The sequence below is a fragment of the Nitrospirota bacterium genome, from assembly GCA_026387665.1.
In the GTDB taxonomy this organism is placed as follows: Bacteria; Nitrospirota; Nitrospiria; order Nitrospirales; family Nitrospiraceae; genus Palsa-1315.
Genome location: JAPLLG010000011.1, coordinates 7,501 through 65,171, shown reverse-complemented (window position 1 = coordinate 65,171; position 57,671 = coordinate 7,501). Strand labels below are relative to the sequence as shown.

Genomic DNA, 57,671 nt, shown 5'->3' with positions numbered 1-57,671 from the left:
GGCATTCCCTCGTTTATTCATGACTTGGATCACGCCAATGGGAGCGCCATCCCAGCCTTTGAGTGGGACCGTAATCATGTCGCGCGTGATGGAGCCGGTCGCCCGGTCGACTTTTTTGAAATGGCGCACGTCGGCTTGTGCATCGGACACGATGTCAGGCGTACCGGTCGTATAGACCGCTCCTGCGATGCTCTCATGCCAGGGAACGGCGATGCCTGGGGCTGCGGGATTTTCACCGATGGAATGATGGAAGATCAATGCGCGGGTGTCCGGGTCGGCAAGTAGAATCGACCCATTTTCTGCATCGGCCGCCTCCAGTGCAATATGGAGCGCTTGCTCAAGCAGATCTTGCAATTGCATTTCCTGAGAAAAGAGTTCAGCCATGCGCTGAGCCGCTTCGACTCCTCGTCCCCTGCTGGCGAGGAGCTGATCCTGATTATGCTCGGTTGGCGAGTCCGATGAGTAGGATGTGCTCATGGGCATTCTCTTTGTGTAGGAGCCGACACCTGCACGGCGACTTCCCCGAATACTAGCACTATTGAAGAGGAAAAGTCCTAGGGCCTTGCCTGGAGGAGGCCGCTGGGGGGCTCGTCGCACGGTGTCAGCCAAAAACACGAAGGCCTCAGCGGGATCACCGCTGAGGCCTTCGCTGCACATTCCGAGCTATCAGCTATACGCTAGTAGCTCGTACTCTGTTCTTAGTACATGCCTTCCATGCCGTGGTTGTGACCACCTGCACCACCGCCGGCTGCTTCCTTCTTCTCTTCCGGCAACTCGGTGATCATGACCTCGGACGTGAGCAACAGGCCCGCGACGCTCGCGGCGTTCTGCAACGCGCAACGAGACACCTTGGTCGGGTCGATGATGCCGGCCTTGATCATGTCCACATATTCCTCGGTCGCGGCGTTGTAGCCGACGCTGAGGTTCTTGTCGTTGCGAACCTTCTCAACGATGACGGATCCTTCCATCCCGGCATTGGCCGCGATCTGACGGATCGGCTCTTCGAGCGCGCGGCGGATGATGTTGACACCCACCTGCTGCTCGGCGTTCAACTTGAGCGCATCCAAGGCACCGATGCAACGGAGATAGGCCGTTCCGCCGCCCGGGACGATGCCTTCTTCGACGGCTGCCTTGGTGGCGTGCAACGCGTCTTCGACGCGCGCCTTCTTTTCCTTCATTTCGGTCTCGGTCGCGGCACCGACGTTGATGACGGCCACACCGCCCACGAGCTTCGCGAGGCGCTCTTGGAGCTTCTCACGATCGTAGTCCGAGGTCGTCTCGTCGATCTGCGCTTTGATCTGCTTCACGCGGCCTTCAATCTTCTTCGGATCGCCAAAGCCTTCCACGATCGTGGTGTTGTCCTTATCGACCGTGACGCGCTTGGCGCGGCCGAGGTCCGTGAGCTTCACGTTCTCCAGCTTGATGCCGATGTCTTCCGAGATCACCTGGCCGCCGGTGAGGATCGAGATGTCTTCCAGCATGGCTTTGCGGCGATCGCCGAAGCCAGGGGCCTTGATGGCGGTCACGTTGAGCGTGCCGCGGAGCTTGTTCACCACGAGGGTGGCCAAGGCTTCGCCTTCCACGTCTTCCGCGAGGATGACGAGGGGCTTGCCCATCTTGGCAACCTGCTCGAGGACCGGGAGCAAGTCCTTCATGCTGCTGATTTTCTTCTCGGAGATGAGGATGAGCGGATCTTCCATGACCGCTTCCATCCGCTCGGCGTTGGTCACGAAGTAGGGGGAGATGTAGCCGCGATCGAACTGCATGCCTTCGACCACGTCCAGCGAGGTGGTCATGGACTTGGCTTCTTCGACCGTGATCACGCCGTCTTTGCCGACCTTCTCCATCGCTTCTGCGATGAGGTCGCCGATGGTCTTGTCATTGTTGGCCGAAATCGTGCCCACCTGGGAGATCTCGGTCTTGTTCTGGCAGGGCTTGCTCAGCTTCTTGAGCTCATTGATGACGACTTCGACGGCCTTGTTGATCCCGCGTTGGATTTCCATCGGGTTCGCGCCGGCGGTGATGTTCTTCACGCCTTCACGATAGATCGCCTGGGCCAACACGGTCGCGGTCGTGGTGCCATCGCCTGCCGTATCGCTGGTCTTGCTGGCGACTTCACGCACGAGCTGGGCGCCCATGTTCTCGTAGGGGTTCTTGAGTTCGATCTCTTTGGCGACAGTCACGCCGTCTTTGGTGATCGTCGGGGCGCCGAACTTCTTGTCGAGAATCGCGTTGCGGCCCTTGGGTCCGAGTGTTGCCTTGACGGCGTCGGCGAGCTGATTCACCCCTCTGAGGATGGATGCGCGCGCGGCGTCACCGTACATAAGTTGCTTTGCCATTATGGTATGCCTCCCTTAAAAAGTATCGTCGTCGTGAATAGTGGTGCTTAGCTGTTGAAGACGCCGAGGATGTCTTCTTCCTTGAGGATCAAACATTCCTCGTCTTCGATCCGGAGCTTGCTGCCTGAGTACTTGTCGAAGAGGACCTGGTCGCCGACCTTCACGCTCTCGACCTTCTTGCCGATGCCCTGGACGATGCCACGTTGTGGCTTCTCTTTGGCGCTATCCGGCACGTAGATTCCGCCGGAGGTGCGGTCCAATTCCTCGGTGTAGGTGACGAATACCCGGTCACCCAGAGGCGAGAACCCCTTGGTTAAGTCCTTCTTCTCTTTGGTTGCAGTGCTCATAACGATACCCTCCTCCTAAAGTTAACCCAGTGAAAATAAACGAGATAGAACAGGTTCGAACTCGATGGCGTAACCGTGATACTCCCGAACGAGCAGAAACTCTGGTCCGCTAGCACGGGGGTAAAGATAGCCTCGGGTTCGTCCAAGTCAAGGGGGAGACATGAGGAAATTCTTCCGCGCCCTCAAGAACAGGGACAGCGGAAGCATAACCTATTAAGAATTGGATATTCTAGACCTTCTTTCGGTGGGGGTAGGCGAGGTCAGATCCGTAAGCGGTCGAAGTCCTTGATATCTTTCTTAATATAGTCGCGTAATCGCTTGATAATGCGAGCCTCCAGCTGCCTGGTTCGTTCTTTCGTAATGTGGTACTTGGCGCCGAGATCCTCCAGGGTGAGGGGGCTTTCTGAGAGAATCCGGTTTCGCAGGATGTCCTCGTCCCGTTCGTCGAGCGTTTTGGCGAATTCTGCGAGCTTGGCACGGAAGAGGGTCTGTAATTGGGTCTGCGCCAGCTGCTCGTCCGCCGGTACTTGTTGCGAAGGCAGCACATCCAGCAGGCTGCCTTCCTGGTCTTCGCCGAGAGGTTGGTCCAGCGAGAGTTCCCAGTTGCCCAGCCTCTGCCCCATCTCGATGACGTCCCGCTCCCGCACATTCAAACGGTCCGCCAGGAGCTTCGTATCCGGGGCGAAGCCTTCCCGTTCCAGCTTCGCCTTTTCTTTTTTGAGATTGTAGAACAGCTTCCGTTGATCCTGCGTCGTCCCGATTTTGACCAGCCGGTAGGTATTCAGCAGATAGCGCAGGATATAGGCGCGCGACCACCAGGCGGCATAGGCGTAAAAACGCACGTTTTTCGAGGGGTCGAATTTCTTGATGGCATGCATCAACCCGACGTTGCCCTCTTGAATGAGGTCCATGTGGTCGGCGCCTGTATGGAGGTACTCGGAGGCAATCGCCAGGGAGACGCGCAGGTTGGCCATGATGAGCTTCACGGCGGCATCGCGGTCTCCGTTGGTTCGATATTCATGGAACAGGCGGAGTTCTTCTTCTTTGGAGAGGTAGGGGTAGCGGCGGACTTCAGCCAGGTATTGCTGGAGTGCCGTGACCGGCGCCACAGCCGTGATATCGGAGGCCAGTTGGCCGTCCGGCGCTGCGCCGTGAGGCTGTTCAGGGGGTGGATTGATTTCGGCGATCTCATCCTCGGACGGTTCCAGGACCTCCGGTTCGATCGGTTCTTCGTCGAGATCCTTCTTGCTCGGACTCATAACAGCGAGAATAACATAAGAGACTTTGGCCTGGTGCTGAAAAAGTCCGCTTGTTTCGTTCCCTTGCGCGGATGAAAGCCGGTCTCATATAGTGATCAGCTCTTTGGCTGGGAGATGGACGATTGTGATGACAGAGATGTTTCTCGCGCTGACCCGTGGCCATTGGCCGAGCGTGATCGGCGCCTGGCTGCACCTCGCGGTCAGTTTTATGGTGTGGTTGCTGATGGGGGCCTTGAGCCTGACCTTCGCGCAGGATCTCCAGCTCAGCCAGGCTGACATCGCGCTGGTGGTGTCGCTCCCTCTGCTGAGCGGCGCGGTGTTTCGCGTGGTTGCCGGCTGGAGTAGCGATTGGTACGGGGCGAAACCGACCGGGGTGCTGATTCTGGTGGCAGAGCTGGCGGTCGTCCTCTGGGGATGGCTGGGCGTCCAGAGTTACGTCGAGTTGTTGCTCGTGGCCTTCCTGCTCGGTATCGGCGGGGCGAGCTTTGCTGTGACCTTACCCCTGGCCGGCCGCACCTATCCAGCCGCTCATCAAGGGCTGGTCTTGGGTCTTGTCGCGTCGGGCAATGTCGGCACGGTGCTGATTCTTTTCGGCGCGCCACGCATAGCGGTTACAGGCGGATGGCACGCGGTCTTCGGATGGATGGTGTGGCCGATTGTCATCACCCTGGCGGTCTTTCTGTTCCTCGTGCGCGACGATCGCCAGAACCGGCGAGCTGAACGGGATACTCATTGGTGGCATAGTGTGGCTGCGATGATCCGGCAGCCGAAGGCCTATTGGCTCTGCGGACTCTATGCGGTGACATTCGGCGGGTTCGTCGGGTTTTGCAGTATCCTTCCGCTTTTTTCCCACGAGCAGTATCAGGTGGATGGGATCGCGGCCGGCTCGATTGCCGCCCTCTGTGGATTGGTGGGCAGTCTCATCCGTCCGCTGGGAGGCCATGCGGCAGACCGGATCGGCGGTCTGCGGACCCTTCTGTTGTCATTGCCCCTGGTGGTGGGGGGCCTTGCGGTGCTTGGCGACGTGAGCGATGTCCGTATCGCCGTGATGCTGATTGTCGTGGCAGTCGGAGCGATGGGGGTCGGCAACGGAGTGATTCTCCAGTTGGCGTCTGAGTGGTTTCCCAGACAGATCGGGCTCGCGTCCGGTGTCGTGGGGGCAGCAGGCGGGCTAGGAGGCTTTCTCCTGCCGCTCTGGTTGGGGACGCTGAAAGAGGTGACCGGCTCCTATCGAGCCGGCTTATGGGTTTTCAGTTTGGCGGCAGCTTGTGCCTGGGGCACGGTGCTGCTGGCTGAACGGCGGGCACGCCGGGCCACCAATCCTATGGATGTGCCGGGCAGTTTTTCCCGTTGACAGTGAGGGTCGAAACAAGGTTATTGTGGTGCGTCAGTAGCGGGCGATAACTCCGCGGAATTGTAGGAAACCATGGCCTCTCCCTTTCATAGTATCGAAGACGCAATCAAAGACATCAAAAAGGGGAAATGCATCATCCTCGTCGATGATGAAGATCGTGAGAACGAAGGCGATCTTGTCATTGCCGCCGAACATGTGACGCCTCAGGCCATCAATTTCATGGCCAAACATGCCCGTGGATTGATCTGTCTCGCCCTGACCCCTCAGCGGGTGGAGGAGCTCCAGCTGCCGCAGCAGGCGGCGGAGAATACCGCCACGTTCGGCACGGCCTTCACTGTGTCCATCGATGCGCGCAAAGACATTACGACCGGCATTTCTGCCGCGGATCGGGCCACGACCATTCATGTGGCGATCGATCCGAAGTCGAAGCCCAGCGACCTGGCGAAGCCCGGTCATATTTTCCCCTTGAAGGCGCAGCAGGGCGGCGTGTTGCGGCGCGCCGGGCAGACGGAGGGTTCTGTCGATCTGGCGCGATTGGCCGGACTGAATCCCGCCGGTGTGATCTGCGAAATCATGAACGAGGACGGCACCATGGCGCGCGTGCCGGAGCTGGCGAAGTTTGCCAAGGTGCACAAGCTGAAGATGGTCACGATCAAGGCGCTCATTGAATATCGCATGCAGCGCGAGACCTTTGTGCGGCGGATGGCCAGTGCGCGGCTGCCGACGACGTTCGGCGATTTTGAAGCGGTGGCGTTCGAAAATGAAGTGGACGGCATCACGCATATTGCCCTGGTGAAAGGGCGAGTCGATGGCGGGGAGCGGACGCTCGTCCGCGTGCATTCCGGTTGTTTGACGGCCGATGTGTTGGGCTCCATCCGGTGCGATTGCCGGGACCAGCTCCATAAGGCGATGGAAATGATTCAGAAGGAAGGGCGCGGGGTCCTGCTCTATCTGAATCAGGAAGGGCGCGGCATCGGCCTGCTCAACAAGATCCGGGCCTATGGGTTGCAAGACCAGGGCTGCGATACGGTCGAGGCGAATTTGCAGTTGGGATTCAAGGCGGACCTGCGCGATTACGGCGTGGGAGCGCAGATCCTCGTCAATCTCGGGTTGCATCAGATCCGGCTTATCACGAACAATCCGCGCAAGATCGTCGGGATCGAAGGGTATGGATTGAAAGTAGTCGAGCGGGTGCCGATCGAGATCCAGCCAGGCGCGTCGAACGTCCGGTATCTGCGAACGAAAAAGAATAAAATGGGGCACATCCTTAAAAAGGTATAACGGCTGCTGAAAATGGCCCCCAGCTTCGTTCTCGGCTCAAAACGATCCTCAACGTACCCTAGAGGGTACGCCTCCGGTCGTTTCTCGCCTGCGGCCTCGCTGGATGACCATTTTGAGCAGCCTGCTATCGTCGTTTAGTAAGGCGTAAAAGAAGTTTGTTAAGGTGTCGTTTGACGTGTTGGTTGCCTCGATTGTAGCCCGTATGGAAAGAATTGGTACATGAAGCTTCGTAAAGGTTCTCAGAATGCGACGGGGTTGCGGTTCGGGATTATCGTCGCGAAGTTCAATAAATTCGTTACGGGCAAGCTGTTGAGTTCCTGCGTCGAGGAGTTGACCGAGCGGGGCGTCCATGCCGACGACATCGAGGTGGTGCGGGTGCCGGGGGCCTTCGAGCTGCCCTTGGTCGCGCGGACGATGGCGCGGACGAAACAGTTCCATGCGGTGATTTGCCTCGGGGCGGTCATTCGCGGCGATACGCCGCATTTCGACTACATCAGTGCGGAGGCCAGTCGCGGGATCGGGCAGGCGGCGTTGGATGCCGACGTGCCGATCATCTTCGGCGTGCTGACAACGCATACGATTGCGCAGGCGATTGAGCGGGCTGATCCGGCTAAGTTCAACCGCGGCGGGGAAGCGGCTAAATCTGCGATCGAAATGGCGACGGTCATGCGTTTGTTGCGGGCGGGTGAGGAGCCTCAGTCCGGTACTGCCGTATCGCGAGTCCGGAAAGCTACGAAGCGGGCGCCGCGAAAGCGCAGGGCCTAGCTATGGGATCTCGTCATCAAGCCAGGGAGCGGGCGCTCCAGATTTTGTTTCAGTACGACATTCACGGCAAGCCGGGCCTTTGGCTGGATATGTTCTGGAAAGAGAACGAGGCCTCGGCCGAGGCGAGAGCCTTTGCAGAACGACTCGTGGCCGGGGTGTTAGAGCAGAAGCCGGAGCTGGACGCCCTCATTACCCAATACGCGACCAATTGGAAGATCAGCCGCATGCCGATTGTGGATCGCAATATTCTGCGAGCCGGTGTCTATGAACTGCTCTGGATGGATGATGTGCCGGCCAAGGTGACGATGAATGAAGCCGTCGAGTTGGCGAAAAGTTTCGGCGACGAGGAAGCCTCGAAGTTTGTGAACGGCATTCTGGATAAGGTCTTGAATCAGGAATTGACGCTGTCCGCCAAACGGGCCGAAGCAGCTGGCGCAAAGGGTAAGCCGTGAGAGGTGAAACGTTGAAGCCCATGGCATCCGGCTCCTTTTCTTACGTTTCACGAGGTTGTCATGATTGAGCGTTATACCCGTCCCAAGATGAAGGCCATTTGGGATGTGAAACGGAAGTACGAGATTTGGCTCGAAGTCGAGTTGGCGGCCTGCGCGGCCTTCGAGCGGGCAGGACAGGTTCCACGAGGCACGTCGGCCCGTATCGCGAAGAAAGCCAAGATCGACGTGAAGCGGATCGACAGGATCGAGAAGGTGACGAAGCACGATGTGATTGCCTTCCTCGAATCGCTGGTAGAGTCGGTTGGGCCGGAACATCGGTTCCTTCATATGGGGCTGACCTCGTCGGATATTGTCGATACCTCCCTGGCTGTGCAGATGACTGAGGCGCTGGATCTCATCCTCGACGACCTTGCCGAACTGATCGCCGTGCTGAAGCAACAGGCGCTGAAGTACAAAGACACGGTGATGGTCGGACGCTCGCACGGTATCCATGGCGAACCGATCTCGTTCGGCTTCAAGCTGGCCATTTGGTACGAAGAGGCCTGCCGGCATCGGAAGCGGTTGACGCATGTGCGGCAGGAAATCGCCGTGGGTAAACTCTCCGGCGCGATGGGAACCTTCGCGCATCAAGGGCCTGAAGTGGAAGAGTATGTCTGCGCCAAGCTGGGGCTCACGCCGGATCCTGTCTCCAATCAAATCGTGCAGCGCGATCGCCATGCGGCCTATGCCACGGCCTTGGCCCTGTTGGCCGCCAGCATCGAGAAGTTTGCGACGGAGATTCGCCATCTGCAACGGACCGAGGTGCTGGAAGCGGAAGAATATTTCTCGGCGGGGCAGAAAGGCTCTTCGGCGATGCCGCACAAGCGGAACCCGATCGCCTCGGAGAATCTCTGCGGCTTGGCGCGCGTCGTGCGGGGCAATAGTCTCGCGGCGATGGAGAACGTCGCTCTGTGGCATGAGCGGGACATCAGCCATTCGTCCGTCGAGCGCGTGATCATGCCAGACAGCACGATCCTGATCGACTATATGCTGGAGCGGATCACTGACGTCATCAAGAACCTGGTGGTTTATCCCGAGAACATGCAGCGCAACCTCGATCTCACCGGGGGGCTGGTCTATTCGCAACGGCTGCTGTTGCTGCTCATTTCCAAGGGGGCGCAGCGGAAGGAATCGTATGAAGCCGTCCAGCGCCATGCCATGGCGTCCTGGCGAGGGGCCGGAGGACTGCAAGAGCTGGTTGGCAAGGACCCCTTGATCGCGAAGCACCTCACGGCCAGGGAAATCAAATCCTGTTTCGATCCGAAGTATTATCTGCGCCATTTAGATCAGATCTTCCGGCGGGTATTCGGGCCCAGCGCGCGTAAACCGGCGAAGGGGAAGAAACGATGAGGTTCTGTATGCCTAGGCTCATGCGTCTTGTGGTGGTGCTGTTGGTCGGGCTGGTGCTGGTGTCCGCTGCTGAGGCTGCCGATCGCGACAAGCTGCTGAGCGAGGCGGGCGTTTACGGCACCTTTGCGGCATTCACGCTGGATGAAGATTGGGCCAAAGAGGATCAAGCGACGCGGATCGCGTATTTGACGGTTTTGAGGGGAGTCGTTGAGCAGCATCGCGAGAAGCTGGCGATCGACCTCTATTTGATGCGCGGGCTGTCGGACCACGCGGATGTGATGTTTCGCGTGCATGCCGTTGAGCTGCGCGAAACGCAAAAGTTTCTGCTCGATCTTCAGAGCAGCCTGTTCGGTAGACATCTTAAGGCGGCCGGCATCATGCACGGATTGACCAAGAAGGCGAACTATGTGCCGGGGCTTCCGGACCAGATGAAGGCCGATCTCAAGACTGCCAGCGAGCCTGGGCCCAAGCCCTATGCGATCGTCATTCCGATCAGGAAGAGCGCCGACTGGTGGGCCCTCGATCAGGACAAGCGGATGGCGCTGATGAAAGAGCATACGGAAGCCACGCTGCCTTATCTTAAGACGGTCAAGCGGAAGCTGTACCACTCCAGCGGACTCGATGACCTGGACTTCATCACGTATTTTGAAACCTCCAAGCTGGAGGATTTTCATAGCCTGGTTTTGGCGTTGGAGAAGGTGAAAGAGTTTCAGTACGTGAGACGATTCGGGCACCCGACGTTGATCGGCACAGCCATGTCGTTGCCGGAGATCATGGAAGTCTTGGCGCAGTAGTATTCGTGATGGGCGGGGATAAGGGGCAGATCATGACCATTGGTAGCATGCTTTACGAAGGCAAGGCGAAGAAGGTGTTCGCCACGGATAAGCCGGATCAGGTCGTCCAGTACTTTAAGGACGATGCGACGGCGTTCAATGCGCAGAAGCGCGGGACCATTGTTGAGAAGGGCGTCATCAACAACAAGATATCCGAGCGGCTGTTTGTGCTGCTGGAGCAGGCAGGGGTGCCGACGCATTTCGTCGAACGGTTGAGCGACCGGGAGCTGCTCACGAAGAAGGTTGCGATCGTGCCGGTCGAGGTGGTGGTCCGCAATGTCGTGGCCGGCAGTTTGGCCAAGCGGCTGGGGTTGAAAGAGGGTGACCCGATTGAGCCGGCCATTGTGGAATGGTATTACAAGAACGACGCGCTGGGTGATCCACTTATCGCCGATGAGCACATTCGATTGATGCAGCTGGCGACGCCGGAGCAGATGACGGAAATCAAGCGGCTCGCGTTGAAGGTGAATGGCGTGTTGCAGCCATTTTTTCGCGAGCGACAGATGATCCTCGTCGATTTCAAATTGGAGTTCGGGCTGCACAAGGGCCAGCTGATTCTGGCGGATGAGATTTCGCCGGACACCTGCCGCTTCTGGGACCAGACGACGAAGGAGTCGATGGATAAGGATCGGTTCCGGAAGGATTTGGGCAAGATCGAAGAGGCCTACCAGGAAGTTTTAAAAAGGGTGTGCGGATGAGGGAACGGAGAGGCTGGTTTTTTTGTTCGCAGAATGCGCAGGGGGAAGCCCTGCCCGGTCGATGCGCGCAGTTGCGGCTCACCCCGCCATCCCCCCGGGAGTTCCCCACACCGTTTGGACGGGGTCGGTGGAAGAGGCGGGATGCAGGGGCCGGCTTCTTTGCGCGCGCAACGCGTGGCCTGAGACGGCCGCGCCGGCGAGCCCGTTCACCGCATCCTCCTAGTGAGTTCTAGTAGGCTGCGGAAAAACTCGGTTGATACGGAAAATATGACGAAAATATTCCGTATGGTGTTGGGGGTAGAACATCCTGCTAGCGTTCTTCCCTGATTGAAGAGGGAAAGAGAAGAGGGCACGTGAAGGGGTTTCTGCGGTTATTCATGAATTATGGCCTGGTGGCGTCCATTCTGGTATGGGCGGCGGTGGTGGGTATGATGGCCTATCGCCTGAACGAGTCGCCCTGGCGCTGGGCCTTTGTGGTGCTCGTGTTCGTCGGGTTTGGGACGATCGCAGGGATTTTCTGGATCAGGAAGTATGTGGATAGGCAGACTGAAGCATCAGAGCAAGGGGAGTAAGTCGTGAAAGCCAAAATTCATGTGACATTGAAGCAAGGAATCTTGGACCCGCAAGGGAAGGCGATTGAGCATGCGCTTGGTTCGCTGGGATTCAAGAATGCGGGCAATGTGCGAGTCGGGAAGTACATGGAAGTGGAAGTGAATGAAACGGATAAGGCGAAAGCCGATGCCGCGGTGAAAGCCATGTGCGAAAAACTGCTGGCGAATACGATTGTGGAAGAATATCGGTACGAACTGGGTTAGTGCTGAGTAGCGAGTGCTGAGTGCTGAGGCTGGACCAAGAGCACTTTTCCTGCTCCATTTCTCAGCACTCAGCACTTTCTCCTCAGCACTGGGGGCAATTATGAAGATTGGCGTGGTGGTGTTTCCCGGCAGTAATTGCGATCATGACTGTCAGCATATCTTCAAGGATGTGCTGGGCCAGTCGGTGGAGATGATTTGGCACAAGGAGACCTCGTTGGCCGGGCTGGATGCGATTGTCCTGCCGGGCGGGTTTTCTTACGGCGACTATTTGCGAACTGGCGCCATCGCGAAGTTCTCTCCTGTGATGGGGTTGGTGAAGGAGTTCGCAAAGGGCGGCGGAATGGTGCTCGGTATCTGCAACGGGTTTCAGATTCTGCTCGAAGCGGGGATGCTGCCAGGGGCCATGCTCCGGAACAAGTCGCTGCATTTCATCTGCAAGGATCTGTCCGTGAAGGTCGAGAATGCGGCCACATCCTTTACCAGCGCCTGCCAGCCCGGTCAGGTGCTGAAGATTCCCATCGCTCATGCAGACGGGAACTATTACACCGATCCGGTCACGCTCGCGGCGATGCAGGCCAATGCGCAGATCGTCCTTCGCTATTGCACGCCGGATGGCAAGGTGACGCCGGAGGCGAATCCCAACGGCTCGCTGGACAACATCGCCGGGATCATCAATGCCGCGGGCAATGTGCTGGGCATGATGCCGCATCCGGAACGTTGCGCAGAGACAGTCTTGGGCAATGATGACGGGAAGCTGATTTTCCTGTCGATGCTGGAGTCGCTGAAGCAAAGCAAGAAGCCTTTGCAGATGGCGCCTGTCTAGCCTCTGTCGATCCGCATGTGGGCCGATTCGGATTGTGATCAAGAAACCATGAGAGCGTGAAGTCTAAAATTATGGGACCTGTAAGCCAGCCAATAACCAAAGAACTCATCGCGCAACATAATCTGACGGACGACGAGTACCAGAAGATCGTCGGGATTTTGGGGCGGGAGCCGAATGTCACGGAACTGGGTATGTTCTCGGTGATGTGGTCGGAACATTGCTCCTATAAGAGTTCGCGCGTGCATTTGCGGAAACTGCCGACGACTGGGCCGCGGGTGGTGCAGGGGCCTGGGGAAAATGCCGGCGCCGTGGATATCGGCGATGGGCTTTGCGCGGTGTTCAAGATGGAGTCGCACAACCATCCCTCCTTCATCGAGCCCTATCAGGGGGCTGCGACGGGGGTGGGGGGGATCTTGCGAGATATCTTTACGATGGGTGCGCGGCCCATTGCCTTGCTCGATGCCCTGCGGTTTGGCGGGCTGGACAACGCGAAGAACCGGCATCTGGTCAAGGGCGTTGTGGCCGGCATTGCCGGCTATGGCAATTGCATGGGCGTGCCGACGGTCGGAGGCGAAATCGTCTTTAACGATATTTATTCGCTGAATCCTCTCGTGAATGTGTTTTGTCTCGGCATTGCGCATAAGGACAAGATCTTTCTGGGAACAGCGGCAGGCATCGGCAATCCTGTGATCTACTTTGGCTCCAAGACGGGCCGCGACGGGATTCACGGGGCGACGATGGCGTCCGATTCGTTCGACGACCAGTCGGAACAGAAGCGGCCCACCGTGCAGGTAGGCGATCCCTTTACCGAGAAGCTGTTGTTGGAAGCCTGTCTCGAACTGATGGCGGGCGATTTACTGGTCGGGATTCAGGACATGGGGGCCGCCGGCTTGACCAGTTCCTCCTGTGAAATGGCGTCGCGTGCCGGCAATGGGATGGATCTGGACCTGACCGATGTGCCGCGGCGTGAGCCGGGCATGACGCCTTATGAATTGATGTTGTCGGAATCCCAAGAACGTATGTTGATGGTGGCGCAGGCGGGCAAGGAAGAGGAATGCATCAGGATCTGCAAGAAGTGGGATCTCGATGTGGCGGTGGTGGGCCGTGTCACAGGCGATGGGATCCTCCGTGTGAGGGACCAGGGCAAGGTGGTGGCGGAGATTCCCGCGAAGTCGCTGGCCGATGACGGACCACGGTACGAGCGGCCCTATTCGCCGCCTGGCTACCAGGACATGCTGACGAATCTGAACTACGACGCCCTGCCAGATGTGAAGGATGCGAACGCGGCGCTGTTGTCACTGCTGGGGTCTCCGACGATTGCGAGTAAACGCTGGGTCTATGAACAGTACGACCATATGGTGCGGACCAACACGATGGTCCGGCCCGGCTCTGATGCCGCGGTGGTTCGGATCAAGGGAACGAACAAAGCCCTCGCCATGACGGTGGACTGCAATAGCCGCTACTGTTTGCTGCATCCCTATGAAGGGGCTCGCATTGCCGTGGCCGAGGCGGCGAGGAATCTCGTCTGTTCTGGGGCTGAGCCGATCGGGCTGACGGACTGTTTGAATTTCGGGAACCCGGAGCGGCCTGAGATCATGTGGCAGTTTGTCTTGGCGATCGAAGGGCTGAGGGATGCCTGCGAACATTTTAAGGTGCCCATTGTCAGCGGCAATGTGAGCTTCTACAACGAGACCAACGGACTGTCGATCTATCCCACGCCGATGTTGGGGATGGTGGGGCTGATCGATTCGGTCGATCAAACGATGACGCAGTGGTTCAAGCAGGAGGGGGATGCGATTATCCTCTTGGGCAAGACGAGAGAGGACCTGGGCGGCAGTGAATATCTAAAAGTGCTCCATCACCGTGAGCAGGGATCGCCGCCGCTCCTCAGCCTTGAGGCGGAGAAGTCGCTCCATGACTTCCTCTTGAAAGCAATTCGTGATGGGCTGGTGCAATCAGCCCATGACTGTTCGGATGGCGGGTTGGCGGTCGCCTTGGTCGAATCCTGCATCTCCGGCCCAGCCGCCAGGCGAGGGGCTGTGGTAGGATTGGGTCTCGATACCTTGCGGCGGGATGCCCTCTTATTCGGTGAGAGCCAATCGCGGGTCGTCCTGTCGGTGAAGCCTGAGCTGGTCGAACAGATCCTGAAGCGTGCCGGGGAGGCCGGTGTTCCCGCGATGAAGATCGGGGCGGTCGGAGGCGATCGTGTCGTCATCGATGTGGAGAAGGGGCAATGGAGCGAGGGCTGCCGCATCGACCTCCCGGTCGATCAACTTTTTGAGCAGTGGGCCTTTTCAATCGAACGGACGCTGAACCAGGCGTGAAACGTGAAGGCATGAATAAGCGAACCACAAGAGAACTTCCCGTCGTGTCACTTCCCACGTCTGATGATTCGGGCCTTAACCTGATTACTCCAGATAAGTTTCACGACGAATGCGCTGTCTTCGGTATTTACGGCCACAAGGAAGCGGCCAACCTCACTTATCTGGGGCTCTATGCCTTGCAGCATCGCGGACAGGAAGCCTCCGGCATCGTCTCGGGCGATGGCGAGCACTTCCACGTCCATAAGGGGAAGGGGCTGGTTGCGGACATTTACAATCCCCAATCGCTTCAGCAATTAACCGGTTCGATGGCGATCGGACATAATCGCTATTCTACGGCCGGGGGCAACGATCTGAGTAATGTCCAGCCGCTCTCGGTCAACTTCGCCTTCGGGAATCTGGCGCTTGCCCACAATGGCAACCTCATCAATGCGCAAGTGTTGCGGCATGAGCTCGAAGCCTACGGAGCCATTTTCCAATCCACGTCGGATAGCGAAGTCATCATCCATTTGATCGCCCATTCGCGCGCGGATACCTTGCTGGCCCGCATCATCGATGCCTTGAGCCAAGTGCGCGGGGCCTTTTCGGTCGTCATGCAGACGGACGATGGGATCATCGCGGTGCGAGATCCGCACGGGTTCCGGCCCCTCTGTCTCGGGCGCATGGGTGATACCTATCTCGTGGCGTCGGAAACCTGTGCCTTCGATCTGCTTGGCGCCAAAATCGTTCGTGAGATCGAGCCGGGCGAGCTGGTCGTACTGAACGAGAAGGGCGTGACGAGCTACCATCCGTTTGCGCCGGTCAATCCGGCCATGTGCATCTTTGAATATGTGTACTTCGCTCGACCTGACAGCAAGATCTTCGGCGCGAATGCGGTCTATGCCACACGCAAGGCGTTGGGTCGGCAATTGGCGAAGGAATCGTTAGTCGAAGCGGATATCGTCGTGCCGGTCCCGGACTCCGGAGTGCCTGCCGCGCTCGGCTATGCCGAGGGAGCGGGGATTCAGTTCGAACTCGGGCTGATCAGAAATCACTATGTCGGCCGCACCTTCATTGAGCCGGAGCAGTCGATCCGCCACTTCGGCGTGAAGGTGAAGCTTAATGCTGTGCCGGAGGTGCTGGAGGGGAAACGAGTCGTCGTGGTCGACGATTCGCTGGTGCGGGGCACCACGAGCCGTAAAATCGTGAAGATGATTCGCGATGCCGGGGCCAAGGAAGTGCATATGCGCATCAGTTCGCCTCCAATCATCTCTCCCTGTTTCTACGGGATCGATACGCCCACCAAGAAAGAGCTGATCGGTTCCAGCCACTCGCTTGAAGAGATTCGGAAGTACATCACGGCAGACAGCCTCGCCTACTTGAGCCTCGATGGCATGCTGAATGCCTCCCCCGGCACCCCGGAACAGTATTGCAATGCCTGCTTCACCGAGAAGTACCCCATCGCGCTGACCCGCGCAGAGGAATGGCAGCTCGGCCTCTTCGACCCATCCCTTTAGCAGGCTGCTCAAACAGTCCGCCAGCTTCGTTCTCGGCTCATCGAAATCCTCAACGTACCCCTGAGGGCACGCCTCCGGTTTCGATTCGCCTGCGGCCTTGCTGACGAACTGTTTGAGCAGCCTGTTTGCGCATCCATCCATTCTGTCGGTCGCTGCGCCATTGCCCCTGAAAAAATCTGCATGGTAGGATACCCAATCAAAGTGCTGAGTGGGCGAACAGTCAATTCAGCGCTTGGCACTCAGCACTTCTTCAGCAGGAGGCTCTTATGAAACGAATGCTATCGATACTTGGCGGGTTGTTGATTCCGGTCCTTGCGGTCCACCTGGCCGTTGCGGCGGGGTTCTTTAAAGTTGGCGAGAAGGCGCCTTCCTTTACGCTGACGGCTATCACGGGCGAGACGGTGGGGTTGGACAGTTACAAGGGCAAGATTGTGGTGCTCGGCCTGTTTCATATTTGCGACCCCTGCATGATGCAAGGCACGACGCTCCAGAAAGTGTCCGAGATGACGAAGGGCAAAGAGGTGGCGGTGCTCGGCGTCAATTCTTCCGGTAACGGCAAGAAGGAAGTCGGCGAGTTTCTGGCCTCCTTTCCCGTGAAGGTCACCTATCCCTATCTGCTCGATCCGGGCAAGGTCACGGATAAATTGTACGGCGGAGGGAAGTTTATTCCGAATGTCTATGTGATCGATCAGCAGGGCGTGATCCGGTGGCAGCGTGTCGGCAATATGGATTTGGCCGGTGCAGAAGTGATTGTGGCGGAAGTTGAAAAACTGTTGGCTGGTGGCAGTAATAAGATGTAGCGCGCACCGTGGCTGAGGAATCCCGCTGCTCGCGGAACGCGCACGATAAAACAGTGCTCGTTCGACGCGCGCAGATTAGGATTCCTCAGCCGCGGTGCAGAGGAAATATCAACTTCCGAGAGGAAGAGGAGAGAGATGGGCATGGATGAGATGGAAGAGGGAAAGCAGAAGTTTTTGGAGGTGGTGAAGGGGGCCGATGCGTCCGTGCAAGTGGTGATCCCTGTGACGCCTTCGAACAGTATGTTCCTGATTTCCCTGACGAAGGGACCGAATCGGAAATTCATTACGATTTCGGAAGACGACATCATCGACTTGCCCAACGAAGCCAGCATCCTGACGAAAGTGACGAAAGTCGTGAAGGACGCCGTCGCGGCATTGTAAATCCGTCCGTGCCATCAGCTATCAGCCATCGGCTCGTATCCTATTATGAAAAACATCCTTCCCGGTATCTGGCAATGGTCCTGGTTCTCTGAGGAGAAGCAACTCGACTTCAACGGGCTCTTCCTGACGGTCGGGGAACATAAGATCCTCGTCGATCCTCCGCCGATGACGGGAGACGCGAGCGCGGTGGTCCTCCGCAACGGCCCCGTCGATTACATCATCGTGACCAATCGCGATCATGTCCGCGAAGCGGTGAAGTATCAAGACGAGTTTCGCTGTCAGTTGTATGTGCCGGAGGTCGATGCGCCGCTGATGGATCTTAAGCCGACCAAAACGTTCAAGGATGGGGAATTGCTCACGGGCGGGATCTGGGTGATTCAGCTGAAAGACCAGAAGTCTCCCGGCGAATCGGCCCTGTTTATCCAGCAGCGGAAGGGCGTGCTGATTGTCGGCGATGCCTTGATCGGGAAGCCTGCCGGTTCCGTCAGCCTCCTGCCCGCGGACAAGTACGCTGATGTGACGAAGGCCCAAGAGGGGCTGCGCCGGCTCCTTAAATACAATTTCGACAGCCTATTGGTCGGCGACGGGACCTCGATTCTCACCGGCGCCAAGCAGGCGGTCGAACAGCTGCTCCAGCCCGCACCATGACATTACGCAACGGACTTTCCGAAGAACTCAATCGCCAGGGCAACGAGCATTTTTCTCGCGGCCTCTATACCGATGCCTATACCTGTTATGCCAAGGCGCTGGAATGTGACCGGCTGACCGGGGACCAACGGGCCTTGGCCGCCACCTTGGGAAACCTGGGGAACATTTGCGCGGTCAGCGGTCGTCGGGACTCGGCCCAGACGTACTATCAAGAGGTCTTGGAGCTCCAGAAGATTCTCGGAGATGAGAAGGGGATCGGGACGACCTTAGGCAATTTGGGGAACCTCCGGGCCGATGCGGGCGAATGGGATCGCGCCAAGGCCTACTATCTCGAAGCCTTGGACCTGATGACGAAGGTGCACGATGAGGCAGGCAAGGCGGTGCTCTTTTCTGATCTGGGCCTGGTCGCTCGCGAGACCAAAGAGTACGAATTGGCGATTAAATACTATGAACAGTCGCTCGTGCTCATGAGGCGGCTAGAGAATCAGGGCGGCGTAGCCGATGCCTGGCGCATGATCGGTCGAACCTTTTTGCTCCAGCAGCGCTACGACGACGCGATCGCCTGCTGTCAAACCAGCCAGTCCATCGCCGAACGATCGCGCGACGAATTGCGAACCGGCGGTGCTCGGTATGTGCTGGCGCAATGTTACGAAGAGACCGGTAACCTGCGTGAAGCGGCGGATCTCCTCGAGCTGGTGGTGCATATGGATCGCAAGTATCAGTTGCCGAAACTTGAAGAGAATATCCAGCGGTTGGCAGCCCTGCGGGCCAGCCTTGCCGGACTGGGTGACGCCCATCCCAATCGAAAGACACACGTATGAGTGGAGCATCGGAAGATTGGACTGCGCTTAAGGCTTCGTTGGTCGCCACCTTTCCTCAATTGGAGGAAGTGGAGGCGGGCGGCGCTTTGACGATGGATCTTGGCTCGGATGGATGGCTGCTGGAGGTCACGCCGGACGGGCGGGTCTTGTGTCAGTACGGCATGGCGCTGGAGGATGTGATGACCCTCCTCTCCGATGGGACGCCGGAAGATCTGGGCACCGACGAGATCGCGAAGCAGGCCAAGTACTACATCCAACCGGCTGTCTCCAAGTACCGTGCGATTCTGTTGAAGTCTGGATTTGCAGAAGAGACGGAGATGAACGACGCCTACGTGGCCGTTCGCTTCGAGCGGCATGTGGATCTGACGAACCCGACCGCCGTGCAAGATTTAATGAGCTGGTGCCTGCGGACGATCGGCGTGGCCCGGTGACCAGGCAGATTGCCACGTTCGACGATTTCCGCACGGCGATTACCGCCTACCGGTTGCCGCGGGTTTTGATCGCTTCCCTTGAGCTGAACCTCTTTACTGCCATCGGCACGGAGACCTGGACGATTCCTGACCTGGCTTGTGCCATGAAGGTCAGTGAGAGGGGTCTGGCGATTCTCTGCCGGAATCTCGCGATGGCAGGCTTGCTGAAGAAAAAAGGCGAGACCTATCGAAACAGCCGGTTGGGCGCTACAACCTTGAACGCTCAGCATCCGGACTATCGGGGGGACTATCTCCGGCTGATCACGAGCCATTGGAACGATTGGGGCCGTTTGCTGGAGTCAGTGAAGACGGGACTACCGCTCGATCACGATGAGCCGGACGATCCGGACTATCGCCGGCAGTTCACCTGGGCGATGCATCACCGGACCCTGGAGATTGCTCCGAAGATTGCGGCCCAGATCAGCCTGCGTGGCGTGCGGACTTTGCTCGACCTTGGCGGCGGTCCCGGCACCTATGCGATGGCCTTCCTCGCCAAGAATCCCCAGCTCCGAGCCACGGTCTGCGACCGGCCTGCGGCCCTTGAGGTGGCGAAGGAAATTGCTGCGACTCACAAGGCTGGAGCACGCCTCTCCTATCAGCCGCTGGATTTGCTGACGGACGCCATTCCCGGCTCCTACGATGTCATCTGGTATTCGAACGTGCTCCACATTTATTCGCCTCAAGACAATCAAGCGGTGTTCCGGCGCGCCTTGGCTGCGTTGAATCCTGGAGGCAGGCTGTTGATTCAGGATGCGTTCCTGCACGATAAGGACGGGCTGTTTCCCGAAGAGGCGAGTCTCTTTGCTGTGTCGATGTTGCTGTTCACCGAGCGGGGCAATACCTATTCTGCAGTCGAGACGAAGGCCTGGTTGACGGATGCAGGGTTTGAACGGATCAAGATTGTGAAGATGAAGAAGGGGACGGAGGACTGGGAGGATGGGATCCTGGAAGCACGGTCCCCAACGATTCGTGTAGAAACGCGCGCCCGCCGAACAGGACCAGCGAAAAGTTCACGATCCCGCTCATCGCGCTGACGAGGAGCAGGGCGCCAATCTCGCCCTGTCCGCCCAGGATGCTCGCGAGGGTGGAGAGGTCTAACGCCAATCCTACCGTTCCATAGATGACGCAGGCCATGGCGGTCCAGGTCCATCCGATCCGGACGAGGCAGGCAAGAACGATCGGGGTGGCGATCAGGTAAAGCATCCAGCCGATTCGTCCTGCCTCTGTTGCAGCCGGTGCGAGATGGGTGGTCGTAGCGCCGATGAGGCTGAGCCCCGTGAGCAGGCCGATGAGGGGCCAGGTGTATCGCATGGGTGTAATGATACCCGTCTCCGCAGGGCACAGCAACCGGCTTTAGGATGCTGAAAAAGTCCGCCAGCTTCGTTCTCGGCTCATCGAAATCCTCAACGTACCGATTGAGGTTGTCAGAGGTCGGAAGTACTGGAGGGGTTTTTCCGTTCGCCAAGATCCATTGTACTGGCGAACGGCCCACACAAAGTGCAGTCGGTACCTCCTCCGGTTTCGACTTGCCTGCGGCCTTGCTGGACGAACTTTTTGAGCATCCTGCGACTAGTTAGGCATTAGGAGTTAGCGACTGCGAGGGAATTGGGCGATGGCAGATTTATCCAGCAGGGCGCCTCAAGCCTGTCTTCTGGTCTACGATGGCCAATGCCGCCTCTGTGTCACAGCCAAGCAGGGCCTTGAACGGCTGGGGACCCGCGCTGACGCTGCGCCGGTCCAGATGGTTCCCTATCAGAGCGACGAGGCCAAGCAGGCATTAGGGGAGGTCTATCGGCCGGGTCGTCCAGACGTGGCATTCCTGGTTCGTCCTAACGGGGAGATTGTCCGTGGGCTGGATGCCTTTCTGGCCCTCCTGCCTGGCCTCAGGGGTGGGCGAGTCCTCTCGATCCTCCTGCGCCTTCCGTTGGCCAAGCCGGTTGGCTACCTGCTCTATTGGTTGGTAGCCCGGTACCGGTATCAGGTCTTTGGGACTGTTCCGTTTGCGAGAGATTCCGAGAGCCATGGCGAACTTGGCTGAGAAATGCCCCGCAATAGCCCCTTCCTCAGATGAAAAAACGATTTTTCCCCTGGTATAACGACGAAAATGTTCGTCAGTCTCGTCCTTGTCTTCGTTCATTTCTGTTCAACGTATCCCCCCCTTTCGAAGGGGTCCTCCCCACAGTGGGGAATTTACCCTGTAGGCCAGCAATGCGAGACTCCGGCACAAGCGAAGGGGGACTCTACATGACAATCATCCAGTGGCTGTCCGAGACGAGAGATAAAGTTGGCGAGTGGTTCAGGGCTGTGGGGTGTGAGCTTGCGCCGGCGCATCAGGCGCGGCGGATACGGAAAGCTCGCTGCCTTTCGTTCATCGCCTTTGCCGTGCTCGGGTATGGTTTCCCGTTGACGGCTTGGGCGGCAGACCTGGCGGTTCCTATTTCGGGGCAGCCAAGGAAGGTCGTGGCGGCTGGTGTGGGGTATGAGAATGCGGAGACGTCCTCAATTACCGTGAAAACCTATGATGCCGAGAACGGCGCGATCCTGTCCGAGGAAACCTATGAGTTGAACGTGCGAGAGGACGCAGCGGCAGGGGAGCGTCAACCGAGTGAGCGGGTCTTTGCCGGCGGGGCTGGCCCTGGGACTGACGGACTGTCTTCGTTCAAGCTCCGCGTCTATGACGCGGCGACGGGTAAGTTTCTCTGGGAAGGTTTTCTGAATCTCAGTGCCAGCAATCAAGAGTCTAGTACCACTCACCGGGTTGTGGCCCAGCTGACGCCTCAGGCGCTGGTGACCAGGACCCGTAGCCGAAGCGTCGTAGAGGGAGAGCCACAGTTTGCACTCCGTGCCGTCGATCCGGCCACCGGACAGCTTGTGTGGACCGATCAGTTCTCCGGAGCCGGTCGGCTGGCCAAGGCAGAACGAATCAGCAGAGCGGCCATTGGCCAAACAGAGGAGCCAGCGGCTCCATCCAGGCAGATCGAGTTTCGCGTCCAGATGTTCAATGATCAGGAGCGGCAGCTCTTGTGGGAAGACACGATCGAGCCGGCCGTGGAGGAGGTCGATGTGACTTCCTGGCAGGATGAGGCAGCCGAGAATATTCCAACCTGGCGTAGCGCCGGGCCAGAGGAAACGAAACGAGAAGCGATCTGAGAGAGGTACTGAGAGGTTTGATCTGCGGTGAGTTAGCGGTGCTTTTTTTGTTTCTGTAGTTGCTCCACCCACCGTGCCTGGAATTGCTCGTACGACAGTGAGAGTTGCGACTGCATGGCGGCAGAGAACGTCTGTCTGGCCTTGAGGTGTGTAAGGAGCTCGTGCACCTGATGCATGCCGAAGCGGTCGATCAGATAATGCACGGCCGAGTGGGCTTCCAGGTAGGCCAGGATTGCGGCATCCGGCGACAATCGCCCCCACGACCCCTCTAAGGTCAACAGCGGGATCGGCGTAAATTCCTGTTTCGTGACCTGATCGAAATCCGACCAGCGATCCCCGGACAATTCCATCGCTAAACCTTCATTGAGCCAGGTCGGGACGGCGCTGCCGGCCTGGCCCTGTTGGTCCCGCAGGAGGGCATGGACGAACTCGTGCCGCAGCACCCGTGTGAGCCAGGCGCGGTTGGTGAGGGCGCCTTGCATGGGAATCTGAATGCGGCCGAGCACGGGATCGAAGAGCCCATCAGCCCAGAGAGGACTGCCGGTTTCACCTTGGAAGGTGGACGATGCATGCAGCACGACGATGATCGTCTTTGACGGAAAGTGCTCGAACTTCTGGCCGATCTCGCGATAGGCCTCTTCAAGAATCTCCAATACGGTGGCCCAGGTTTCCGGATCGGCTTCCCCGTCGAATTTCACGGTGAAGTGCGTACTGTCGCGGCTGGCGAGCCCTGTGTCGCTCTTTTCTGTTCGGCGGATCTTGTCTGCGACGGTGTGCAGATAGGATTGCACGGCTGGGTCGTTGCCCGCGCGGGCTGTCGCGTGATCGAGGTGGCGCGCCGCTTCGCCGAGCTGATTCCGTTCCTGAAAGAGATTGGCCAGCGCCAGATGGGGAAAGGGTTCGCTCGGAGCCAGGAGGGTCAGCTTCTCCAGAAAGTCCTGCGTCATGGCAGGATCGCGCAGTTCCCAATAGACATGCGCCAGGTTCAGTTGGACGATGGGATTCGTGCCGTCGAGTGATGCGGCTTGTCTGAAGGATTTGATTGAGAGAGAGGTTTCGCCGGTTTTCTCCTGTTGAATGCCCAGATTGTTCCAGAGGATGGCCAGGTAGGGGCGTATGGTCTTGTCTGTTGCCAGGGCTTCCGGCAGATCGGCCAGTTTGGTTTCCGCTTCCCGGACGTTCCCTGTTTCGATATCGTGGCGAATCGCTTCCAGCCGTTCCCGGTGTTTGGTGTTCGGAGTTCCGCCGGTATCGATCAGGCGAGTTTGCTGAGGTTCCGGTGCCCTGGGGCCGGCACGATGCGGATCCGTGGACGCATCCTGCGAGTTTCCCGTGGGGGCAGTGGATTGATCCGGCGCTGGCGCAAGCAGATAGGTTGGCTTGATCCAGGCGTGATAGAGAATGAACAGCCCGAGCAGGAAGGCCACGGGATATGAAATGTGCAGAATACTGCGCCGGTACATAGAGGCCCTTCTTGGATGAAATTCAATCTAGCACCACAGGAAAGCGAGACAAAGGATTGTCGGAAAATCGACAAGCCATGCAAGATATTGAAAGCCTACTGGGTATAATGAAAAACTGTTCCGCAGGATGCTCAAAAAGGCCGTTAGCAAGGCCGCAGTGAGTGAGCAACGATGGCCCTTCCACGCTTGCTCGTTCACGTTAGCCTAGGATGGCCTGGATGAGTCCCCCACTGCGCGCGTCCAACGAGGTCCTTCTGAGGGCGCGCGTTGCGCGAGCACAGGGGACTCACCGGGCCATCCCTCCATTTTTCAGCATCCTGCTTTCCCGTAGCCGGCTCGTTGAGGCGTGGACGAGGCTGTGTTACGATCCGCCATTGTGATACGGAGCTCTTCCGAGCCCACACCTCCTGAACAGTTTCAGCAATGGCTGGACCGAGTCGCGCGTCCGATCGAATTCGCGACGCGCGATGCCTTTGCACATCTGCCTACCGTCAAAAATCTCAGTTACTTTGTTTCCTCACAGGTCATGCAGGCCCTGTCGGATCGCGTGTATCCACGGGCGATTGAAGCGGCCTTGCTCCAACTGCGTGAGTTGTTTCGTGAAGACCAGCAGTTGTTTCCGGCAGAGGAGCAGCGGCGACGGCTGCAGGAAGCGATGGTCATTCTCGGTGTCTTGCGCGAGGCGGTCAGCCATCCTGCCAAGGCCTGGCAGGAACCGGAGCCTCTCGTGATGCCTCAGCCAATCGTAAACGAGTCATCCTCTCAGCCATGGTGGGAGCAGCCCATCCGTTTCGCGAAGGGAGTCGGCCCCAAGCGCACCGCGTTGCTCCAACGGTTCAGGATCGAGACGGTTGAGGATGCCCTCTGGACCCTGCCCTGGCGTTATGAGGACCGCTCGGTCATGACCCCGATCGGGCAACTGGTGCCCGGAGCACAGGCCTCGATCTGCGGCACGATCATCCGAAGCGAGGCCAAGAAGGCCCGCAGCCGCCGTCTTTCCATCCTCGATATTGTGGTGGAGGATGCCACCGGGCGGCTCCAGGCTGTGTTCTTCAATCAGCCGTTCCTGGAACAATTCTTTACGGTCGGGACGAGCGTGATGTTGACCGGGCGCGTAGTCGCAGGGGCGCAGGGTTGGGTGGCGATGAAAATGGAGGTCACGCAGTACGAAGTCTTAGGGGCGGAAACCGAAGCGCCGTTGCATGTGGGGCGGATTGTGCCCATGTACCACGAAACCAAGGGTTGGACCTCCCGGCAGATGCGGGTGCTCATGAAAGGCCTGCTGGACGCCCATATCGTCGAGGCGCAGGAGCTGTTGCCGGTTTCGCTTCGCGCGCGCTATCGTTTGCCGCCCATTCAACAGGCGATTCAGGATGTGCATTTTCCTCAGGCTGGGACTGACGGGGGGCAGCTGGATCGTGGGCTCACGCCGGCCCATCGGCGTTTGGCCTTTGAAGAACTATTTGTCCTGCAACTGGCCTTGGCTTCGCGGCAACGAGTCATGAAGGAAGAGGTGAAGCAGGTTCTGTTCAATCCGAAGACGCCGCTCCTTGGCAAGCTGGACCGGGCCTTGCCCTTCCGGTTGACCGCAGCGCAAGAGCGGGTGAATCGCGAGATCCTGTCGGACATGACCTCGCTCAAACCGATGAATCGCCTGGTGCAGGGCGATGTCGGGTCCGGCAAAACCATTGTGGCGGTGCAGGCGATGGTCCTGGCCTGCGGGTCCGGTTATCAGGCGGCTTTGATGGCGCCTACGGAGATTCTGGCCGAGCAGCATTATCGGACGATGAAGGGGTTCCTGGAACCCCTCGGGCTTTCCGTCGTGCTTGTGAGCGGGGGCGGTCGTGCCGCCGCGCGTAAAGCCGTGCGGGAGCAGGTGGCCTCCGGGACCGCGCAGGTTGTGATCGGAACCCATGCAGTCATTCAGCAGGGCGTCACCTTCGCCAAGCTTGGCCTGGTCGTGGTGGATGAGCAACATCGCTTCGGCGTGCTCCAACGGAAGACACTCATGGAGAAGGGGTATAAGCCCGATGTGCTGGTGTTGACCGCGACGCCGATTCCACGCACCCTGGCCATGACGGTCTATGGGGATTTGGATGTGTCGGTGATCGATCAGATGCCGCCGGGGCGAAAGCCGGTGCGGACATTTCTTTTGAGCGACAGCCAGAAGGGGCGGGCCTATCAGATCCTCCGCGATGAACTGCGAAGCGGCCGTCAGGCCTATGTGGTCTATCCGCTCGTCGAAGAATCGGAGAAGACTGATTTGCAGGCTGCCATGCAAGGAGCGGAGCAGCTGCAAGCGAACGAATTAGCCGAGTTCCGTGTCGGGCTGTTGCACGGCAGGATGAAGTCGGATGAGAAAGAACGGGTCATGGCCTCGTATAAGAAGGGGGAGATCCAGGTCCTCGTCGCGACGACGGTGGTGGAGGTCGGGGTCGATGTGCCCAATGCCACGGTCATGATGATTGAACATGCCGAGCGGTTCGGGCTGGCACAGTTGCATCAATTGCGAGGCCGGGTCGGGCGCAGCGCACACCAGTCCTATTGTTTGTTGATCGCGTCGGGCGGAGTGCTGTTTGGATCGAAGAAGCCTAAAGAGGCAGGCGAAGCACCATCGGCGGCTAGAGAGCGGCTGGATGCGCTCGTGCGCTCGACCGACGGGTTTGTGATTGCCGAGGAAGATCTCCGCATTCGCGGGCCAGGCGAGTTTTTCGGATTCAGGCAATGGGGCATGCCGGAGTTCCGCGTTGCGAATTTGCTGCGGGATGCCGAGCTGCTTCAGCAGGCGAGGCAGGAGGCCGTTGCCCTCTTGAAGCAGGATCCGCAGCTGAAGTTGCCGGCGCACCGGGCCTTGCGGGAAGCGATGTTGCGGCGGTGGGAAACAAAGTTGGATTTGGGGTCGGTGAGTTAGGAGGGGGATGCGCGGACTAGCGTCTCCCTGCTTCTCAGAGCGACCCTTCCGGAGTCGACCGAAGGGAAGCCTTCGGAAATTCCCTCGAAGACTCGGTCAGTTTCCGCTTTCCCTTTCGGTCGACTCTCGGTGGGGCCCCGCTCTTTCAGCAATGGAGACGCTAGTTCACGCATCCCCCTCCGAGGGGAGTAGAGAGGTAAGTTAAGAGGTAAAAGAGCATGGGATTATTACAGCGGTTAAAGCATGATTTGAAGGCGGGGATGGCGACGCTGCGACTTGGCACGGCGCAGGTGGCGAACCGCGCGTTGGAAGAAACGGAACTGCTGCGAATCCGGCTCGAAATTCGCAAGCTCGACCAGCAGTTGGGCGAGCTTTATCGAGATGTCGGCGAGCGAGCGGTGAATCTTCGCGAGGGGGGCGAGCCGGTTGAGCGGGTCCTCTACGACGGGGAAATCGGTCGGCTGGTGAAAGAGATCCAAGAGCTGAAAGAGGCGCGAGGGAAGCTTGAGTCGGAGATCATCGAGGTTCGGAGCGAGGTATGAAGGACTCGTCACGCAGGCTGCGTCTCGCCGGTGTAGATATCGGCACCCTCACCTGCCGCTTGCTGATTGCCGATTTGCCGCCTGAGGGGAAGCTGACAGAAGTGCGATCTGAGCGACGAATCCTCCGGCTGGGCGAAGGTGTCGATCAGAGCAAACGGTTGAGCGTGGCGGCGATGGATCGGGTGATCCAGTGCTTGAAAGAGTGGCGGGGGCTGATTGATGAGGCGCAGGTCGATAGGGTCTCGGCTGTCGCCACGAGCGCCGTGCGTGATGCAGGGAACCGCGATGAGTTTCTCGATCGCGTGAAGCGCGAAGCAGGCTTCGAGGTCGAGCTGATCTCAGGCGATGAAGAAGCGAGACGGACATTGCTGGGTATTCGCTCCGGCTTGCCCGATGGCGTGACCGACGTCCTGGCTCTCGACATCGGCGGAGGCAGCACAGAGTTTATCTTAGACAGGCCAGGCCAGAAGCTGGTTGTGCGCTCGATCGATATCGGGGTCGTGCGTCTCCGCGAGAGGATGTTGCACCACGACCCTCCGACTGCCGATGAAGTGCAACAGGCGCGAGCGTGGGTGGTAAGAGAAACGACGGCAGCAGTCATCGGCATGGGTGGCTATCAAGCCGCCACATTCGTTGGCACAGCGGGAACCATCACCAGCCTGGCAGCCATGGCTCAGAAACTTCCCACCTACGAGCCAGCCAGAATCCACAACTATCAGTTGCAGCTCAGCACGATTCAAGAACTCGAACAGACGCTCTTGAACCGCAAGAAAGCCGACCGAGCCGGCTTGCCAGGCCTAGAAAAAGGCCGCGAAGAAGTCATAGCCGCGGGCGCGATCATCATCCGGACCATCATGGAGACGTTAGGGATGTCGGAAGTGTTGGTCAGCGATCTGGGTCTGCGCGAAGGAGTGCTCTTAGATTTAGCAATCCGGACACGATAACTGAGCAGCCTTCGAAAGGCCGGACGTGAGAAGTATTCGGTTGCACGACTTGCCCCTCAACCCCGGGAGACTCTTGGATGGATGCCGCTACGTTCGACACGATCCCCAGGTCTGCCTTGCCTGCGCTGCTGAGGCGCATGCCCAAGGCCGAGCTGCACATCCACATCGAGGGCTCGCTGGAGCCGGAGCTGATCTTCCACCTGGCGAAGCGCAACGGCCTGACGCTGGCCTACCCGAGCGTGGAGGCGTTGCGCCGCGCTTACGCATTCACCGACCTGCAGAGCTTTCTCGACCTCTATTACGTGGGCGCCAGTGTGCTGCGCACCGAGCAGGATTTCTTCGATCTCGCGTTCGCGTATCTAGAGCGGGCCGCGGCCGAAAACGTGGTGCATGCCGAAGTGTTCTTCGACCCGCAGGTCCACACCAACCGGGGCGTGCCGTTTGGAACGGTGATCGCCGGGCTGGAGCAGGCGATGCGCCGTGCGCAGGCCGATTTCGGTATTAGTTCATCGCTGATCCTGTGTTTTTTGCGCCACCTGAGCGAGGATGCGGCATTCGCCACGCTGGAGCAGGCGCTGCCGTATCGGCAGCATTTCATCGGCGTGGGGCTGGACAGCAGCGAACGAGGTCACCCGCCGGAGAAGTTCGCGCGAGTGTTCGCTCGCTGCCGAGAGCTGGGCCTGCATGTGGTAGCGCATGCGGGCGAGGAGGGGCCGCCCGCCTATATTCACAGTGCCTTGGATGTGCTCCACGTTGAGCGCATCGACCATGGCGTGCGCTGCCTCGAAGACCCGGCGCTCGTCGCGCGTCTCGCGCGCGAACGCGTGCCGCTCACCGTCTGTCCGTTGTCGAACGTAAAGTTACGGGTCTTCAACACGCTAGCCGAGCACAGCCTGCCGGCGCTGCTGGACGCAGGTCTGTGTGCCACCATCAACAGTGACGACCCGGCGTACTTCGGGGGTTCCATCAATGCCAACTTCATCGAACTCTTTGCCGCGCTGCCGGTTCTCGGCGCTCGCCACGCCTACCAGCTGGCGCGCAACAGCTTCGAGGCGAGCTTCGCGGACGAAGCGCGCAAGCGGCACTGGATCGACCAGCTCGATGCCATGTTCCGTGAGGCAGCAGCCACGCGTTGACACCAGAAGTGAGCTGAATTAAGGGGTCAGCCCCCTTAATTCGCCTTGAAGAAGGCTAGCAGCCGGAGCCATCATCATCCGGACGATCATGGAGACGTTGGGGATGTCGTCGGTGCTAGTCAGTGATCTAGGGCTGCGCGAAGGAGTGCTGATCGATCTGGAGATGCGGACGTAATGAGTGCTAGGGTCTGAGAGGGACAAGCAGTATCAATTATTATTAGTCCAAGATTTGGCCCCGCACCCTATCTTGAGTGAATATCTCTATGAGCAAGAAATTTTATGCAGACCACGAAGAGGTGGTTCACTACACAACTGCAGCCGGATTACATGGCATAGCTAGTAGCAAGGCCCTTTGGGCCAGCCACATCCATTTCCTTAATGATAAGGAGGAAGGTGTCGGTTTTTCCCAGCGCATACTCCCTATGATCCTGAGGCCGGAATTCAAAAGGTATGTCGCGGAGTCTGAAGATCTTTCCGCGCGTGTTCAGGCCGCAGATCATTTAGGAGTAGATCTATTCGACCATTGGTTGAAAAAGATCGTTGAGGGATTCAAAAAGGCGCAAGACACGGCACAAGACCACTACCTCACGTCTTTCTCCACAACCAAGGACGAATGGATATCCCTAAATGGTCTGTTGAGCCAGTGGCGTGGATACGGGCTAGATGGGGGCTATGCCATTGTTTTTGATGCCAAAGGGCTGGCAGGGCTTCTCAATACAGAACGCGAAATGTATTGCGAGGAGGGGTGGGCCTGGGGCGATGTCCAGTATCATATGGAGGATTTTTCTCGCGTTCAGGATGAGCAAGTCCTGGAGCATTTTGAATGCGTGAGAAAGGCGGCTAATGACTACTGGGCAACTGGGGATATCGAAAAATCCTACCCTGCGTTCGAGAGCATCGAGCTACTTTCAGCTTTTTGCAAACACAGAGGTTTTGAGGAAGAAAAGGAGGTCCGAATAGTAGTCAGCGAACCTTCATCAGAATTTGGCCTCGACCCCTCGAATCAAAGCGGGAAGTCTTATCGTAGAGCGTACAGCTACTTTCGCGACGGTGAGCTTGTACCCTGCATTCACCTCTTTGAGGATCAGAAATTGAATGTCTTGCCAATCCGACGCGTCATTGTAGGGCCTCACCCCGAAAAGCAGCAACGAAAAAAAGCCGTGGAAATTCTACTGCGCAACCACGGCATCGACGCAGAAGTATTGGTCTCAGATATCCCATTTCGTGGCAAGTAGATACTTTGAGCTGGAGAGAGAATTGATAGTATTTCACGGCTTCCATCCAGCCAGCAATGCTTTCCCGGAAAGGAGGCGATCATCACGTGCCAATTCAAGTAATGCACAGCAATAACTCATGAGCAAACATTCAAGGTGCGTTAACCTCTTGGGGTGAAAGCGCCGAATCGAATGCGGTATTTAGGGGTCAGGTCTTGCAATCGTACATCTCGTCTTCCGATCGGAGGATTCCTTTCCGTGCTCTCCCTCTACTCTCTCAGCAGGACGACCAGACTGTCCGTCACTGTGCGCATAGTTTCTTTGACGCGAGACGTGCGAGATACGCGGGACGGGCCAAGCGGTGAGGGCCTGGTTGATTCCCCTCTGTGCGCTTCCTTCTCCCTTCAAGGGGTGGCCTGGTCGATCCTCGAATGCGCGCGTCGAACGAGCACAGCCTCATCGTGCGCGTTCCGCGAGCAGGAGGACGGTCAGGCTGCCCCGTTTCCCCCTTCTTAGGCCGCGCGTTGCGCGAGCACAAAGGGCAGTCTGGTTGCCCTGCTTCTCCCATGCTTTCGGGGCTCCTCCTGGTTTTCCCAATAACAGGACTTTGAAGTCGATGAGGCCGAACCAGGCTGGGGAGACCACCGTGGAGAGGGAAGGGTACGTCACCTAAAGTCAGCCGGAGGTTGCTCCGGCTGAATGAGTCTTGTACACTTTGCTCAGATTACTGTTGCGAGGCTGCTGTCCAATGCGACGATCAGACGACAATGTCGAAGATGCGCGGATCGCCGATAATTTGCGCCGCACCATCGAACTCACCGAGCTTGGCTTGGCTTTGCGCCAATCGGTGGTGCAGCAAGGCACCCTCGTTGGCGATGCCATGGCACAGGTCATGCGCGAGATCCGGCGCGCGAAAGAGCAGGCATGGCAGCAGAGTCCTTCCTAGTTCAGGCGCTTTCCACCCTCATTACTGAGTTCAATCGACGTGGCCTTCACTATGCGTTAGCCGGGGGATGGGCCTACAGTGCGCTCGTTGAACCACGCGCCACGACGGACATCGATTTGCTCATGCTCATCGAGCAGCCCACCCGTGAAGGCATCGAATCCCTGCTCGCATCCCAGTTCGATTCGACCGTGATCCATTCTGCCCCCATGGTGTTTCAGGGAATCTCAATCTGGCGCGCGGTGGGCATTCGCGGCGGCCAAGATGTGGTCGTCGATATTCTGTTGGCGGACTCGGATTATCTTAAGACGGCGCTCTCTCGTCGGCGGATGATTGTCTTCGGCGAACTTGATGTGCCGATTCTGGCGATAGAGGATTTGATTGTACTGAAGACTCTGGCCGGTCGCCTGCAAGATCAAGCGGATCTCGAAAAAATCCGGGCTCGCCAGGCTGAGCTCCAGGTGGACTGGAGCTATGTCGAGGGATGGAAGGCTAAACTGAATCTTCGCGGGTAAGGGCTTCTGACGCACAGTTGAATCTGTGCTGATCGTTGAACGCTGACAGCTTTCCTGCCTATTTTTGCGAATACCACCGATAGCCTTGGTTCTCCGAGAAGCTGGCTTTCGGGGCTCCGCCTGGTTTTTCCAATAACAAGACTTTGAAGTCGATGAGGCCGAACCAGGCGGGATCTACTACGTCGTGGTAGTGGCAGCCGTGGAGTTTGGGGAGCATGTCGCCCAGGGCCTGTTGCAGTTCTTTCTCTGTGTAGGCCCGCACGGGGAAGGGCTTGTGCATGGCCTGGCAGAACCGCTGAATGGTATAGGCCGCGCCGGTGCAGAGCACCTTGGTGTCCGGCTTGATGGCGAGGAATTGGGGCAGGGAGAGATAGCGCTCCTGGAAGCCGAGCCAACGCACGGCTTGGCGGAGATGGCTGTACTGGACTTCGTACTCCGTATGGCCAGGCAGCTTGACCGGCGCAGGCCAGCCTTCCTCGATCCCGAATTCCGTGAGGAAGGCCCTGCCTCCTGGCTTCAAGACCCGCCAGAGCTCTGCGACGAAGCGAAAGGGGCCGAGGTTGAAGATCACGTCTTCCGGCAGGTCCTGGCCCAGCGGCAGTCTCACGCGCCTGATCCAATCCAGCGCTTCCTGATGTTGCGGCGTGTCGCCTGTTCCTTCTTGGAGCTCTTTCCTGGTCAGCTTTACCGGCGTCATGTCGGCCATGTTCTCGTTGTCGATGACGAGGTCGACGGAGTTGTCTTTGAAGGGCAGCCATTCGCCGTTGGCGCGGGTGCCGATGCCGCCCCAGCCTCCGGCCTTGGCGCGGGTGACTTGCAGCTTGAGGAAGGGCTGGGTGATGTCGAGGGAGATGTACCGGATGGTCTGTTTTTCAAAGGGCAGGAGTTCCTTGCCCAACTCACGCGCGAGGTAGCCGAGCCCTCCGCCCACTTCCACGATGACGCGGGGCTTGGGGCTGAACCAGCCCAGCTTTCGCAGTTGCTTCATGAGGAGCCGGCCATAGGTCAAGCCGTTGAGGGTTTCGTTCGGTTCCCGGAAGAGGTGCGAGACGGTGGTTTCGATCAGGTCGAAGTGTTCGTCGTCTTCGCCGCTGTCGGTCAGTCCGTGGTGGTGAAAGTCTTCAAGGTGCTCTTCCCCCTCGAACCCTTCCTGCCCTGACCAGCCTTCCCGGATTTCTTGGAGGAGCAGATCCCACTTGGCCTTGTGGCGGTGGCCGCCCGGCGGCTCTGTGCCGTAGTAGCAGAGGGAGTAGGTGGGGAGGGACCAATGTTCTAAATGCCATTGGCCTGGCTGTCCGTCCGGTCCGCAGACCCTCGTGCCGTATTTTTCCAGCAGCGCCGCAACCGATGTGTGGCCGTTCATCGCTTGGAGCATCTCCAGGCCGGTGCGATTCAATCGCACGATGGGCAGGTTGTCATCGAGGGGGGCGAACCACCATTCGTCTTCGTGGTGTTGATAGGCGATGAGATCGGGGATGTGCCAGGCCAGGAGACTGAGGGTCTCTCCGGTGAGGCTGAGCGGTTGGTGTGCGGCGACAGTTGGTTTCATGGTTAGCAGGATGCTGAAAAAGACCGCCAGCGGCGTTCTCGCAAACCGTGAAAGGTAAAACGTGAAAAGTGAAACGTAAGATGGCTGAGCGCTTCTTCTCCGAAACCTTTCACGTTTGACGATTCACGTCTCACGAACCGCTGGACGGCCTTTTTGAGCATCCTGAGGCTATTGGAGTTTCTAGGCATGCGAAACATTTCAGCTGTACTTTTTTCTTTCACCGAGTTTTCCCGCAGCCTGTTGGGCAACCTGTGTGAGCGCCGCAGCCTACACGAGGGGCCAGGATTCTCGCAAGGCCTTACGAATCGTGAAGCGTCGTTCGTGGGAGGGGGAGCTGATAGCGAATGGCGTATAGCTGATGGCTCGGAAAGAGTACTGTCGGTTGTGAAGATGAGTCGATTATTGGTTTAGGTAGTTCCGACTCTGGTTTCTAGCTATAAGCCATACGCTATACGCTCTTTTCTTTGGGCGAACTCTAGAGCTGCGAGGGGGCAAACGTCTCTGTGACGGTGATGACTCCGCGCATGATGGGGTGAATGCGGCAGAGGTAGGGGTAGCGGCCGGGAGCGAGACCCGGGACGGCAAAGGTGCCGTTGGGGAGCATGAGGCCGGAGTCGAAGGCGCAGAGATCGCCCTCCTCCACACAGCCGATATGGGTCACGGTATGTTCTGATCCGGTGGGGTTTTCCCACTTGATCGGAGACCCGGTCGAGATGGTGACGGATTTCGGAACGAAGTAGGGGGAGGTACTCTCAATCGTGATAGCGGTGTAGGGAGGCGTCGCTGCCGTCGGCCAGGCCGGGAGTAGTCCCACTGTGAGTAGCAGGGCGATGAGGAGACGAGGGGTCATAGAGCGCTTCCTGAGCATCCGGTTCCTATACCATAAGAGCGGTCCCAATCGAAAAGGATTCGGCTCCCTCTGTGCCAGATATTTTACCAGGTCAGTCCGGAGCAAGCCTGGGTGGGAGTCGTGAGAATCAGGGGCCTTCCTGGCCCTGGTGCAACGGTGCGATTCACCTCATGGGGGTGGCGGGGGAGGGACTTTTCTTTCATCTGGTTAGGGCGGGAAGGGCTGTTAGTTGCAAGACCCCATTGGTTCATGCTAGATGGAGGCCGCGTCAGACATCCAATGGATGAGAGAGGAGCATTTCGATGGCGAAGAATAAGAAGAAACCAGCGAAGAAGACCCCTGTAAAGGCGAAGGCCAAAGCCAAGGCGAAGTCTGCCGTGAAGACGGCAGTGAAGAAGCCGGCGGCAAAGAAGGCAGTCAAGAAAACTGTGAAGAAATCAGCCCCCAAAAAAGCAGCCAAGAAATCAGCCGCAAAGAAAGTGGTGGCGAAGACTGCCAAGAAGCGGTCGGTCGCGGCCCCCAAGCCCGCTGCGAAGAAAACAGCCGTGAAGAAGGTTGCCGTCGTTTCGTCCGCACCGGCGGCTCCCGTTCCTGTCAGAAAGCCTGTGCCATCGTTCGTGGAGGAGGCGCCTCAGAAGCCCGTGTTGTTGCGGCCGCTGGGATCGCCGATGCCGAAGGATGCCGACCTTGAGGATGAGCTGCCCGAAGATGTGGATATGGCCGATGAAGTCGATGAAGACGTGGAAGAAGAGCTCACGCTGGACGGGGAAGATGAAGATTCAGATTTCCTTGAAAAGCCGGAGAGCCTGTTAGACGACGCAGACGATTACCACACGCACTAACGCCCGCATGGGATGCCAGGTCTCGCCGAGTCGTCCGGCGAGATGATACGGGAACGGTATTCCGGTCTTGTGGCGTCCCTTCTGCCTGTGTGCCATCTTCCTGCTGAATGCCCGCGATGAATATCCTATGAGTCATTTTTTGTTCGTGGCTGGTGCCTTGCGAGAGCGCACCTCGGAGGAAAGCGCCGAACTGCAACTTGGACATAGGCTCTGGGGGCTCTGCACCGGGCTGATCCGCACGAATCTCCAGACCTACCTCGATCCAGGGTCCCGCGGCCTGGTGTATGTGCTGAAGGTCGGACTCTGCGCCGAGTTTCAGATCCTGTCGCCGGTGCTGGACTTCGCCGACCTGGATGCGTTTCTCAGTGATGAGCTGAGAACGGAAGCCCGATTTGGCTTTGTGCGAATCGACGCAGTGCGCCCCCTGGCCTGTTCGTCCGGCGTGAGCCAGGCCTTGTTGCTCAACGTATTGCAGATTCCCGATCAGGCTGAGCTCAATCGGCGATTGGCCTTAGGCATGCATCGGCTGACGCAAGCGGAGTATGACGCGATCATGCAGGGAGCCACGGCAGCGACGATTTGACAAGATGCTCAAAAAGGCTGTTCAGCGAGGCCGCAGCGAGTGAAGATCCGAGGCATACCCGTAGGGTACGTTGAGGGTCTGAACGATGCGAGAACGACGCTGGCAGACTTTTTCAGCATCCTGATTTAGATCCGCCGCCCGGTCATCAGTTGATACGCCTCGTCGATCGTCTCGACTTCTTTCACCGTCACATTGAGCTGAAACCCCAATTCGTTCAGGTTCCATCGCGCGTCATGAATTTGTCCGCGTGGAACCAGTATCGTGCGGTAGCCTTCCCGCGCGGCGGCGCGAACCTTATCCGGGATACTGCCGACCGGGCCGATCTGTCCTCCCGGTTCCAAGGTGCCTGTCATGGCTATGCCTCGCTGAATGGGCTCTCCTTTGAATAGGGCAATGAACCCCACCGTCATCGCGGCGCCGGCGCTGGGCCCGTCGCTGCTGGTCGGTTGATAGGCGACTCCTTGCACAGAGACGGTCCCGCTATGTTGGATTGAGGGCGTGCGTTCAATGGCATAGGCAAAGGCCTGAGCCATCGAGCCTAGGTGGGTGTTGCCCAGCGTTACGCCCGCGAGGCGCCATTGTAGCTGAACGGGGTTCGGCTCGGGCTTCTTCTCCCACCACATCATGAGAATCTCAAACACGCCGAGATGGTTCTGGCTGATCGCCGCCAGGACCGGGAGTTCAATCGCCCTGTCAGCCGGGACCGCGATCGGGATTCCCCAGAGGAGGGTGAGGATCACTGTGCAGGTGGCGGCAAGCTGGCGTGGCATCATGGGGCTTCCATCTCAAGAAACGTGAAAAGTAAGACGTGAAACGTGAAACGCAGGATTACCGAGCGCTCTTTTTTTTGAAATCTTTCACATTTGACGTTTCAGGTCTTACGGCTTGTGAAAGTGTAGCAAATCCGGTTGGGCCGTCCAGCTGGTTCGCGGTTCTTGTCTTGCGTTGGGCCGTGGCATTTCGTATAAGGGCCGCATGATAAATCGAGTCTGTGCCTGGATCATGGTGGGGGGGCTGGCCTTTCTCTGGCTGCCGTTGGGGGCTGTGGCCTCGAATTGCCAGGAGGAGACGGTTGCCTCAGGGCCTGACGCAGCTCTGAGGCTGCATCTGAGCGCCGACTGTACGGAGCAAGAGCGGGAGGCGCGAGTGGTGGATGCGACGCAGCTCTTGCAGGCGTTCAAAGAGGGGAAGGGGATCGATCTCTCAGGGGTGGTGGTGCGCGGGGACTTGTCGCTGGATGCGTTGACTGTGGGGCCATTGCCGCCGGAACTTGATGGGATGAAGGAGCTGCAGGGGCGCGAGGCCCGTGTGATTCCCGGCTCCATGATGATCGTGAATTCTGTGGTGCGCGGGGCGATCAGACATCAATCGGCGCAAGGGCTATTGGTGGTGAAGGGGCCTGTCACGTTTAGCGGGACCACGTTTGAGCAGATCGTGGATCTTTCGCGGACCGTCTTTGTGCAGCCCGTGACCCTGTCTGGCGCGATATTCCTGAAAGAGAGTTATTTTGTGCAGGGGCGATTCCTGCGCGATGTATTGGCCGAGAAAACGGCCTTTGGCCCTCACACGCGATTTCACCGATCGGTCTTTCAGGGGCCGGTGACCTTTCAGCAGTCGGGATTCAACGGGCTGGCGGAGTTCCTGGAGGTGGTGTTCCAGAAGGATGCCAATCTGTCGCGCACCTATTTCAAGTTGGGCACCGGGTTTTCCGGGAGCCGTTTTCAGGGTCTGGCGGATTTCTCTGAGGCATCGTTCGACCGGGAGGCGTTTTTTACCTTCACCCTGTTCGAGGGGGATGCCTATTTTCGCCGGGCCACGTTCCGATCGACAGCGGATTTCTCCGATGCCAAGTTCAAGGGGCGGGACGATTTCTCCAAGGTCTTTTTTGAGAAGGGCCCGGAGTTTACCAGGGCGACCAGATCTGTGACCGCACAGGCGCCTCTGGGGATCGAAAATCCGACCATCCAATATGCCATCACCCTTTCTCTTCTCATCTTCAGCGCCATGCTGATTGCCTATCTGATCCGGTCACGGTAGAGGGTAGGGCCATTTCCCCTACCCCCCACTAATAGATGGAGACTTGCTCCGCTCCCCCAAAGCTGGTATAAAACCGCTTGTGGATAACCACTCAGACGACACAGAACAAACTGAACTGCCCTATCAAGTTCGCATCGAGAACTTTGAAGGGCCGCTTGATCTCTTGCTCCATCTTATTAAGAAGAGCGAGATCAATATCTACGACATTCCCATCCATCTGATCGCTCAGCAATATCTGGCTTATATCGAAGCGATGGAAGATCTCAACCTGGCCGTCGCAGGGGAGTTTCTGGTCATGGCCGCGACGCTGATTCAGATTAAATCCAAGATGTTGCTTCCAGTCGATGAGACCGCAGTCGATGAAGAAGACGGGCCGGACCCGCGCGAAGAATTAGTGCGGCGTTTGCTCGAGTACAAGCAGTTCAAGGAGGCCGCCAATCAACTGGACGAGCATGAGCGTTTGTGGCGGGAGATCTATAGCCGTGAGCAGAGCCAGCCGGTTGATCTGAAGCCGGATGAGACGTTGATGGAGAATGTCAGCTTGTTCGACCTCGTGGATGCCTTGCAGGGAATTCTCGATCGCACCCCCGGCAAGAAGTTCATGGATATTCTGCCGGACAACTTGACGGTTCGGGAGCGGATGAGCGCGATTTTGGAAATGTTGGAAGGGCAGGAGTCGGTGAATTTCGTCGAACTGTTCGAGCCGTCCTGCCATCGCCTGGTTATCATCGTCACGTTTCTGGCGTTGCTGGAACTCATGCGGCTTCGCACAGCCCGGATCTATCAAGCGGAAAACTTCGGGCCGATCCTTGTTTCGCGCGCCTTTTCCCTGGTACCGGACCCGGCGGAATTGGATGATTCTGAATGGAGGTAAGTATGAGCATGAGCTCAACCGTTGAACAGGAAGTAGACGACATGACGTTGGTCGATACTGCGCCGACTATCGAGGCCAGCGAGACGCAGGAGCCAGACGCAGCGGCGAAGGACGTTATCGCTGAGGTGATGAGCAGCCAGTCTGTCGCGATCGACGTGCGGGAACTGAAAGCGATTCTTGAAGCCATCTTGTTCGTGTCGCCAGAGCCTGTGCCGGTCGCGCGGCTCATGTCGATCTTGGGAACGGTCTCACGGGCCGAAGTGGTGCAGGCGCTGGATATTCTCGCGCACGACTTGGATCAGGAAGGGCGCGGCATTCAGCTCGTGCAGGTGGCAGGCGGGTATCGGCTGGTGACGAAGCAGGAATATGGCCCCTGGCTGAAACGGATGGATAAAGCCAAGGCAGCGCAAAAGCTGTCTCGTTCCGCGCTCGAATCCCTTGCCATTATTGCCTACAAGCAACCGCTGGTGCGATCCGAGATCGAAGAGATCCGTGGCGTGGAAACGTCCGGTGTCCTCCGCACGTTATGTGAACGCAAGTTGGTGCGGATCGTCGGGCGGAAAGACGTGCCGGGCCGGCCGATCATGTATGGAACGACCAAGTTCTTCCTCGAACATTTCGGGCTCCAAGACCTGACCCAGCTTCCGCCGTTGCGCGAGTTCAAAGAGCTCGGCGAGTCCGAGCAGGCGCTGCTGCCGATCGAACAGGAGTCTCTGGTGGCGGTCCAGACCTCTGAATCGTCCGACTCCGAGACCCTCCCTGTCACGAGCGACCTGGCGGAAGGCGAGTCTGTGTTGAGCTTCGATGTAGAGACCAACGAAACGTTGCTTCAAGAACCGGTCGAGCAGGCCTAGCAGGATGCTGAAAAAAACCGCCAGCTTCGTTCTCGGCTCATCGAAATCCTCAACGTACCCTTGAGGGTACGCCTCCGGCTTCGACTCGCCTGCGGCCTTGCCGGACGGCCTGTTTGAGCATCCTGGTAGGGAAGCCAGGCTCTTAGCCCGGATATGTAGACCTCGAAGTCGCTGGGTTCTCAGGGCATCTGTGCGTACCCTGTGGCCTAGGGGCAATTTTTCCGTCCTCCCATTTTGCTATCTTCTTATAGCCTTCAGAAACCGGGCCTGAGCGCCCTTTAAATTGCGCGCGTCCAACGAGGGCCTCTCTTTTTGGCAGGGGCGGTTTGGGGATTCCCACTGCGCCCGTCGAGCGAGCACATTCCGATTGTGCGCGCTCCGGGAGCAAGGGAACTTCCAAACTGTCCCTGCCTTTCCCTTGAGGCCGCGCGTTGCGCGAGCAGCAAAAGGCGCTCAGAGCCCCGTTGACTCCCCTCAAGCCGCTTTGTTAGACTTCCCGTTCTCAATCTAAGTTGTTGAAAGAGGCGAAGTTCTTCGGTATCACCCGGTCCTGTCACACGAGGCACCACCAATGATCAAAGCATGGCTACTCGACGAGATGTTTCGGTTCGATCGAACGCATCTGAGCATCGAAGAAATTCAGGGCGAATGGGGTGCCGGCGACTCGATTGCGCAGGAAGAAGAACTTCCGCCGCCTCCGGCGAACGTGGCCGTCAAGTCTGGGAATGGCCGGGTCACCATTACATGGGATCCCGTTCCCGAGGCCATGTACTACAATCTCTATTTCAAAACGACCAAGGGCGTGATGATCAAGTTTTCGGATCTCACGCGCCCGATTGCCGGCGACGATGACTTCAAAGCCGTCATCGGGGTGACGAAAGAGAACGGCACCTGCGTCGAAGGCGTCCAGAGCCCCTTCGTGCACGACGATCTGGCCAACGGGACCTGCTACTACTACGTGGTGACTGTGGTGACGCAGAAGGGGGAGAGTCTCGAGTCCAAGGAAGTCATGGCGGTTCCCTCGCCCTATCTGCTGGCCATGAGCATCGGGTGCGAAGGCGTCGACGATGGTGAGTTCAGCTCGCCCACCGGTATCACGCTCGACAAAGACGGCAACATCTACGTGGCCGATACCGATAACCATTCGATTCAAAAACTCGACAAGGCCGGGAAGTTTGTCGCTCGTTGGGGCGGTGATCCTTCCTCTCAGGAAGGCAGCTTTTACTATCCTCGTGGGTTGGCCATCGGGCCGAACAACGTGCTGTACATCGCGGACAGCGGCAACAACCGCATTCAGAAATTCGATCTCGACGGCAATGTGATGCAGGCCTGGGGCAAGTTCGGCTTCGCCTGGCGCGGCGCCGATCTGGGCCGATTCGATGTGCCCTGGGGACTTGCGACGGATGCTGAGGGCAATCTCTACGTGTCCGACACGAGCAACTCCCGCATTCAGAAATTCACCTCGGACGGGCAGGCGCTGCTCAAGTGGGGCCGCGATGGCAGCTTCGACGGAGCCTTCTTCTTCCCCCGCGGCGTGGCGGTCGACTTTGTCGGCAACATCTTTGTGGCGGATGAAAGCAACAATCGCATTCAGAAGTTCGATGCTCGAGGGAGCTTCCTGGCCAAGTGGGGGCGCGAGGGCGCGGGCCCAGGTCAATTCAAGTCTCCTTGGGGCATTGCCTGCGACGCGCTCGGCAACGTCTATGTCGTCGATACCGGCAACCATCGTATTCAAAAGTTCGACGGCAACGGGACGTTCCTCTGCGCTTGGGGAAACCGCGGACGGGCCGAAGGGCAGTTGAACTATCCGTACGGGATCGCCGTCGACAAAGAAGGCGCGGTCTATGTGGTCGATAGCGGCAACGGCCGCGTGCTCAAGTATGTGCCGACGGAGGAAGAGCTCGATCGCGGGAAGGATGCAGCTACGGCTGCGGCTTCCAGTCTGGCGCCCAGCGAGACCCCTGCACCACGCAGCGTGGCGGTTAAGGCCGGCGATACGGAAACTTTCCTTAGCTGGATGGAGGTGTCTGGCGCCCAATCCTATAATTTGTATTTCAATACGCTCCCGAAACTCACGACCCAGTCGGCGACGAAGGTCGAGGGTGTGACGAACCCCTATACCCATAGCGGTCTTTCAAACGATACTCCGTATCACTACGCCGTCTCCGCGGTGTTCGAGAACGGTGTGGAAAGCGAGTTGTCGAGTGAAGTGACGGCTACGCCGGTCCTCATCGATATTACGGCGCCACAGAACCCCTATGCCGTGATCAACCATGGCGCGTTCATGACGAATACGCCGGAAGTGATCGTCACGATTTCGGCGAACGACGTCGATACCGGCGTGGCGGCCTATTTCACCTCGGAAGCGCCGATGACGCCTATGGCGGGGACGCCGGGCTGGGTCGAGGTCACGCCGGCCACCAAGTTCGGCGCGACGATTCCGTTTATTCTGTCGCCGGGAGACGGGCAGAAGGCGATCTATGTGTGGTTCAAGGATGTGGGTGGAAACGTGTCCACTCCCGCCACGACCACAATTCTGGTCAATACGTCGGGCTATCTCTGCGTGGCCGAATGGGGCCGTACGGGCCGCGGCGCATCCTTGCTGCATGGCGGCGAGTTCATGGCCCCGGTGTACGGGCTGACGGTCGATCAGCAGGGATCGCTATTCGTCGTCGATAACGGGAACAACCGGATTCAGAAGTTCGACAATGCCGGCAATTTCATTATCCTTTGGGGGAACTTCGGTTCGGCCAATTCGAACTTCCATAACCCCACGGGCATTGCCTGCGATGGCAAGGGCGACGTGTGGGTGGTCGATACGAACAACCACCGGGTTCAGAAATTCGACGGGAAGCTCGGCGGCTATTTGATGAAGTTCGGGTCGCGCGGCAACGGCGAAGGGCAGTTCAATTCACCCTGGGGCATTGCGGTTGATCGGGTGCGCGGGTATGTCTACGTGGTCGATAGCGCCAACTTCCGCGTGCAGAAGTTCGACATGAACGGGGAGTTCATCATGTCCTGGGGCAGCTTCGGAAACGGAGACGGCCAGTTCTACTTCCCGCGCGGCATCGCCGTCGACCAGACGGATGGGTTCGTGTATGTCGTCGACATGGGTAATCACCGGATTCAGAAATTTGATACCAGCACCAACGTGCTGCCGCAGTTGTTGACCAAGTGGGGCGGCAGTTCCGAGCCAGGCCACGCCAGCAGCCCGCTTGCGCAGGAAGCCGGCCAGTTGCGATCACCCTGGGGCATTACGGTCGATGGAGCCGGCGATGTATACGTGTCGGATACCGGCAACCATCGCATCGAAAAGTTTGATAAAGAAGGCAACTTCATCACCCAATGGGGCGGGTTCGGGAACGGCAAGGGCCAATTTAACTTCCCCTACGGCATTGCGGTCGATGTCAGGGGCAGCGTGTTTGTCGTCGACAGCGGAAACACCCGGGTCGAACAGTTCATGCCGGCCGACGAGGGCAGTGAGCGGCTCCAGGAAAACGCCGAGAGCGCCGCTGAAATCGAGAACGCGCAGGTTACGGGCACATCAAGAAAATCGTAAGAGCGGTCACGAGGGTTTGAGGAGCTGGTGAAGGGAAGATATGCTGGATAAGGAACCACGTTTAGGGTTGACCTACGACGATGTCGTGTTGATCCCGGCCAAGTCCCAGGTGTTGCCGAGCGAAGTCGATATGCGGACGACGCTCACTCGCCACATCAAGATCAATATCCCCATTATCAGCTCGGCGATGGATACCGTCACGGAGTCCCGTTTGGCCGTCGCCATTGCCCGCGAAGGCGGGCTTGGGATTATCCATCGCGTCTTGTCGCCCTCGGATCAAGCGACGGAAGTGGATCGGGTTAAGAAATCCGAGAGTGGAATGATTCTCGATCCGATCACGATCTCGCCGGATCAAACGATTCGCGATGCCCATGCGTTGATGGCGAAATACCGGATCTCCGGTATTCCCGTCACGAAGGGCAAGAAGCTGGTCGGTATTCTGACCAATCGGGATCTGCGGTTCGAAACCAGGATGGATTTGAAGGTCTCGCAAGTTATGAAGCGGGACAAGCTGATTACGGCGCCTGAAGGCACGAGCCTGGAAAAGGCTCGCGAGGTGTTGCACGAACACCGGATCGAGAAGCTTCCGGTCGTGAATAAGAATTTTGAGCTCAAGGGGCTCATTACGATCAAGGACATCGAAAAGCGCATCATGTATCCCAACGCCTGCAAGGATAAGCATGGCCGGCTCTGCGTCGGTGCGGCGGTCGGGGTCGGGCCGGAGACAGAAGATCGCGTGGCGCGCCTCAAGAAGGCCGGGGTGGATGTGATCGTGGTCGATACGGCCCACGGGCATTCTCAGGCGGTGTTGGATACGGTCAAGATGATCAAGCGCCGGTATCCGGAACTCGAATTGATCGCCGGGAACATCGCGACAGCCGAGGCGGCGAAGGATCTCCTCAGGGCCGGTGTCGATGCCGTGAAGGTGGGAGTCGGGCCCGGCTCCATTTGCACCACCCGCATCGTGTCCGGCGCCGGGATGCCGCAGCTGACGGCGATTGCCGATTGCGCAAAGGTCCTCGCGGGCCAGGGCGTTCCGATCATTGCAGACGGCGGGATCAAGTTCTCAGGCGATATTACAAAAGCGTTGGCCGCAGGCGCCTCCTCGGTGATGCTGGGCGGACTCTTGGCCGGTACGGACGAATCGCCTGGGGAAACCGAACTGTACCAAGCCGGGACTTATAAGGTGTATCGCGGGATGGGTTCGATCGGCGCGATGGAGCGAGGCGGCGGAGACCGGTACGGCCAAGGCGGTCGTCCGGTGCAGAAGCTGGTCCCGGAAGGCATCGAAGGACGCGTGCCCTATAAAGGAAAGCTTTCGGCCGTGATCTATCAATTGATCGGCGGGGTGAAGTCCGGCATGGGTTATTGCGGGTGCAAGACGATCTCGGACTTGCAGCAGAAGGCCCAGTTTATCCGGCAGACGGTTGCGGGTCTCCGCGAAAGTCACGTGCACGATGTCATCATCACGAAGGAAGCGCCGAATTACCGGATGGATTGGGAATAGAGCCAAGAGCGAATGGCGTATGGCTTATGGCCGATAGTCAGAATGCCGGTCGCGTATCTCCTCCATTGCTTACCTATTTTCTTTCTACTGCTATCAGCCATCAGCTATAAGCTCTTTTCAAAGCATGGAACTCTGGCACAATAGAATCCTGGTCCTCGACTTCGGGTCGCAATATACCCAACTGATCGCGCGCCGCATTCGCGAGGCGCAGGTCTATTCGCAGATTCTGCCCTGCACGGTCTCGCTGGCGACGATTCTGGCCTATCGGCCGCAAGGGATCGTGTTGTCCGGCGGCCCCTCCAGCGTCTACGAAAAGAAGGCGCCCACGGTTCCCAAGGAAATTTTCGATCTGGGGATTCCCATTCTCGGCATTTGTTATGGGATGCAGCTCGTGACGCATTTGTCCGGCGGCGAGGTCGCCAAATCCAAACATCGGGAGTATGGCCGGGCCGAGCTGACCATCGACGACGACAGCAACCTCTTCAAGGGCATCGGCAAAGGCGGATCGACGGTTGTCTGGATGTCGCACGGAGACCGTATCGAACGGATGCCACCTGGCTTCCGATCCATCGCACATACGGCCAACTCTCCGGTTGCGGCCATGAAGCGGGACGACCATAAGCGGCGGATCTATTGCCTCCAGTTTCATCCGGAAGTGGTGCATACGCCGGAAGGGACTCAGATCCTTCGGAACTTCGTCTATGACATCTGTGGCTGCAAGCCGACCTGGACCATGCAGTCCTATGTGGAGACGGCGGTGCAGCAGATTCGCGAGCAGGTGGGCAAGGAGCGTGTGATCTGCGCCTTGAGCGGGGGGGTCGATTCCTCCGTGGCTGCCGCGTTGACGCATCGGGCGATCGGCGATCAGCTGACCTGTATCTTCGTGGACAACGGATTGCTTCGCAGTGGAGAGAAGGAACAGGTCAAACAGACCTTCGCCAAGCAGCTCCATCTGAACTTGCGAATCATTGATGCGTCCGATTTGTTTCTGGCCAAGCTTAAAGGGGTGATCGACCCGGAGCGGAAGCGGAAAATCATCGGGAAGCAGTTCATCGAGCAATTCGAGGCGGAAGCCAAAAAGAAGTCCGGTGGCGTGAAGTTTCTGGTCCAAGGCACGCTTTACCCTGACGTCATCGAAAGCGTGAGTTTCAAGGGGCCGTCGGCCACGATCAAGACACACCATAATGTCGGCGGGTTGCCGGCGCGGATGAAGTTGAAGCTGATCGAGCCGTTGCGCGAACTCTTCAAGGATGAAGTGCGGGTGCTCGGGAAGGAACTGGGGTTGCCGGATGAGATCGTCTGGCGGCAGCCCTTCCCGGGACCTGGCCTGGCGATCCGGGTGCTGGGCGCGATCACCAAGGAGCGGCTGGCCATCTTGCGCGCGGCTGAGTCCATTCTCGATCAGGAGATTCGCGCCGCTGGTCTGTATCGCGAAATTTGGCAGTCGCTCGCCGTGCTCTTGCCGATCAGGACCGTGGGCGTCATGGGCGATCAACGGACCTATGAGCATGTCATTGCGCTTCGTGCCGTGACGAGCCTGGACGGGATGACGGCTGACTGGGCCAAGATTCCGAATGACGTGCTGGGCAAGATCTCGAACCGCATCATCAACGAAGTCAAAGGCGTGAATCGGGTGGTCTACGACATCAGCTCGAAGCCTCCGGCCACAATTGAATGGGAGTAAGGCGTGAGACGTGAAACGTAAAAGGTGAGACGCGATAATCGTTTCACCTTTCACCTTTCACGTTTTACGGCTCAATAATATGGAAGTTAGATTACAGAAAGTTATTGCTGGAGCGGGATTGGCTTCGCGGCGGAAGGCCGAGGAGTTGATTGCTTCAGGGCGCGTGACCGTCAACGGCAAAGTCGTGACGGAGCTCGGCACCAAGGTCGATCCTGCTCGCGACCACGTCAAGGTGGACGGCAAGCACCTGAGCTCCGCCCAGCCCTACGTCTATCTGCTGTTGAACAAGCCGAAGAACGTGATGTCGACGTTGAACGATCCGGGAGGCAGGCCGACGGTGAAGGACTACCTCCGCGGCATATCGGTCAGGGTATTTCCTGTCGGCCGCTTGGACTTCGACAGCGAAGGACTGATGCTCCTGACCAATCACGGAGACTTGGCCCAGACCCTGCTGCATCCCCGCTACCATGTGCCGAAGACCTATCTCATCAAGGTGAAGCAGGTGGTGACGGACGATCATATCCGCCAGTTAGAGCAGGGTGTGCAGCTGGAAGACGGCATGACCAGTCCGGCGGTCGTGAAGAAGGTCAAAAAGGCCAAACTGAATTCCTGGCTGGAGATTACGATCCGTGAAGGGCGCCAGCATCAAGTGAAGCGGATGATGGAGGCGGTCGGTCATCCGGTGCTGAAACTGACGAGAATTAAGATGGGTCCTCTGTCGTTAGGCGATTTGGCGCCGGGCGATTTTCGGTACTTGACCGACCGTGAAGCGAATGCGCTGCGCGAGTTGGCCGAGCACAAACTGGCGGCGGAAGAGGGGCCAGAAAAGAAAGTCGCACGGCCGAAGAAGAAGATCAGCCGGGCTGGATGGGCCCGTTCCAAGAAAGCGAAGGTCGTATGAAGGTCCGAACTCATCGGTGCGGAGAGCTGACGAAGGCTGCGGTCGGGCAGACCGTCGTCTTGAACGGCTGGGTCCAGCGGCGGCGCGACCATGGCATGGTCATGTTCATCGACTTGCGTGACCGAACCGGGCTGACACAAGTGGTGTTCAATGCCGAGCGTAATGCCGCGGTACATCAAGCGTCCCATGCCTTGCGCAGCGAATGTGTCGTGGCGGTGACCGGGCAAGTGATGGCCCGGCCTGATGAGTCCAAGAATCCGAATCTGCCGACCGGTGAGATTGAAATCTTCGTGGATGCCGTCGAGATCTTGAACGAGTCGAAGACGCCGCCGTTTGTCATTGAAGACGATGCTGAAATCACGGAGTCAATCCGGCTGAAGTACCGCTATCTGGACCTTCGTCGTCCGAAGATGCAGCGGATCTTGACCCTCCGGCATAACATCATGCAGGCGGTCCGGAGCTTCCTGAACGACGAACGTTTCCTTGAAGTGGAAACGCCGATTTTGACCAAAAGCACGCCGGAAGGCGCGCGGGACTATTTGGTGCCGAGCCGGGTGAACCCCGGTCAATTCTACGCATTGCCGCAGTCGCCGCAGCTCTTCAAGCAGGTGCTCATGGTGAGCGGCGTCGATCGCTACTACCAGATTGCCCGTTGTTTCCGTGACGAGGATCTGCGCAACGACCGGCAGCCGGAGTTTACCCAGATCGATCTCGAGATGTCCTTTGTCGATCGGCTGGACGTCATGGGCTTGATGGAGCAGATGATTGTGAAGGTGTTCCGTGAGGCAGGCGGCGTCCAATTGCCGACTCCCTTTCCGCGCATGACCTATGCCGAGGCGGTGGGCCGCTACGGATCGGATAAGCCGGATCTGCGTTTCGATATGCCGTTGCATGATGTCACGGCCTTTGCGGCAGCCAGCGAGTTCAAGGTCTTCAAGGAGGCGGCGACTAAGGGCGGGATCGTGAAGGCGCTGATCGTCAAGGGCGGAGCAGCCACGCCGCGCAGCAGGATCGATGCGCTCGGTGAGATGGCCAAGAGCTTTGGCGCGAAGGGGCTGGCCTGGCTGAAGATTACCCCCGAGGGGCAGCTGGAGTCCGTGATCGCTAAGTTTCTGGAGGCCAAGGCATTCGCAGCGGCTCTACCTGACGCCAAGCCTGGCGACTTAGTCCTCTTCGGCGCCGACAAAGCAGCCATTGTTCACGATGTGTTGGGCCGTATCAGACTCTCGCTGGGCGAAGAGTTGAAACTGATCGATGCCAAGGCCTGGAAGCCTCTGTGGGTCACGGAGTTCCCGTTGCTGGATTATTCGCCGGAAGAGAAACGGTATATCTTCATGCATAATCCGTTTGCCGCGCCGATGGACGAGGATCTGCCGTTCCTGGATTCTGAGCCGCTCAAAGTGCGGGCGAAGGCCTATGACATGGTGCTCAACGGCAGCGAAATCGGCGGCGGAAGCATCCGGAACCATCGGAGCGATATCCAGCTGCGCATTCTCGACTTGCTCGGCATCAATAAGGCGCAGGCGCAGGCGAAGTTCGGCTTCTTGCTCGATGCGCTTGAATATGGCGCCCCTCCGCACGGCGGGATTGCCTTCGGGCTCGATCGGCTTATTATGCTGTTGGGAGCGGTGGACTCGATCCGCGACGTGATCGCGTTCCCCAAGACGCAACGGGCTCAATGTCCGCTGACCGATGCGCCCTCTTCCGTCAGTGCTGATCAGTTGAAGGAGTTACGCATCAAGCTCGATCTCGTCGAGTAGGGAGGAGTTATCCGCCCCATGGCAGGCAATTCGTTCGGTCACATCTTTACCGTCACGTCATTCGGCGAAAGCCACGGGCCTGCGATTGGCTGTGTCGTGGATGGCTGTCCGCCAGGTCTGGCCCTCTCGGTCGAGGATATCCAGCAAGATCTTGACCGGCGCAAGCCCGGCACCTCCCGCCACGTCACGCAACGGCAGGAATCCGACACAGTCGAAATCCTCTCCGGTGTCTTCGAAGGCAAGACGACCGGCACCCCCATCGCCTTGCTCATCCGGAACGAAGATGCCCGCAGCAAAGACTACGGTAATCTGATCGATACCTTTCGCCCCGGTCACGCAGACTACACCTATTGGCAGAAGTATGGGATTCGCGACCACCGTGGCGGTGGACGATCCTCTGCTCGTGAAACAGCCGTACGTGTGGCTGCAGCGGCGATTGCCAGGAAATGGCTCAGGGAGAAGCACGGGATCGTGATTCGTGGCTACCTGAGCCAGCTGGGGCCTCTAGAAGCACCCTTTGCGAGCTGGGATGAGGTCGGCAAGAACCCATTTTTCTCCGCCAATGCCGACGTGGTGCCGAAGCTGGAATCCTTCATGGACGAATTGCGGAAGGCCGGCGATTCGGTCGGAGCGAAGATTACGACGGTGGCTGAGTCGATGCCGGTCGGGTGGGGCGCTCCGGTCTATGCCAAGCTGGATGCAGACCTTGCCTCAGCCATGATGAGCATCAATGCCGTCAAAGGGGTGGAGATCGGCGCAGGGTTCGCCTCTGTCACCCAGCGGGGCTCTGAGCATGGGGACGAGATGACCCCGGAAGGATTTCTCACCAATCATGCGGGAGGTATCCTGGGGGGTATTTCCACCGGGCAGGATCTCGTGGTGACGATTGCCATCAAGCCCACGTCGAGCATTCGCATCCCGCGCCGTTCTATCGACAAGCAGGGGAATCCCGTGACGGTGGAGACGAGTGGCCGCCATGATCCCTGCGTGGGCATCAGGGCGACGCCGATTGCTGAAGCCATGATGGCGCTGGTGCTCATGGACCATGCCTTGCTCCACCGCGCGCAGAACGCCGATGTGAAGGTTGCCACGCCGACTATTTCCGCCTCGGTCAAGAAATCGTCTCGTTCGTCCAAGTCTTCCGGTCCCGCCAAGGTCAATCCCGATCCGGATGAAGCCTAGCCCACTGATTGAGATCGAACGGGCGACGGTCTATCGCGGCGATACCTGTGTGTTCACCGACTTCTCCCTGTCCCTCCACGAGGGGGAACATGTTGCCATCCTCGGTCCTAATGGCGCCGGAAAATCGACCTTCCTGAAATTGCTGGCCGGTGAAGTCCATCCGTTGCCGAATGATGAGACCCATATCCGCTTGTTCGGGGAAGAACGGTGGAACGTCTGGGACGTGCGGAAGCGATTGGGAATGGTGTCGCACGATCTGCAGCACCAGTACATGGAAAATGTCATCGGGTTGAAGATTGTGCTGTCAGGCTACTACGCGAGCATCGGAACCTATAAACACCAAGACTTCAGCTATGCGCAGATGGCTCGCGCCCATGCCGTGCTGGAAGAACTCGGCATCGGTTTCTTGACCGAGCGGAAATTCTCTGAGATGTCGACCGGTGAACAGCGGCGCTGCCTGCTGGGCCGCGCCTTGGTGCATGATCCGGCGGCCTTGGTGTTGGATGAGCCCACCAGCGGACTCGATCTGACTGCCACGTTTCACTACCTGGATCTGGTGCGGGCCCATATGAAGAAGGGGAAGACTGTGCTGCTGGTCACGCACCATATCCATGAGATTCCGCCTGAAATCACGCGGGTGGTCTTCTTGAAGGGAGGCAGGATTATTCAGGACGGAGAGAAGCAGTCTATGCTCACCGACGCCAACCTGAGTAGGCTTTTCGACTGCCCCGTGGCCATTGCGCAAGCGAACGGGTGGTATCAAGCGCTTCCTGGCCACAGTACCGCACACTGACTGTTCATCCCCCGCCCAACACGACATGAAACGTGAGGTCTGCATCGAGGCGGCGTACTTTGATGCTAACTCGCTGGCCTGGCGTCGTTCTCTCAATCAGATAATTCTTTAAGTGGGCCGCATCGAGAATCTCCGTCTCCTCGATCGCCAGCAAGATGTCCTGCTTTTGAATGCCGGATTCTTTGGCCGGGTCCGCGACATCCTTCACGGCGATGCGCCACTTGGTGCCGTCTTTCACCGGTGTCATGTGAATGCCTAATTTAGAGAAGGCCAAGGGCTTCCCCTCCAGCGCGGCGTTGACGATTCGCTGCGCGAGAGGCCCTGGCACGGCAAAGGCCATGCGGCTGCAATGGGCCTGCGTCTCGTCCTTGTCCGTTTGAATGATGGCATGCATCACACCGACGACTTCCCCCTTGTGATTGAAGAGACCGCCTCCGGAATTGCCGCTGCAGGCTGCGAGGTCCGCTTGCAGGAGGCGCGTATCGACCGTTTGGAGAAAGGTATTGGCGTTCCCAATATGGCCAAAGGCCATCGTGGGACCCCAGCCCAAGGGGTAGCCTACGGTAAACACTTCGGTGCCCTGCTCGACGTCGCCTGGGGCAAAGGGGGTTGCGGCTGGGAGGAGCGCGCGATATTTCTCCACGACACGATAGACCACGACATCGAGATAGGCGCTGTCGCCGACCAGTTGCGCTGGGAGTTCATGGAGGTCGGTGGTGAGGACGAGGATTTGCTTCGGGATGACGTGCCCCGAGGGGCTGTGTTTTTCGACGGCATGTCTGGCCGTGACAAGGTAGCCATCGCGCAGGTGAAAGCCGGTGCCGCGAATTTGGATCTTGCCTGGCTTCTCGGGCGTGCGAGGGTCTGGGGTGTCTTCTATGATGCCGACGGTGGCGCGTTTGGCACGGTCGAGGGAGTCATGATGATTCGGCTCGGCCCATGCGATTGAGAATGGCATGACGAGCAATAGGCATAGGGTAAGGATGGTCATCCGTCGATGTGTCGCATGGGTCGCTGGTTGGGTGAGGTGGTTCATGAAAAGGCCTTTCGTGATGAGAATGCCGGATGGAATCATATCTTTCGTTCTAGTGCAAGCCGCGGTTGCGTTGTACTGCCGGGGTTGGTTGGCTATAGTAGTTTCACTGTGACGCAACCACTTCGCACGATCGCGTTCAATAAACCCTACGGGGTCCTGCCCTGTTTTACCGATCCGGATGGGCGGCCGACCCTGGCTGACTATGTGACGATTCCCGGCGTCTATGCAGCCGGACGTCTCGATTTGGATAGTGAAGGGCTCCTGCTTCTGACGTCAGACGGGACGTTGGCCCATCACATCACGGACCCGCAACATAAGTTGCCGAAAGTGTATCTCGCGCAGGTGGAACGCATTCCAAGCGAGGAGGCGTTGGAGCAGTTGCGACAGGGTGTGTTGCTGAACGGCAAAAAAACTAGGACTGCTGACGTGCAGCTGTTGCCGGCCGATCCGCAGTTGTCTGATCGTCCCGTGCCTATTCGTTTCCGCAAAAATGTGCCGACTGCCTGGGTGGAGATCACGCTACGCGAGGGGCTGAACCGGCAGGTTCGCCGCATGACCGCCGCAGTCGGGCATCCCACTCTGCGACTTGTGCGGGTGGCGATCGGGCCGGTCCTGTTAGGTGATCTTCCGTCAGGCCAGTGGCGGGATGTGACGAGCAGTGAGGTTCAGCAGATTTATGTGGCTGCATCCGGACGATAAGTCTTAGCAGGATGCTGAAAAAGGCTGCCAGCGGCGTTCTCGCGTCGCTCAGAGGCTCAACGTACCGAAGCGTACGCCTCGCCTCTTCGCTCGCTGCGGCCTTGCTGGGCAGCCTTTTTGAGCATCCTGCGTATTTTAGGGTGAGGAGCGGCGGCGTTCTGATCTGTCGGAGGGGTGAAGGTTGATGATTCGAAGCGTCTCTTACCATGTGATCGGTATCGTCATGGGTCTCGTGGCCGGTCTTGCCGGCTGTCAGGCGAGAGGCGGGCAGACGATGCAGGGGCAGCCCTGTTCGGTGATCGAAGGGGGACTCAATCTTTCGGACAGGATCGATACCCTCAACCGGCTGGCCGATGCCTTTGCTGGGCGGTGCTATGAAACTGTAATCGTGCATGGAGAGAGGGCCCGGTCGGAATTCCGGCACAAGACCTTCTCCTTCATGAAGGAGGCAGGGAACGTTTTCGTGCCGGAGGGCTCCTTCATCGATTATGTGTTGGAAAGTTATGAGCGAGGCTATCTCAGTCTCTTGCTGGCTGCGAGCTATGCGAACGTGCAGAAGCCGGAGGAGGCGAAGGTGGAGCTCCGGCAGTTGGATCATGAGCTCTTTACGTCGCTCTATAATTACGGCGAAGACCCGGTCAATCTGCTGCTGTCCGCCGTGTTATGGGAGCGAGTGGGGGAGGTGAACGAGTCGCGCGTGGATTGGCTCAGGCTGAGAGACCTGGGCCTGATGTGGAAGGGGCAGCAGGATGCGGTCCGGCTATTTGCCGCGCGGCAGGTGGATCGAATCGATGAGGGGCAGGCGATCAGCGAGCCCTGGCACGTCTATGGCATCCGCCGATTTCCTGAACTTACATGGGATCTGCAATTCTTTGGATCTACGAGCGGGTATTTTTCCGTGAAGTCGAGCAGGGAGTTCCTTCCCGCCTGCCAGTCCGACACCGGCGTGAGGCTGTCCACGGGAAGTTGGTTCGACAAGATCGCAATGCGCCATAGCCATGGATACCATCCGCTTTTAAACGCGCAGGCATGGGTTCGATTGCCGTTCGGTCTGACCTACAGCCTGGTCCCCTTGGCTGCAGGAGCCGGCGTCATGGTTGGAGGCTGCGCGCTCGATGTGGCGGCGAAGGGCAAGGGAGCGCTCTGCCAGCTCTCGGTGGTCGGGGGAGTGGCCTTGATGCGCACTGCGCCGACGGTGCTGGAAGGCGCGCTACAGCCGGATCTGCGGCATTGGGAGCATGTGCCGGCAGCCTTTGTCGTGACCAGGGCCTCATCGCCAGAGCTGGAGCCTTGCCTGCCTAAACTTGAAACTGCTGTTCAGCGGCTTTGGTAGGAGTGCTCCGCCAGTTCGCGTTTCAGAATGTATTCAGTGATTTCACGAGGCAGTCTGGCACCCCAGCTTGCGGTGGCATGGAGCGAAGCATATGGTAGAGGAGCCTACTGTCCAGGCTCAATAGGTGACTACACAAGCCTGCCCCATGCCTCTGCCTTGAAGGACTGAATGAGAGGTAAGTCATAAGATGAATGGAGTAATTTACAAGGGTTATGAGATTAGGGCCATACCTCATCAACTGGCGGACTCCGGAGAGTGGACTGTCAATCTTGTCATTCTCAAGCATTGCAACGATCAGGTCGTTACAAGGCCGTTCAGTGCTTCCGATCGATTCAAGTCAAGAGATGAGGCTATTAAGCATTGCTTTATCTTTGGACAGCAGGTCATTGCCGGCAAGGCCGAGAACTGCACAGTCGCTGACCTATAGCTTTCATTAGTCAATGAGCCAGCCTGAGCGCCATATCTGTCGGACCTTTCATATAGACACCAATCGTGTAAACGCGCGTTCATGTCTTGCAAATATGAACAAGCTAGAAAAATGGCACAAAGATGACGTTATTACCCTAGCGATGTCGGAAGTGGCTCAATCAGAAGCGGCCGCGGGGGGTGATCAGAATAGAAAGTCCAAGGCGTATGGGTATATTTTCACCGAGACTCTTGCCAGTACTCCGAACGAAAAGAAACGTCTTCAAGAGATAGAAGTGATTCTATTCCCAGCTGGAGCGCAATCAGAGAATGAACGGAATGACGTTGCGGTTGTTTTTAACGCGATAAAGTATGAAGCGATCTTGATTACGAACGACGGAGATTCGAGGCGGCAACCGGGAGGAATGCTGGGCAACCGCAAGGAACTCAAGAGACTTGGAGCTGAGATTCTGAACGATGAGGAGGCTGTGCGACTGGTACGAGGCTTGATCAAGAAGCGGGATGAGCGAGCACGACGGTATTGTGAACGAGCAGGGAAGCCTCTTCCAGATTGGGCAGGGAAAGATTCAGCTGAGTGACTTCGCGGTTAGCAATGGTGTGACCCCTATTCGCTCCAGCCGACTCCAGCGCGGGTGTGGTTCACTGCGCGCGTCGAACGAGGGCCTTCTGGGGCCGTGCGTTCCGCGAGCACGAAGCACACCCGCTACACCCTCACCTTATTTCTTTGTGCGCTTCCATGTAGGCTCTGAGGAGAGCATTGATCCGCGTCTGATAGCCTGGTCCCTTTGCCTTGAACCAATCCAAGACTTGACGATCCAATCGAATGGTGACGGCGGTCTTAGCTTCAGGAAGCTTTAAGGCCGCACGCTTGAAAAAGGCCTTGTCTTGTTCCGGGATATCGGAGAAATCGATGTCCTTGTCCCTCAAGGCGTCAATTTTTCCCCAATTCGTCCGCGATCGCTTCGTGGTAGTAGGTTTCTTCACGTGTGTTCGCCTTTCGTGCTGAAATAATTCGGATCGTCGAGGGATCACGTTCGGTGAAGACGACTGCCATGAGCCGCCCGCGAATGAATCCGAAGCCGACCTTCCTGCTTTCGCCGTAGTCTTTTCGAGTGTCGGGCCCCACTAGCATCAGGCTGGTAAACATTTCCGGCACGTCTGAGAAGTCGATGCCGTGCTTGGCTATGTTCGCTTTTCGTTTGGCCTCGTCCCATTCGAATCTCACGATGAAAGTGTACATACGATATGTATGTACGTCAAGTTTTCAGGTGAGGGGCTACGGAGGGCGGGTAGGATCGTCTATGGCTGGCCTACGTCGGCGATGATCGTGTGCAACCCACTCGCTCCAGCCGGTTGAGGCCGGACAATTTCTGCAATCTGTAGCTGCCCCTTCGTATCCGTCGCGCGGACGACTGTTTGGAATTTGCCTCGTTTCGGCGGCTTCCACGTATAGTTCCAGATGACCCATGAATAGGGCGACATGGGCGGTTCGATCGTGCAGTCGTTCCACGTCCGGCCTGCGTCGAAGCTCAATTCCACTTTGCTGATGCTGTTGGGGCCGCCGAAGGCGATGCCACGGAATTGCTGTTCCTGCCCACGGATCGTTTGGTAATGGCCCGGGCTATCGATGCGTGAGAAAATCTTGATGGTGCCGTCGTCGGTCCAGCCTTTGCGCTGCCAATAGCCCTTGTAGTCTCCGGGATAGACTTCGATCTCGGTAATCCATTTGACGTTTTTGATTCCGTACAGCCCCGGCACGATCAGCCGGATGGGGAAGCCATGCTCTTTGGGCAGCTTTTCGCCGTTCATCAGGAAGGCCAGCATGACATCGTCTTGCATGGCGCGCGCGAAGGGAATGCTGTCGTCGTAACCGTCGATGCCGCGAAAGATCACGTCGCGCGCGGTTTCTTCGTCGGCGCCGGCCTCTTGCAGGAGTTTCTTGAGCGAAATCCCGCGCCAGGTGGCGTTGCCCATGCTGTCGCCGCCAGGGAGCGTGTCGATGCACATGAGCGTGGAGACCTGATCGTACGAGTCGCGGTTCAAAATGTCGCGCCAGCCGAGCGCTAGTGGCGTTTTCACGTCGCCTTTGACGTGGACTTTCCATTGCTCGATATCGACGTCTCGCGTCATGGACACGGCGCTGTCGGCATAGTTCACGACGTAGAATTTTGCATTGGATGTGAAGTAGGTGGTGTCGCGCGATGGAATGGCAAACATGCGGCCGAGCACGGATCCGACTGCGTCGCAGCCGCCGGTTAGCGCGGTGAGCGCTCCAAGTCCAGTGGCTTTCAGTATTGTTCGCCGTGAAAATGGCATGCACCCTCCGATCATGATTCAGCTTCTGGCCATTATGGTGCAGGAGCTGAATCACCGCAATGTTCTCTTCTGGCCTCAATAGGCCTGTCTCTGGGCTGCGCTGCAATGGGCGAAGGCTATTTCGGTTCTGTTGTCGGCCATCGGGGGCATTTCCCTGTGGAGTCAGGATGTTCTGTGCCTGTAGCCTGCTCTTTGGATTGACCGATCAGCGGGAAAGCTATTTTCATGGGCTAGCTTTAGGCCATGGCAGTGGAAATGCAATGCGTCAGTCGCGTGATATTCTCCGCCAAAATGGCGAGATTTTGGCGATACTCGATTGATAGTTACCTACATAGAGTTTTATGCCTCTAGTGAAGTAGGTCTTACGTCATGTGAAAATGCTCAAAATGTCATTCGAATGACGGAAATATCGCGAGAAAGTCGTTCCGGTGATCATGGTGGGCAAATATTATGGTCAGATAGCTCAATATGACGGCCTTATTTATCTCCGGAATCCCTATGGATACAGGCGATTGATGTATTTTGACAATTATTTCGTCATGGATGTAAATGGTGCTTGACTCTCGGGGGGGAGCTTTGATATCTTCCCACCTGTTCGCAGGGTGCTTGTGCTTCTTGCCTCGGTAGCCGCGTGCAAGTGTTGCGGTGAGGGCATGCGGTTTTAGGGAATACCCAACCAAAATTTGGTAAAAGGGTCCCTTGACACGCTTCTGTGCACAGAGTATAGTGCACGGCTCGCGTGACGAGTGCTTTTGTTCTTTGACAACTGAATAGAG

Annotated in this window: 53 protein-coding genes and 1 pseudogene (1 of these 54 running past the window's edge); 42 read left to right on the top strand and 12 right to left on the bottom strand. The window is 58.0% G+C overall.

Going from position 1 to position 57,671, the window contains the following annotated elements; all coding sequences use genetic code 11:
* From NT179_09800 to NT179_09785, 4 genes are all read right to left on the bottom strand, one after another.
* On the bottom strand, positions 1–477 hold the 5' portion of the coding sequence (locus tag NT179_09800) for a GAF domain-containing protein (protein ID MCX5722304.1). Its footprint begins 84 nt before the window's first position; only the first 477 of its 561 coding nucleotides appear in the window; it begins with the start codon at positions 475–477; its stop codon lies off the left edge, out of view.
* A gap of 221 nt (positions 478–698) precedes the next feature.
* Positions 699–2,339, bottom strand: coding sequence for a chaperonin GroEL (gene groL, locus NT179_09795; protein ID MCX5722303.1), 1,641 nt, complete (start codon positions 2,337–2,339; stop codon positions 699–701).
* Between the two features lie 47 nt (positions 2,340–2,386).
* The gene (locus NT179_09790; protein MCX5722302.1) at positions 2,387–2,686 is read right to left on the bottom strand and encodes a co-chaperone GroES; all 300 of its coding nucleotides are present in this window, start codon (positions 2,684–2,686) and stop codon (positions 2,387–2,389) included.
* A gap of 260 nt (positions 2,687–2,946) precedes the next feature.
* Positions 2,947–3,945, bottom strand: coding sequence for an RNA polymerase factor sigma-32 (locus NT179_09785; protein ID MCX5722301.1), 999 nt, complete (start codon positions 3,943–3,945; stop codon positions 2,947–2,949).
* Positions 3,946–4,072: 127 nt separating this feature from the next.
* On the opposite strand from NT179_09785, the gene NT179_09780 reads away from it, so the two are divergent.
* The 20 genes and pseudogenes from NT179_09780 (at position 4,073) to NT179_09685 (ending at position 22,442) form a co-directional block, all read left to right on the top strand.
* Positions 4,073–5,299, top strand: a complete 1,227-nt coding sequence (locus NT179_09780; protein ID MCX5722300.1) for an MFS transporter — start codon at positions 4,073–4,075, stop codon at positions 5,297–5,299.
* Positions 5,300–5,371: 72 nt separating this feature from the next.
* Positions 5,372–6,580 carry a bifunctional 3,4-dihydroxy-2-butanone-4-phosphate synthase/GTP cyclohydrolase II gene (locus tag NT179_09775; protein ID MCX5722299.1) on the top strand — a complete coding sequence of 403 codons (1,209 nt, stop codon included), beginning with the start codon at positions 5,372–5,374 and terminating at the stop codon, positions 6,578–6,580.
* A gap of 219 nt (positions 6,581–6,799) precedes the next feature.
* A pseudogene (ribH, locus tag NT179_09770) lies at positions 6,800–7,252 on the top strand (6,7-dimethyl-8-ribityllumazine synthase).
* 95 nt (positions 7,253–7,347) lie between these two features.
* Entirely contained in the window at positions 7,348–7,797 is a 450-nt protein-coding gene (nusB, locus tag NT179_09765) for a transcription antitermination factor NusB (GenBank protein ID MCX5722298.1), read from the top strand.
* A 60-nt stretch (positions 7,798–7,857) separates the two neighbouring features.
* Positions 7,858–9,186 (top strand): adenylosuccinate lyase, encoded by a 1,329-nt coding sequence (gene purB / locus NT179_09760; protein ID MCX5722297.1) that lies wholly within the window; start codon positions 7,858–7,860, stop codon positions 9,184–9,186.
* Positions 9,187–9,194: 8 nt separating this feature from the next.
* Positions 9,195–9,980 carry a chlorite dismutase family protein gene (locus tag NT179_09755; protein MCX5722296.1) on the top strand — a complete coding sequence of 262 codons (786 nt, stop codon included), beginning with the start codon at positions 9,195–9,197 and terminating at the stop codon, positions 9,978–9,980.
* Positions 9,981–10,012: 32 nt separating this feature from the next.
* On the top strand, positions 10,013–10,717 hold the full coding sequence (locus NT179_09750) for a phosphoribosylaminoimidazolesuccinocarboxamide synthase (protein MCX5722295.1): 705 nt from the start codon (positions 10,013–10,015) through the stop codon (positions 10,715–10,717).
* A 353-nt stretch (positions 10,718–11,070) separates the two neighbouring features.
* Complete coding sequence (locus NT179_09745; GenBank protein MCX5722294.1) at positions 11,071–11,289, top strand: hypothetical protein; 219 nt, start codon at positions 11,071–11,073, stop codon at positions 11,287–11,289.
* A gap of 3 nt (positions 11,290–11,292) precedes the next feature.
* Positions 11,293–11,532 carry a phosphoribosylformylglycinamidine synthase subunit PurS gene (purS, locus tag NT179_09740; GenBank protein ID MCX5722293.1) on the top strand — a complete coding sequence of 80 codons (240 nt, stop codon included), beginning with the start codon at positions 11,293–11,295 and terminating at the stop codon, positions 11,530–11,532.
* A gap of 100 nt (positions 11,533–11,632) precedes the next feature.
* Positions 11,633–12,355 (top strand): phosphoribosylformylglycinamidine synthase subunit PurQ, encoded by a 723-nt coding sequence (gene purQ / locus NT179_09735; GenBank protein MCX5722292.1) that lies wholly within the window; start codon positions 11,633–11,635, stop codon positions 12,353–12,355.
* 71 nt (positions 12,356–12,426) lie between these two features.
* Positions 12,427–14,679, top strand: a complete 2,253-nt coding sequence (gene purL, locus NT179_09730) for a phosphoribosylformylglycinamidine synthase subunit PurL (GenBank protein MCX5722291.1) — start codon at positions 12,427–12,429, stop codon at positions 14,677–14,679.
* 11 nt (positions 14,680–14,690) lie between these two features.
* The gene (gene purF / locus NT179_09725; protein ID MCX5722290.1) at positions 14,691–16,172 is read left to right on the top strand and encodes an amidophosphoribosyltransferase; all 1,482 of its coding nucleotides are present in this window, start codon (positions 14,691–14,693) and stop codon (positions 16,170–16,172) included.
* 266 nt (positions 16,173–16,438) lie between these two features.
* Positions 16,439–16,972 (top strand): TlpA disulfide reductase family protein, encoded by a 534-nt coding sequence (locus NT179_09720; protein ID MCX5722289.1) that lies wholly within the window; start codon positions 16,439–16,441, stop codon positions 16,970–16,972.
* Between the two features lie 135 nt (positions 16,973–17,107).
* Positions 17,108–17,353, top strand: coding sequence for a hypothetical protein (locus NT179_09715; GenBank protein MCX5722288.1), 246 nt, complete (start codon positions 17,108–17,110; stop codon positions 17,351–17,353).
* 45 nt (positions 17,354–17,398) lie between these two features.
* Positions 17,399–18,001, top strand: coding sequence for a hypothetical protein (locus tag NT179_09710; GenBank protein MCX5722287.1), 603 nt, complete (start codon positions 17,399–17,401; stop codon positions 17,999–18,001).
* Positions 17,998–18,822: a tetratricopeptide repeat protein gene (locus tag NT179_09705; protein ID MCX5722286.1), complete on the top strand. Its 825-nt coding sequence runs from the start codon at positions 17,998–18,000 to the stop codon at positions 18,820–18,822. Before NT179_09710 ends, NT179_09705 begins: the two co-directional genes overlap by 4 nt.
* Positions 18,819–19,253, top strand: coding sequence for a hypothetical protein (locus NT179_09700; protein ID MCX5722285.1), 435 nt, complete (start codon positions 18,819–18,821; stop codon positions 19,251–19,253). Before NT179_09705 ends, NT179_09700 begins: the two co-directional genes overlap by 4 nt.
* Entirely contained in the window at positions 19,223–20,326 is a 1,104-nt protein-coding gene (locus NT179_09695; GenBank protein ID MCX5722284.1) for a methyltransferase, read from the top strand. Before NT179_09700 ends, NT179_09695 begins: the two co-directional genes overlap by 31 nt.
* A gap of 578 nt (positions 20,327–20,904) precedes the next feature.
* Positions 20,905–21,330 carry a DUF393 domain-containing protein gene (locus NT179_09690; protein MCX5722283.1) on the top strand — a complete coding sequence of 142 codons (426 nt, stop codon included), beginning with the start codon at positions 20,905–20,907 and terminating at the stop codon, positions 21,328–21,330.
* Between the two features lie 206 nt (positions 21,331–21,536).
* Complete coding sequence (locus NT179_09685) at positions 21,537–22,442, top strand: hypothetical protein (GenBank protein MCX5722282.1); 906 nt, start codon at positions 21,537–21,539, stop codon at positions 22,440–22,442.
* A gap of 32 nt (positions 22,443–22,474) precedes the next feature.
* On the opposite strand, the gene NT179_09680 is transcribed toward NT179_09685, so the two are convergent.
* Positions 22,475–23,905, bottom strand: a complete 1,431-nt coding sequence (locus tag NT179_09680) for a peptidase MA family metallohydrolase (GenBank protein ID MCX5722281.1) — start codon at positions 23,903–23,905, stop codon at positions 22,475–22,477.
* A 358-nt stretch (positions 23,906–24,263) separates the two neighbouring features.
* On the opposite strand from NT179_09680, the gene recG reads away from it, so the two are divergent.
* The 7 genes from recG to NT179_09645 all read left to right on the top strand — a co-directional run bounded on the left by recG (position 24,264) and on the right by NT179_09645 (position 32,110).
* On the top strand, positions 24,264–26,816 hold the full coding sequence (gene recG / locus NT179_09675; protein ID MCX5722280.1) for an ATP-dependent DNA helicase RecG: 2,553 nt from the start codon (positions 24,264–24,266) through the stop codon (positions 26,814–26,816).
* A 218-nt stretch (positions 26,817–27,034) separates the two neighbouring features.
* Complete coding sequence (locus NT179_09670) at positions 27,035–27,358, top strand: hypothetical protein (GenBank protein ID MCX5722279.1); 324 nt, start codon at positions 27,035–27,037, stop codon at positions 27,356–27,358.
* Positions 27,355–28,302, top strand: a complete 948-nt coding sequence (locus NT179_09665; protein ID MCX5722278.1) for a Ppx/GppA phosphatase family protein — start codon at positions 27,355–27,357, stop codon at positions 28,300–28,302. The genes NT179_09670 and NT179_09665 overlap by 4 nt, the downstream gene beginning before the upstream one ends.
* A gap of 77 nt (positions 28,303–28,379) precedes the next feature.
* On the top strand, positions 28,380–29,438 hold the full coding sequence (locus NT179_09660) for an adenosine deaminase (protein ID MCX5722277.1): 1,059 nt from the start codon (positions 28,380–28,382) through the stop codon (positions 29,436–29,438).
* A gap of 263 nt (positions 29,439–29,701) precedes the next feature.
* Positions 29,702–30,673: a DUF2971 domain-containing protein gene (locus tag NT179_09655; GenBank protein ID MCX5722276.1), complete on the top strand. Its 972-nt coding sequence runs from the start codon at positions 29,702–29,704 to the stop codon at positions 30,671–30,673.
* Positions 30,674–31,400: 727 nt separating this feature from the next.
* Complete coding sequence (locus tag NT179_09650; protein MCX5722275.1) at positions 31,401–31,598, top strand: hypothetical protein; 198 nt, start codon at positions 31,401–31,403, stop codon at positions 31,596–31,598.
* Positions 31,577–32,110 carry a hypothetical protein gene (locus NT179_09645; protein ID MCX5722274.1) on the top strand — a complete coding sequence of 178 codons (534 nt, stop codon included), beginning with the start codon at positions 31,577–31,579 and terminating at the stop codon, positions 32,108–32,110. The genes NT179_09650 and NT179_09645 overlap by 22 nt, the downstream gene beginning before the upstream one ends.
* Before the next feature lie 58 nt (positions 32,111–32,168).
* On the opposite strand, the gene NT179_09640 is transcribed toward NT179_09645, so the two are convergent.
* Both NT179_09640 and NT179_09635 read right to left on the bottom strand, forming a co-directional pair.
* The gene (locus NT179_09640; GenBank protein ID MCX5722273.1) at positions 32,169–33,659 is read right to left on the bottom strand and encodes a hypothetical protein; all 1,491 of its coding nucleotides are present in this window, start codon (positions 33,657–33,659) and stop codon (positions 32,169–32,171) included.
* A gap of 475 nt (positions 33,660–34,134) precedes the next feature.
* Positions 34,135–34,509, bottom strand: a complete 375-nt coding sequence (locus NT179_09635) for a cupredoxin domain-containing protein (protein ID MCX5722272.1) — start codon at positions 34,507–34,509, stop codon at positions 34,135–34,137.
* Between the two features lie 302 nt (positions 34,510–34,811).
* On the opposite strand from NT179_09635, the gene NT179_09630 reads away from it, so the two are divergent.
* Positions 34,812–35,351, top strand: coding sequence for a hypothetical protein (locus NT179_09630; GenBank protein ID MCX5722271.1), 540 nt, complete (start codon positions 34,812–34,814; stop codon positions 35,349–35,351).
* A gap of 127 nt (positions 35,352–35,478) precedes the next feature.
* Positions 35,479–35,934 (top strand): hypothetical protein, encoded by a 456-nt coding sequence (locus NT179_09625; GenBank protein ID MCX5722270.1) that lies wholly within the window; start codon positions 35,479–35,481, stop codon positions 35,932–35,934.
* Positions 35,935–36,059: 125 nt separating this feature from the next.
* On the opposite strand, the gene NT179_09620 is transcribed toward NT179_09625, so the two are convergent.
* On the bottom strand, positions 36,060–36,707 hold the full coding sequence (locus tag NT179_09620) for a hypothetical protein (protein MCX5722269.1): 648 nt from the start codon (positions 36,705–36,707) through the stop codon (positions 36,060–36,062).
* A 202-nt stretch (positions 36,708–36,909) separates the two neighbouring features.
* Between NT179_09620 and NT179_09615 the strand changes: the two genes are divergently transcribed.
* From NT179_09615 to NT179_09570, 10 genes are all read left to right on the top strand, one after another.
* Complete coding sequence (locus NT179_09615; GenBank protein ID MCX5722268.1) at positions 36,910–37,971, top strand: pentapeptide repeat-containing protein; 1,062 nt, start codon at positions 36,910–36,912, stop codon at positions 37,969–37,971.
* A gap of 79 nt (positions 37,972–38,050) precedes the next feature.
* Positions 38,051–38,845, top strand: coding sequence for a segregation/condensation protein A (locus NT179_09610; GenBank protein MCX5722267.1), 795 nt, complete (start codon positions 38,051–38,053; stop codon positions 38,843–38,845).
* 8 nt (positions 38,846–38,853) lie between these two features.
* On the top strand, positions 38,854–39,699 hold the full coding sequence (gene scpB / locus NT179_09605) for an SMC-Scp complex subunit ScpB (protein MCX5722266.1): 846 nt from the start codon (positions 38,854–38,856) through the stop codon (positions 39,697–39,699).
* Positions 39,700–40,270: 571 nt separating this feature from the next.
* The gene (locus NT179_09600; protein ID MCX5722265.1) at positions 40,271–43,258 is read left to right on the top strand and encodes an SMP-30/gluconolactonase/LRE family protein; all 2,988 of its coding nucleotides are present in this window, start codon (positions 40,271–40,273) and stop codon (positions 43,256–43,258) included.
* Positions 43,259–43,298: 40 nt separating this feature from the next.
* Positions 43,299–44,765, top strand: a complete 1,467-nt coding sequence (gene guaB / locus NT179_09595) for an IMP dehydrogenase (protein MCX5722264.1) — start codon at positions 43,299–43,301, stop codon at positions 44,763–44,765.
* A gap of 124 nt (positions 44,766–44,889) precedes the next feature.
* The gene (gene guaA / locus NT179_09590) at positions 44,890–46,449 is read left to right on the top strand and encodes a glutamine-hydrolyzing GMP synthase (GenBank protein ID MCX5722263.1); all 1,560 of its coding nucleotides are present in this window, start codon (positions 44,890–44,892) and stop codon (positions 46,447–46,449) included.
* Positions 46,450–46,528: 79 nt separating this feature from the next.
* The gene (locus NT179_09585; protein MCX5722262.1) at positions 46,529–47,350 is read left to right on the top strand and encodes a pseudouridine synthase; all 822 of its coding nucleotides are present in this window, start codon (positions 46,529–46,531) and stop codon (positions 47,348–47,350) included.
* Positions 47,347–49,110: an aspartate--tRNA ligase gene (aspS, locus tag NT179_09580; GenBank protein MCX5722261.1), complete on the top strand. Its 1,764-nt coding sequence runs from the start codon at positions 47,347–47,349 to the stop codon at positions 49,108–49,110. Before NT179_09585 ends, aspS begins: the two co-directional genes overlap by 4 nt.
* A gap of 18 nt (positions 49,111–49,128) precedes the next feature.
* Positions 49,129–50,292, top strand: a complete 1,164-nt coding sequence (gene aroC, locus NT179_09575; GenBank protein ID MCX5722260.1) for a chorismate synthase — start codon at positions 49,129–49,131, stop codon at positions 50,290–50,292.
* Positions 50,282–51,085 (top strand): ATP-binding cassette domain-containing protein, encoded by an 804-nt coding sequence (locus NT179_09570; protein MCX5722259.1) that lies wholly within the window; start codon positions 50,282–50,284, stop codon positions 51,083–51,085. The genes aroC and NT179_09570 overlap by 11 nt, the downstream gene beginning before the upstream one ends.
* Positions 51,086–51,089: 4 nt before the next feature.
* Here the strand turns inward: NT179_09570 and NT179_09565 are convergent, their stop codons facing one another.
* On the bottom strand, positions 51,090–52,121 hold the full coding sequence (locus tag NT179_09565; protein MCX5722258.1) for a trypsin-like peptidase domain-containing protein: 1,032 nt from the start codon (positions 52,119–52,121) through the stop codon (positions 51,090–51,092).
* Between the two features lie 108 nt (positions 52,122–52,229).
* Here NT179_09565 and NT179_09560 point away from each other — a divergent pair, with 108 nt between their 5' ends.
* The 3 genes from NT179_09560 to NT179_09550 all read left to right on the top strand — a co-directional run bounded on the left by NT179_09560 (position 52,230) and on the right by NT179_09550 (position 55,157).
* Positions 52,230–52,820, top strand: a complete 591-nt coding sequence (locus NT179_09560) for a pseudouridine synthase (protein ID MCX5722257.1) — start codon at positions 52,230–52,232, stop codon at positions 52,818–52,820.
* 184 nt (positions 52,821–53,004) lie between these two features.
* Positions 53,005–54,153 carry a hypothetical protein gene (locus tag NT179_09555; GenBank protein MCX5722256.1) on the top strand — a complete coding sequence of 383 codons (1,149 nt, stop codon included), beginning with the start codon at positions 53,005–53,007 and terminating at the stop codon, positions 54,151–54,153.
* Positions 54,154–54,674: 521 nt separating this feature from the next.
* Positions 54,675–55,157 (top strand): hypothetical protein, encoded by a 483-nt coding sequence (locus tag NT179_09550; GenBank protein ID MCX5722255.1) that lies wholly within the window; start codon positions 54,675–54,677, stop codon positions 55,155–55,157.
* A gap of 133 nt (positions 55,158–55,290) precedes the next feature.
* On the opposite strand, the gene NT179_09545 is transcribed toward NT179_09550, so the two are convergent.
* From NT179_09545 to NT179_09535, 3 genes are all read right to left on the bottom strand, one after another.
* Entirely contained in the window at positions 55,291–55,563 is a 273-nt protein-coding gene (locus tag NT179_09545) for a BrnA antitoxin family protein (protein MCX5722254.1), read from the bottom strand.
* A complete protein-coding gene (locus NT179_09540; protein ID MCX5722253.1) occupies positions 55,511–55,804 on the bottom strand; it encodes a BrnT family toxin in 294 nt (97 codons plus the stop codon). The genes NT179_09545 and NT179_09540 overlap by 53 nt, the downstream gene beginning before the upstream one ends.
* Before the next feature lie 74 nt (positions 55,805–55,878).
* The gene (locus NT179_09535; protein ID MCX5722252.1) at positions 55,879–56,895 is read right to left on the bottom strand and encodes a molybdopterin-dependent oxidoreductase; all 1,017 of its coding nucleotides are present in this window, start codon (positions 56,893–56,895) and stop codon (positions 55,879–55,881) included.
* Between the last annotated feature and the right edge of the window lie 776 nt (positions 56,896–57,671).

Coding starts and splice junctions, on each gene's coding strand:
- groL (MCX5722303.1), bottom strand. CDS start 2,339: ATGGCAAAGCAACTTATGTACGGTGACGCCGCGCGCGCATCCATCCTC.
- NT179_09790 (MCX5722302.1), bottom strand. CDS start 2,686: ATGAGCACTGCAACCAAAGAGAAGAAGGACTTAACCAAGGGGTTCTCG.
- NT179_09785 (MCX5722301.1), bottom strand. CDS start 3,945: ATGAGTCCGAGCAAGAAGGATCTCGACGAAGAACCGATCGAACCGGAG.
- NT179_09780 (MCX5722300.1), top strand. CDS start 4,073: ATGACAGAGATGTTTCTCGCGCTGACCCGTGGCCATTGGCCGAGCGTG.
- NT179_09775 (MCX5722299.1), top strand. CDS start 5,372: ATGGCCTCTCCCTTTCATAGTATCGAAGACGCAATCAAAGACATCAAA.
- nusB (MCX5722298.1), top strand. CDS start 7,348: ATGGGATCTCGTCATCAAGCCAGGGAGCGGGCGCTCCAGATTTTGTTT.
- purB (MCX5722297.1), top strand. CDS start 7,858: ATGATTGAGCGTTATACCCGTCCCAAGATGAAGGCCATTTGGGATGTG.
- NT179_09755 (MCX5722296.1), top strand. CDS start 9,195: ATGCCTAGGCTCATGCGTCTTGTGGTGGTGCTGTTGGTCGGGCTGGTG.
- NT179_09750 (MCX5722295.1), top strand. CDS start 10,013: ATGACCATTGGTAGCATGCTTTACGAAGGCAAGGCGAAGAAGGTGTTC.
- purQ (MCX5722292.1), top strand. CDS start 11,633: ATGAAGATTGGCGTGGTGGTGTTTCCCGGCAGTAATTGCGATCATGAC.
- purL (MCX5722291.1), top strand. CDS start 12,427: ATGGGACCTGTAAGCCAGCCAATAACCAAAGAACTCATCGCGCAACAT.
- purF (MCX5722290.1), top strand. CDS start 14,691: ATGAATAAGCGAACCACAAGAGAACTTCCCGTCGTGTCACTTCCCACG.
- NT179_09720 (MCX5722289.1), top strand. CDS start 16,439: ATGAAACGAATGCTATCGATACTTGGCGGGTTGTTGATTCCGGTCCTT.
- NT179_09715 (MCX5722288.1), top strand. CDS start 17,108: ATGGGCATGGATGAGATGGAAGAGGGAAAGCAGAAGTTTTTGGAGGTG.
- NT179_09710 (MCX5722287.1), top strand. CDS start 17,399: ATGAAAAACATCCTTCCCGGTATCTGGCAATGGTCCTGGTTCTCTGAG.
- NT179_09705 (MCX5722286.1), top strand. CDS start 17,998: ATGACATTACGCAACGGACTTTCCGAAGAACTCAATCGCCAGGGCAAC.
- NT179_09700 (MCX5722285.1), top strand. CDS start 18,819: ATGAGTGGAGCATCGGAAGATTGGACTGCGCTTAAGGCTTCGTTGGTC.
- NT179_09690 (MCX5722283.1), top strand. CDS start 20,905: ATGGCAGATTTATCCAGCAGGGCGCCTCAAGCCTGTCTTCTGGTCTAC.
- NT179_09685 (MCX5722282.1), top strand. CDS start 21,537: ATGACAATCATCCAGTGGCTGTCCGAGACGAGAGATAAAGTTGGCGAG.
- NT179_09680 (MCX5722281.1), bottom strand. CDS start 23,905: ATGTACCGGCGCAGTATTCTGCACATTTCATATCCCGTGGCCTTCCTG.
- NT179_09670 (MCX5722279.1), top strand. CDS start 27,035: ATGGGATTATTACAGCGGTTAAAGCATGATTTGAAGGCGGGGATGGCG.
- NT179_09665 (MCX5722278.1), top strand. CDS start 27,355: ATGAAGGACTCGTCACGCAGGCTGCGTCTCGCCGGTGTAGATATCGGC.
- NT179_09660 (MCX5722277.1), top strand. CDS start 28,380: ATGGATGCCGCTACGTTCGACACGATCCCCAGGTCTGCCTTGCCTGCG.
- NT179_09655 (MCX5722276.1), top strand. CDS start 29,702: ATGAGCAAGAAATTTTATGCAGACCACGAAGAGGTGGTTCACTACACA.
- NT179_09650 (MCX5722275.1), top strand. CDS start 31,401: ATGCGACGATCAGACGACAATGTCGAAGATGCGCGGATCGCCGATAAT.
- NT179_09645 (MCX5722274.1), top strand. CDS start 31,577: ATGGCAGCAGAGTCCTTCCTAGTTCAGGCGCTTTCCACCCTCATTACT.
- NT179_09640 (MCX5722273.1), bottom strand. CDS start 33,659: ATGAAACCAACTGTCGCCGCACACCAACCGCTCAGCCTCACCGGAGAG.
- NT179_09635 (MCX5722272.1), bottom strand. CDS start 34,509: ATGACCCCTCGTCTCCTCATCGCCCTGCTACTCACAGTGGGACTACTC.
- NT179_09630 (MCX5722271.1), top strand. CDS start 34,812: ATGGCGAAGAATAAGAAGAAACCAGCGAAGAAGACCCCTGTAAAGGCG.
- NT179_09625 (MCX5722270.1), top strand. CDS start 35,479: ATGAGTCATTTTTTGTTCGTGGCTGGTGCCTTGCGAGAGCGCACCTCG.
- NT179_09620 (MCX5722269.1), bottom strand. CDS start 36,707: ATGATGCCACGCCAGCTTGCCGCCACCTGCACAGTGATCCTCACCCTC.
- NT179_09615 (MCX5722268.1), top strand. CDS start 36,910: ATGATAAATCGAGTCTGTGCCTGGATCATGGTGGGGGGGCTGGCCTTT.
- scpB (MCX5722266.1), top strand. CDS start 38,854: ATGAGCTCAACCGTTGAACAGGAAGTAGACGACATGACGTTGGTCGAT.
- NT179_09600 (MCX5722265.1), top strand. CDS start 40,271: ATGATCAAAGCATGGCTACTCGACGAGATGTTTCGGTTCGATCGAACG.
- guaB (MCX5722264.1), top strand. CDS start 43,299: ATGCTGGATAAGGAACCACGTTTAGGGTTGACCTACGACGATGTCGTG.
- guaA (MCX5722263.1), top strand. CDS start 44,890: ATGGAACTCTGGCACAATAGAATCCTGGTCCTCGACTTCGGGTCGCAA.
- NT179_09585 (MCX5722262.1), top strand. CDS start 46,529: ATGGAAGTTAGATTACAGAAAGTTATTGCTGGAGCGGGATTGGCTTCG.
- aspS (MCX5722261.1), top strand. CDS start 47,347: ATGAAGGTCCGAACTCATCGGTGCGGAGAGCTGACGAAGGCTGCGGTC.
- aroC (MCX5722260.1), top strand. CDS start 49,129: ATGGCAGGCAATTCGTTCGGTCACATCTTTACCGTCACGTCATTCGGC.
- NT179_09570 (MCX5722259.1), top strand. CDS start 50,282: ATGAAGCCTAGCCCACTGATTGAGATCGAACGGGCGACGGTCTATCGC.
- NT179_09565 (MCX5722258.1), bottom strand. CDS start 52,121: ATGAACCACCTCACCCAACCAGCGACCCATGCGACACATCGACGGATG.
- NT179_09555 (MCX5722256.1), top strand. CDS start 53,005: ATGATTCGAAGCGTCTCTTACCATGTGATCGGTATCGTCATGGGTCTC.
- NT179_09550 (MCX5722255.1), top strand. CDS start 54,675: ATGAACAAGCTAGAAAAATGGCACAAAGATGACGTTATTACCCTAGCG.
- NT179_09535 (MCX5722252.1), bottom strand. CDS start 56,895: ATGCCATTTTCACGGCGAACAATACTGAAAGCCACTGGACTTGGAGCG.